At 61.8% G+C, this 57671-nt stretch carries 47 protein-coding genes and 1 tRNA gene (2 of these 48 cut by a window edge); 26 read left to right on the top strand and 22 right to left on the bottom strand.

From position 1 onward, the window contains the following. The 6 genes from glgA to treY all read left to right on the top strand — a co-directional run. Window positions 1-1426 carry the 3' portion of a glycogen synthase GlgA gene (gene glgA, locus LDL28_RS02655; RefSeq protein WP_233057094.1) on the top strand. 203 nt of this gene lie to the left of the window's left edge, so 1426 of the gene's 1629 nt are visible here — the last part of the coding sequence; the start codon falls outside the window, past its left edge; it ends in the stop codon at window positions 1424-1426. A 63-nt stretch (window positions 1427-1489) separates the two neighbouring features. Continuing rightward, entirely contained in the window at window positions 1490-3709 is a 2220-nt protein-coding gene (glgB, locus tag LDL28_RS02660; RefSeq protein ID WP_233057095.1) for a 1,4-alpha-glucan branching protein GlgB, read from the top strand. Further along, the gene (glgX, locus tag LDL28_RS02665; RefSeq protein WP_233057096.1) at window positions 3709-5835 is read left to right on the top strand and encodes a glycogen debranching protein GlgX; all 2127 of its coding nucleotides are present in this window, start codon (window positions 3709-3711) and stop codon (window positions 5833-5835) included. Before glgB ends, glgX begins: the two co-directional genes overlap by 1 nt. Then, window positions 5832-7628 carry a malto-oligosyltrehalose trehalohydrolase gene (gene treZ, locus LDL28_RS02670; protein ID WP_233057097.1) on the top strand — a complete coding sequence of 599 codons (1797 nt, stop codon included), beginning with the start codon at window positions 5832-5834 and terminating at the stop codon, window positions 7626-7628. Before glgX ends, treZ begins: the two co-directional genes overlap by 4 nt. Continuing rightward, window positions 7621-9678 carry a 4-alpha-glucanotransferase gene (gene malQ, locus LDL28_RS02675; RefSeq protein WP_233057098.1) on the top strand — a complete coding sequence of 686 codons (2058 nt, stop codon included), beginning with the start codon at window positions 7621-7623 and terminating at the stop codon, window positions 9676-9678. Before treZ ends, malQ begins: the two co-directional genes overlap by 8 nt. Further along, complete coding sequence (gene treY / locus LDL28_RS02680; protein ID WP_233057099.1) at window positions 9671-12424, top strand: malto-oligosyltrehalose synthase; 2754 nt, start codon at window positions 9671-9673, stop codon at window positions 12422-12424. The genes malQ and treY overlap by 8 nt, the downstream gene beginning before the upstream one ends. Before the next feature lie 60 nt (window positions 12425-12484). Here treY and LDL28_RS02685 read toward each other — a convergent pair whose 3' ends face one another. Further along, complete coding sequence (locus LDL28_RS02685) at window positions 12485-12817, bottom strand: hypothetical protein (RefSeq protein WP_233057100.1); 333 nt, start codon at window positions 12815-12817, stop codon at window positions 12485-12487. A 171-nt stretch (window positions 12818-12988) separates the two neighbouring features. Further along, on the bottom strand, window positions 12989-13216 hold the full coding sequence (locus tag LDL28_RS02690; protein WP_233057101.1) for a hypothetical protein: 228 nt from the start codon (window positions 13214-13216) through the stop codon (window positions 12989-12991). Window positions 13217-13736: 520 nt separating this feature from the next. Between LDL28_RS02690 and LDL28_RS02695 the strand changes: the two genes are divergently transcribed. From LDL28_RS02695 to LDL28_RS02725, 7 genes are all read left to right on the top strand, one after another. Further along, the gene (locus LDL28_RS02695) at window positions 13737-13967 is read left to right on the top strand and encodes a hypothetical protein (RefSeq protein ID WP_233057102.1); all 231 of its coding nucleotides are present in this window, start codon (window positions 13737-13739) and stop codon (window positions 13965-13967) included. Window positions 13968-14124: 157 nt separating this feature from the next. Then, window positions 14125-15603, top strand: coding sequence for a D-glycero-beta-D-manno-heptose-7-phosphate kinase (gene rfaE1 / locus LDL28_RS02700; protein WP_233057103.1), 1479 nt, complete (start codon window positions 14125-14127; stop codon window positions 15601-15603). A gap of 88 nt (window positions 15604-15691) precedes the next feature. After that, a complete protein-coding gene (locus LDL28_RS02705) occupies window positions 15692-16432 on the top strand; it encodes a glycosyltransferase family 25 protein (protein WP_233057104.1) in 741 nt (246 codons plus the stop codon). A 55-nt stretch (window positions 16433-16487) separates the two neighbouring features. Then, window positions 16488-17657 (top strand): AGE family epimerase/isomerase, encoded by a 1170-nt coding sequence (locus LDL28_RS02710; RefSeq protein WP_233057105.1) that lies wholly within the window; start codon window positions 16488-16490, stop codon window positions 17655-17657. Window positions 17658-17984: 327 nt separating this feature from the next. Beyond that, a complete protein-coding gene (locus tag LDL28_RS02715; protein ID WP_233057106.1) occupies window positions 17985-19424 on the top strand; it encodes a hypothetical protein in 1440 nt (479 codons plus the stop codon). 323 nt (window positions 19425-19747) lie between these two features. Further along, window positions 19748-20212: a hypothetical protein gene (locus LDL28_RS02720; RefSeq protein ID WP_233057107.1), complete on the top strand. Its 465-nt coding sequence runs from the start codon at window positions 19748-19750 to the stop codon at window positions 20210-20212. 436 nt (window positions 20213-20648) lie between these two features. Next, window positions 20649-23111 carry a mechanosensitive ion channel family protein gene (locus LDL28_RS02725; protein WP_233057108.1) on the top strand — a complete coding sequence of 821 codons (2463 nt, stop codon included), beginning with the start codon at window positions 20649-20651 and terminating at the stop codon, window positions 23109-23111. 5 nt (window positions 23112-23116) lie between these two features. Here LDL28_RS02725 and LDL28_RS02730 read toward each other — a convergent pair whose 3' ends face one another. Both LDL28_RS02730 and LDL28_RS02735 read right to left on the bottom strand, forming a co-directional pair. Continuing rightward, the gene (locus LDL28_RS02730) at window positions 23117-24490 is read right to left on the bottom strand and encodes an Nramp family divalent metal transporter (RefSeq protein ID WP_370636213.1); all 1374 of its coding nucleotides are present in this window, start codon (window positions 24488-24490) and stop codon (window positions 23117-23119) included. A gap of 179 nt (window positions 24491-24669) precedes the next feature. After that, on the bottom strand, window positions 24670-25176 hold the full coding sequence (locus LDL28_RS02735; RefSeq protein ID WP_233057109.1) for an RcnB family protein: 507 nt from the start codon (window positions 25174-25176) through the stop codon (window positions 24670-24672). Between the two features lie 323 nt (window positions 25177-25499). Between LDL28_RS02735 and LDL28_RS02740 the strand changes: the two genes are divergently transcribed. Continuing rightward, window positions 25500-27050 (top strand): glucoamylase family protein, encoded by a 1551-nt coding sequence (locus LDL28_RS02740; protein WP_370636214.1) that lies wholly within the window; start codon window positions 25500-25502, stop codon window positions 27048-27050. Window positions 27051-27120: 70 nt separating this feature from the next. Here the strand turns inward: LDL28_RS02740 and ahpF are convergent, their stop codons facing one another. Both ahpF and ahpC read right to left on the bottom strand, forming a co-directional pair. Further along, on the bottom strand, window positions 27121-28701 hold the full coding sequence (ahpF, locus tag LDL28_RS02745) for an alkyl hydroperoxide reductase subunit F (RefSeq protein WP_233057110.1): 1581 nt from the start codon (window positions 28699-28701) through the stop codon (window positions 27121-27123). Window positions 28702-28782: 81 nt separating this feature from the next. After that, window positions 28783-29346 carry an alkyl hydroperoxide reductase subunit C gene (gene ahpC / locus LDL28_RS02750; protein ID WP_233057111.1) on the bottom strand — a complete coding sequence of 188 codons (564 nt, stop codon included), beginning with the start codon at window positions 29344-29346 and terminating at the stop codon, window positions 28783-28785. Between the two features lie 144 nt (window positions 29347-29490). Here ahpC and LDL28_RS02755 point away from each other — a divergent pair, with 144 nt between their 5' ends. Together LDL28_RS02755 and LDL28_RS02760 are read left to right on the top strand one after the other, a co-directional pair. Beyond that, window positions 29491-30453 (top strand): hydrogen peroxide-inducible genes activator, encoded by a 963-nt coding sequence (locus LDL28_RS02755; protein WP_233057112.1) that lies wholly within the window; start codon window positions 29491-29493, stop codon window positions 30451-30453. Between the two features lie 88 nt (window positions 30454-30541). Beyond that, on the top strand, window positions 30542-30727 hold the full coding sequence (locus LDL28_RS02760) for a hypothetical protein (protein ID WP_233057113.1): 186 nt from the start codon (window positions 30542-30544) through the stop codon (window positions 30725-30727). Between the two features lie 17 nt (window positions 30728-30744). On the opposite strand, the gene LDL28_RS02765 is transcribed toward LDL28_RS02760, so the two are convergent. The 3 genes from LDL28_RS02765 to LDL28_RS02775 all read right to left on the bottom strand — a co-directional run bounded on the left by LDL28_RS02765 (window position 30745) and on the right by LDL28_RS02775 (window position 34323). Next, the gene (locus tag LDL28_RS02765) at window positions 30745-31926 is read right to left on the bottom strand and encodes a porin (protein WP_233057114.1); all 1182 of its coding nucleotides are present in this window, start codon (window positions 31924-31926) and stop codon (window positions 30745-30747) included. A 141-nt stretch (window positions 31927-32067) separates the two neighbouring features. Then, window positions 32068-33978, bottom strand: a complete 1911-nt coding sequence (locus tag LDL28_RS02770) for an N-acyl-D-glutamate deacylase (RefSeq protein ID WP_233057115.1) — start codon at window positions 33976-33978, stop codon at window positions 32068-32070. 150 nt (window positions 33979-34128) lie between these two features. Next, window positions 34129-34323: a hypothetical protein gene (locus LDL28_RS02775; protein WP_233057116.1), complete on the bottom strand. Its 195-nt coding sequence runs from the start codon at window positions 34321-34323 to the stop codon at window positions 34129-34131. A gap of 135 nt (window positions 34324-34458) precedes the next feature. Here LDL28_RS02775 and LDL28_RS02780 point away from each other — a divergent pair, with 135 nt between their 5' ends. Further along, window positions 34459-35469, top strand: coding sequence for an LLM class flavin-dependent oxidoreductase (locus LDL28_RS02780; RefSeq protein WP_233059161.1), 1011 nt, complete (start codon window positions 34459-34461; stop codon window positions 35467-35469). A gap of 82 nt (window positions 35470-35551) precedes the next feature. Here LDL28_RS02780 and LDL28_RS02785 read toward each other — a convergent pair whose 3' ends face one another. The 4 genes from LDL28_RS02785 to LDL28_RS02800 all read right to left on the bottom strand — a co-directional run bounded on the left by LDL28_RS02785 (window position 35552) and on the right by LDL28_RS02800 (window position 39475). Next, window positions 35552-36487 carry a nucleoside hydrolase gene (locus tag LDL28_RS02785; RefSeq protein ID WP_370636215.1) on the bottom strand — a complete coding sequence of 312 codons (936 nt, stop codon included), beginning with the start codon at window positions 36485-36487 and terminating at the stop codon, window positions 35552-35554. Window positions 36488-36521: 34 nt separating this feature from the next. Further along, window positions 36522-37757 carry a NupC/NupG family nucleoside CNT transporter gene (locus tag LDL28_RS02790; protein WP_233057117.1) on the bottom strand — a complete coding sequence of 412 codons (1236 nt, stop codon included), beginning with the start codon at window positions 37755-37757 and terminating at the stop codon, window positions 36522-36524. 142 nt (window positions 37758-37899) lie between these two features. Further along, complete coding sequence (locus tag LDL28_RS02795) at window positions 37900-38955, bottom strand: NAD(P)-dependent alcohol dehydrogenase (RefSeq protein ID WP_233059163.1); 1056 nt, start codon at window positions 38953-38955, stop codon at window positions 37900-37902. A 175-nt stretch (window positions 38956-39130) separates the two neighbouring features. Beyond that, window positions 39131-39475, bottom strand: a complete 345-nt coding sequence (locus LDL28_RS02800) for a DUF952 domain-containing protein (protein WP_233057118.1) — start codon at window positions 39473-39475, stop codon at window positions 39131-39133. Between the two features lie 365 nt (window positions 39476-39840). Between LDL28_RS02800 and LDL28_RS02805 the strand changes: the two genes are divergently transcribed. The 3 genes from LDL28_RS02805 (at window position 39841) to LDL28_RS02815 (ending at window position 43044) form a co-directional block, all read left to right on the top strand. Then, window positions 39841-41139, top strand: coding sequence for a hypothetical protein (locus tag LDL28_RS02805; protein ID WP_233057119.1), 1299 nt, complete (start codon window positions 39841-39843; stop codon window positions 41137-41139). Then, window positions 41136-42116, top strand: a complete 981-nt coding sequence (locus LDL28_RS02810) for a glycosyltransferase family 2 protein (RefSeq protein WP_233057120.1) — start codon at window positions 41136-41138, stop codon at window positions 42114-42116. Before LDL28_RS02805 ends, LDL28_RS02810 begins: the two co-directional genes overlap by 4 nt. Before the next feature lie 190 nt (window positions 42117-42306). Further along, window positions 42307-43044: a hypothetical protein gene (locus LDL28_RS02815; protein ID WP_233057121.1), complete on the top strand. Its 738-nt coding sequence runs from the start codon at window positions 42307-42309 to the stop codon at window positions 43042-43044. Window positions 43045-43789: 745 nt separating this feature from the next. On the opposite strand, the gene LDL28_RS02820 is transcribed toward LDL28_RS02815, so the two are convergent. The 4 genes from LDL28_RS02820 to gatC all read right to left on the bottom strand — a co-directional run bounded on the left by LDL28_RS02820 (window position 43790) and on the right by gatC (window position 47202). Next, window positions 43790-43882: transfer RNA gene (locus LDL28_RS02820), tRNA-Ser, on the bottom strand. 100 nt (window positions 43883-43982) lie between these two features. Beyond that, window positions 43983-45431, bottom strand: coding sequence for an Asp-tRNA(Asn)/Glu-tRNA(Gln) amidotransferase subunit GatB (gene gatB, locus LDL28_RS02825; RefSeq protein WP_233057122.1), 1449 nt, complete (start codon window positions 45429-45431; stop codon window positions 43983-43985). Next, window positions 45428-46915, bottom strand: coding sequence for an Asp-tRNA(Asn)/Glu-tRNA(Gln) amidotransferase subunit GatA (gatA, locus tag LDL28_RS02830; RefSeq protein ID WP_233057123.1), 1488 nt, complete (start codon window positions 46913-46915; stop codon window positions 45428-45430). The genes gatB and gatA overlap by 4 nt, the downstream gene beginning before the upstream one ends. Continuing rightward, complete coding sequence (gene gatC / locus LDL28_RS02835; RefSeq protein ID WP_025812645.1) at window positions 46915-47202, bottom strand: Asp-tRNA(Asn)/Glu-tRNA(Gln) amidotransferase subunit GatC; 288 nt, start codon at window positions 47200-47202, stop codon at window positions 46915-46917. The genes gatA and gatC overlap by 1 nt, the downstream gene beginning before the upstream one ends. A gap of 76 nt (window positions 47203-47278) precedes the next feature. On the opposite strand from gatC, the gene ruvX reads away from it, so the two are divergent. The 3 genes from ruvX (at window position 47279) to LDL28_RS02850 (ending at window position 50603) form a co-directional block, all read left to right on the top strand. Next, window positions 47279-47773, top strand: coding sequence for a Holliday junction resolvase RuvX (gene ruvX / locus LDL28_RS02840; protein WP_233057124.1), 495 nt, complete (start codon window positions 47279-47281; stop codon window positions 47771-47773). Between the two features lie 140 nt (window positions 47774-47913). Further along, on the top strand, window positions 47914-48843 hold the full coding sequence (locus LDL28_RS02845; protein ID WP_233057125.1) for an MIP/aquaporin family protein: 930 nt from the start codon (window positions 47914-47916) through the stop codon (window positions 48841-48843). A gap of 125 nt (window positions 48844-48968) precedes the next feature. Further along, window positions 48969-50603 (top strand): dihydroxyacetone kinase subunit DhaK, encoded by a 1635-nt coding sequence (locus LDL28_RS02850; RefSeq protein ID WP_233057126.1) that lies wholly within the window; start codon window positions 48969-48971, stop codon window positions 50601-50603. Between the two features lie 126 nt (window positions 50604-50729). Here the strand turns inward: LDL28_RS02850 and LDL28_RS02855 are convergent, their stop codons facing one another. Both LDL28_RS02855 and pgm read right to left on the bottom strand, forming a co-directional pair. Next, the gene (locus tag LDL28_RS02855; protein ID WP_233057127.1) at window positions 50730-50918 is read right to left on the bottom strand and encodes a hypothetical protein; all 189 of its coding nucleotides are present in this window, start codon (window positions 50916-50918) and stop codon (window positions 50730-50732) included. A gap of 274 nt (window positions 50919-51192) precedes the next feature. After that, window positions 51193-52857 (bottom strand): phosphoglucomutase (alpha-D-glucose-1,6-bisphosphate-dependent), encoded by a 1665-nt coding sequence (gene pgm, locus LDL28_RS02860; protein ID WP_233057128.1) that lies wholly within the window; start codon window positions 52855-52857, stop codon window positions 51193-51195. Window positions 52858-53136: 279 nt separating this feature from the next. Here pgm and LDL28_RS02865 point away from each other — a divergent pair, with 279 nt between their 5' ends. Further along, window positions 53137-53487 carry a hypothetical protein gene (locus tag LDL28_RS02865; RefSeq protein ID WP_233057129.1) on the top strand — a complete coding sequence of 117 codons (351 nt, stop codon included), beginning with the start codon at window positions 53137-53139 and terminating at the stop codon, window positions 53485-53487. A 62-nt stretch (window positions 53488-53549) separates the two neighbouring features. Here the strand turns inward: LDL28_RS02865 and LDL28_RS02870 are convergent, their stop codons facing one another. After that, complete coding sequence (locus LDL28_RS02870; RefSeq protein ID WP_233059164.1) at window positions 53550-53999, bottom strand: Fur family transcriptional regulator; 450 nt, start codon at window positions 53997-53999, stop codon at window positions 53550-53552. Between the two features lie 171 nt (window positions 54000-54170). On the opposite strand from LDL28_RS02870, the gene LDL28_RS02875 reads away from it, so the two are divergent. Then, window positions 54171-54794: a hypothetical protein gene (locus LDL28_RS02875; protein WP_233057130.1), complete on the top strand. Its 624-nt coding sequence runs from the start codon at window positions 54171-54173 to the stop codon at window positions 54792-54794. 74 nt (window positions 54795-54868) lie between these two features. Here LDL28_RS02875 and bfr read toward each other — a convergent pair whose 3' ends face one another. Beyond that, window positions 54869-55354: a bacterioferritin gene (gene bfr, locus LDL28_RS02880; RefSeq protein WP_025813287.1), complete on the bottom strand. Its 486-nt coding sequence runs from the start codon at window positions 55352-55354 to the stop codon at window positions 54869-54871. 158 nt (window positions 55355-55512) lie between these two features. On the opposite strand from bfr, the gene mtnK reads away from it, so the two are divergent. After that, entirely contained in the window at window positions 55513-56745 is a 1233-nt protein-coding gene (gene mtnK / locus LDL28_RS02885; protein ID WP_233057131.1) for an S-methyl-5-thioribose kinase, read from the top strand. Between the two features lie 24 nt (window positions 56746-56769). Here mtnK and LDL28_RS02890 read toward each other — a convergent pair whose 3' ends face one another. Beyond that, window positions 56770-57671, bottom strand: partial view of a class I SAM-dependent DNA methyltransferase gene (locus tag LDL28_RS02890; protein WP_233057132.1) — the 3' portion only. It continues 835 nt past the right edge of the window; only the last 902 of its 1737 coding nucleotides appear in the window; its start codon lies off the right edge, out of view; its stop codon occupies window positions 56770-56772.

A 57671-nucleotide genomic window follows, 5' to 3' on the forward strand; every position in this document is an offset into this window, starting at 1 on the left:
GGCGACGCTGCCCGACCTGCTGGGCTATCCCGCGCTGCTGTGGTCCAGCCATGTGGCGGGGCTGGACCTGCTGATTCTGGATGTGCCGGACCTGTACGACCGCCCCGGCAACCCCTATCTGTGCCCCGAGGGACGGGACTGGCCCGATAACGGCGTGCGCTTTGCCGCCCTGTCGCGCATGGCGGCCGACATCGCGCAGGGGCGGCTGGCGTGCTACCGGCCCGACCTGGTGCAGGCGCATGACTGGCAGGCGGGGCTTACGGCGGCCTACCTCTATCACGACCGCAGGGCGGGTAGGCAGGATGCGCCCCACACGCCGGTTATCCAGACCATCCACAACCTGGCCTTCCAGGGGCGGTTTCCCGCCACCTGCCTTGCGGAATTCGGCCTACCGCCCGAATCCTTTTCGGTGGAGGGATGCGAATGCTATGGCGCGATCAGCTTCCTCAAGGCAGGACTGTACCATGCCGACCGCATCACCACCGTCTCGGCCACCTACGCGCAGGAAATCCAGACCCCCGAAGGCGGCATGGGGCTGGACGGCCTGCTGCGCCAGCGCAGTGACCGGCTGGAAGGCATCCTGAACGGCATCAGCACCGATATATGGAACCCCGCCAGCGACCCGGCCGTGCATTTTCCCTACATGGTGGGTGACACCATAGGCCGCGCACCCAACAAGCGCGCGCTCCAGGCGGAATTCGCCATGGCGCCGGACCCGGATGCCTTCGTGATCGGTATCGTCGCCCGCCTGACGGAACAAAAGGGCATGGACCTGCTGCCCGCCATCATGGACCGCCTGCTGGCGGGCAACACGCAGGTCATCGTGGTGGGGGAGGGCGACCGGGGGATTGAACGCAGCCTCGCGGCCCTGCACCGGCGCTATCCCGGTCGCTTCGCGTGCCATATCGGCTATAGCGAGGCGCTGGGCCACCGCGTGCCCTCGGCGGTGGATGCGCTGCTCATCCCCTCACGCTTCGAGCCATGCGGGCTGACCCAGCTTGGCGCGCTCCACTACGGCGCGGTGCCGGTGGCGTCGCGCGTGGGCGGGCTGGCCGACACCATCGTGGACGCCAACCCCGCCGCCATCGCCAACCGGGTGGCCACGGGGTTCCTGTTCTCCCCGGTGGGGGAGGAAACGCTACTGACCGCCGTGAACCGCGCGCGCACGCTCTACCGGCGCAACCGCCCGGCATGGCGGCAGCTTCAGGGCAACGGCGCCGCGTGCGACGTATCGTGGAACGAGAACGCCGCCCAGTACGTCACCCTGTTCGCGGACATGCTGGGTCTGGATCCGTACGCCCCGGCATCGAACGTGATCAGCCTGCCATCCGAGCGGCAGGGCCGCCGCAGCCTGCGTGAGGGACGCAGGCGCCGGATCGCACGCAGGCCGCCGCGCCTGTCATGGCCACGGGCCGCACCGCATTAGGCGCGCCGCATCCGGGCGTCATTCATCCCGTCAGCACATAAACCGAGCAATAAAGGCCCAGGCATGAGGATCAGGCAGGATGAAGCCCATTACTTTCTTCCCGAAGGTGTCGACGACCTCGTGCACGGGCGCTGCGCGGATCCGTTTTCCATCCTTGGCCGGCATAACATGGGCAAGGTCGATGTCATCCGCGTCCTGTATCATGACGCGGCGGGCGTGCGTCTGGTGGTCGAGCGCCCGCGCGGCAAGCCGGTGGAACGCCCCATGCGCCGCATGGGCGAGACCGGGCTGCATATCGGCACCATCCCCGCGGGCGCGCGCTACCACCTGAAGATCGCATGGGCCGACGCGGTGGAGGAAACGGCGGATCCCTATTCCTTCGGCCTGCTGCTGGGCGATATGGATCTGTACCTGTTTTCGGAGGGGCGGCACCACCAGCTTGACCGCGTGATGGGGGCCCAGCCCGTGGTGATCGAGGGGACGCCGGGCGTGCGTTTTGCCGTATGGGCGCCCAATGCGCGGCGGGTCTCGGTAATCGGTGATTTCAATTTCTGGGATGGCAGGCGCCACCCGATGCGCCTGCGCCACGCGGCGGGGATATGGGAACTGTTCATTCCGGGGCTGGGGCCGGGGGAACGCTACAAATTCGAGATCATGGCGCGCGACGGCCATATCCTGCCGCAACGCGCCGATCCCTTCGCCCGGTCTGCCGAACGCCCACCGGCCACCGCCTCGGTCATCGCATCGGCGGAGCCGTTCAACTGGCACGATGGCGCATGGATGGACACGCGCGCGGGGCGGCAGGCCCCCGAGGCCCCGATTTCCATATACGAAATTCACGTTCCCTCATGGCGTCGGCCCGGCGGGGATCCCAATCGTGTCGTATCGTGGCATGAACTGGCGCGCGACCTGATCCCGTATGTGCGTGACGCGGGTTTTACGCATGTCGAACTCATGCCGGTCATGGAATATCCGTTTGGCGGCTCATGGGGCTACCAGCCGCTGGGCCTGTTCGCGCCTTCGGCGCGGCATGGGGCGCCGGCGGATTTCGCGGCCTTTGTCGATGCCTGCCACCAGGCCGGGATCGGGGTGATACTGGACTGGGTGCCCGCGCATTTTCCCAACGACGCGCATGGGCTGATCTGTTTCGACGGCTGCGCGCTGTATGAACACCAAGACCCGCGTGAGGGCGTGCACAGGGACTGGAACACCCATATCTACAATTTCGGCCGCCATGAGGTGCGTGGCTTCCTGATCGCCAGCGCGCTCATGTGGCTTGAGCGTTTCCATATCGACGGCCTGCGGGTCGATGCCGTGGCCTCCATGCTGTACCGCGATTACAGCCGCAGGGAAGGGGAATGGATACCCAACATCCACGGTGGCCGCGAAAACCTTGAGGCCGTGGACTTCCTGCGCCAGCTTAACGAGACCATCCATACCCTCGTGCCCGGCGCCATGACGGTGGCGGAGGAATCAACCGCCTGGCCCGGCGTGACACAGGGTGTGGCGCAGGGCGGGCTTGGTTTTTCCTATAAATGGAACATGGGGTGGATGCATGACAGCCTGCACTTCATCGCGCGCGACCCGCTGTGGCGCAGCTTCCACCTGTCTGAAATCCTGTTCGGGCTGTATTACGGCTTCAGCGAGAAATTCATTCTGTGCCTGTCGCATGACGAGGTGACGCATGGCAAGGGGTCGCTGCTGGCGCGCATGCCGGGCGATGACTGGCAGCGCCACGCCAACATGCGGGTGTTCTTCGCCCTCATGTGGGCGCATCCGGGCAAGAAGCTGATCTTCATGGGCAATGAACTGGCGCAGGAGCATGAGTGGTCCCACTCGGGCGAAATCGCGTGGCATACCCTGTCCGACCCGTTCAAGGCGGGCATGCACCAGCTTGTATCCGACCTCAACCGCCTCTATCGCGCGGTGCCCGCGCTCCATGCGCGCGACTGCGACCCCGAAGGGTTTGCATGGATCATCGGCGATGACACCGTCAACACCGTCCTGTCCTGGCTGCGCCTTGCGCCGGGCCATGCGCCGGTTCTTGTCGTACTCAACCTGACCCCCGTCATCCGCCGTGACTACCGCGTGGGGGTGCCCGTGGGCGGCCAGTGGCGCGAATGCCTCAATTCCGACGCCACGGCCTATGGCGGCAGCGGGGTGGGCAATGGCGGCCATGTCATGGCCACGAACGAGGCCGCCCACGGCCACCCGTGCTCATGCGCGCTGACCCTGCCGCCCCTTGCCGCCCTGTACCTCCAGCCCGTGCGGGAGGGGAGCTAATGCGTTTTCCGTCATCGCTTTCTCCCGGCCTGCCCACGCCGCTCGGCGCGCACTGGGATGGGCTGGGGGTCAACTTCGCCGTATTCTCCGCCAACGCCCAGCAGATCGACCTGTGCCTTTTCGACCCGCGCGACAGGCGCGAGATCATGCGCCGCCCCCTGCCGGAATATACCGACGAGATCTGGCACGGCTACCTGCCCGATGCCGAGCCGGGACTGCTTTACGGTTTTCGCGCCTTCGGCCCGTACGATCCCGGCAATGGCCACCGCTTCAACCCGCACAAGCTGCTGCTCGACCCCTATGCCCGTGGCCTGAGCGGCCGGCTTTCGCAGTCGGATACGCAGTTCGGCTACCGCCTGCACTCGCCCCGCGCCGACCTGTCATTCGACCGGCGCGACAGCGCGCCCTCCATGCCGCGCTGCGTGGTGGTGCATGACAATTACGAATGGGAAGATGACGTATGCCCCTGCGTCCCGTGGGATGAAACCGTCATCATGGAGGCGCATGTACGGGGCCTGACCATGCGCCGCACGCTGGCGGGACATGCCCGTTCCGGCACGTTCCAGGCGCTGGGCGCGCCAGAAATGATCGAACACCTGCTCCGGGTCGGCGTCACCACGCTGGAACTTCTGCCCATCCAGTACTGCGCGTCCGAACGCAACCTGACCGAACGCGGGCTGATCAATTACTGGGGCTACAACACCCTGGCGTTTTTCGTGCCCCATACGGGCTACATGGTCAACGGTTCGCACCATGAACTGCGCAGCGCGATCCGGCGGCTGCACCAGGCCGGGATCGAGGTGGTGATGGACGTGGTCTACAACCACACCTGCGAAGGCAGCGAGCAGGGACCGACACTGAGCTACCGGGGGCTGGACAACGCCACCTATTACCGCCTCGTACCCGGTAACGAACGCCACCTGATCAATGATACCGGCTGCGGCAACACGCTTAACCTGTCACATCCGCGCGTGACGCAGATGGTGCTGGACTCCCTGCGCTACTGGGCGGAATCCTTCCATATCGACGGCTTCCGCTTCGACCTTGCCCCGGTTCTGGGCCGTGAACCCTACGGGTTTGACCAGGGGGCGGGTTTTTTCGATGCGATCATACAGGATCCCGTCCTCTCGCGCCGCAAGCTCATTGCCGAACCGTGGGATCCCGGACCCGGCGGCTACCAGTTCGGCAATTTCCCCCCCGGCTTCGCCGAATGGAACGACCGTTTCCGTGACACCGCCCGCCGCTTCTGGCGCGGTGACGCGATGCAGCAGGGCGAGATGGCCACGCGCATCGCCGGGTCGGGCGACCTGCTGGACCGCCGCGGGCGCAGGCCATGGAGTTCCATCAACCTCCTGACCGCGCATGACGGCTTCACGCTTGAAGACGTGGTCAGCTACGCCACGCGGCATAACGAAGCCAATGGCGAGAACGGCCAGGACGGCCATGCCGAGAATTACAGCAGCAACTGGGGCGTGGAAGGCCCGACGGACGACCCCGCCATACTGGCCCTGCGCGGGCGCGTGCAGCGTGCGATGATGGCGACCCTCATGTTCTCCCACGGGACGCCGATGCTGCTGGCGGGTGATGAGTTCAACCAGACGCAGAATGGCAACAACAACGCCTACTGTCAGGACAACGCCATAAGCTGGCTGGACTGGAGCCTGGCGGACACGCCCGGGGGCCAGGTCATGACCGCCTTCGTCGCCCGCCTTGCGGCGCTGCGCCGCGCGCATCCATCGCTGCGCGCAGGGCGGTACATGCACGGACGGCACCGGCCGCTGCCCGACGTGCCCGATATCGGCTGGTTCCGCCGTGACGGCACGCCCATGGGGATGGAACAGTGGAATGACGACGCATTCCACCTGCTGGGCGTGCGGCGGGCCAGCAATGTCGCCGGTGATGGCGTCGACATGACCTATATGCTGCTCAATGCCGGGGGCGAGCCGATCACCGCCGTCCTGCCCGGCCCGCCGGGACAGTGGACGCTGCTGCTGGACACGACCCGCCCCGAATACCCGCAAACCCCGCTGGATGAAGCCGCATGCGACATCGTGGTGCCCGCGCACGGGCTGCTCCTGCTCTCGATCGTGCCCCATGGCCCAACCCACGCGGAGCCCGTGGCATGAGCCACCATGCCTACCGCGCACGGCACGCGGGTGCCATGCTGCTGGACAGCGCGCATACGCGCTTCCGGCTATGGGCCCCGTCCTGCGCCACCGTGATGGTGGAGGCCGAAGGCCACGCCCCGGCCCCCATGGCCCGGCAGGAGGCGGGATGGTTCGAATGCGTGCTGCCCTGCGGGGCGGGCACGCGCTACCGCTACCGCGTCGCCCCCGACCTCGCGGTGCCGGACCCCGCATCATGCCATCAGCCCGATGACGTGCATGGCCCCAGCGAAGTCGTCGATCCCGCCAGCTATGAATGGAAACATGACGCATGGCGGGGCCGCCCGTGGCATGAAAGCGTCATATACGAAGTGCATGTGGGCCTTATGGGCGGGTACAAAGGGGTGGCGCGGGATCTGCCCCGCATCGCGGCCAGCGGCGTCACGGCCATTGAACTCATGCCGCTTTCGGAAATACCGGGCGGGCGCAACTGGGGCTATGACGGGGTGCTGCCCTATGCCCCGGAATCAGCCCATGGGTCGCCCGATGCGCTCAAGGCGCTGATCGACCAGGCGCACGGCCTTGGGCTCATGGTGTTTCTGGACGTGGTGTACAACCATTTCGGCCCGGACGGGAATTACCTGTCGGCCTATGCCGCCCCTTTCTTCCGCGCCGACCGGCACACCCCATGGGGGGCGGCGATTGATTTCCGGCAGGCGGCGGTCGAGACCTTTTTCGTGGACAATGCGCTGTACTGGCTCATGGAGTTCCGCTTCGACGGATTGCGGCTCGATGCCGTGCAGGCGATTACCGAACGCGCATGGCTCCAGCGCCTGCCCGCGCGCATCCATGCGCATATCGAAAGCGGGCGACATGTCCACCTGATCCTGGAAAACGAGAATAACGACGCCGGCCTGCTGCGCGCGGGCTACAGCGCCCAGTGGAATGACGATGCCCATAACGCCCTGCACGTACTGCTGACCGGGGAGGGGGAAGGCTATTACGCCAACTTCACCCCCGATCCCACCGGCGCGCTGGCCCGCGTGCTGGCGGAAGGTTTCGCCTTTCAGGGCGAGGTCTCGCCCGTCACGCACACACCGCGCGGCAGCCCCAGTGCCGACCTGCCCCCCGAGCGGTTCATCATCTTCCTGCAAAACCATGACCAGATCGGCAACCGCGCGCTGGGGGAGCGCCTGACCACGCTTGCCCCGCCACAGGCATTGCGCGCGGCGTACGGGCTTGTGCTGCTGTGCCCACAGATTCCGCTCCTGTTCATGGGGGAGGACTGGGGATCACGCCAGCCCTTCCTGTTCTTCACCAGCCATACGCCGGAGCTGGGCCGTATCGTGCGGGAGGGGCGGCGCAGGGAATTCGCCGCCTTTTCCCATTTCGCATCCGAGACGGCGCGCCACGCCATTCCCGACCCCAACGCGCCTGAAACCTTCGCCGCCTCCCGCCCCGGCGCGGGGGAGGCCGATGAGCCGGAACACCGGGCATGGCAGGCGATGATCCGTGACCTGCTGGCGATCCGCCACACCGAAATCACGCCCCGCATCCCCGGTGCGCGGGCAATGGGCGCGCGGGTTATCGGTGACGGGGCCGTGGTGGCGCAATGGCGCATGGGAGATGGCGCGGTGCTGCGCATCGCGCTCAATCTGGGCGACCAGCACGCCAGCCTGCCCGATGCGACGGACGAACGCTGGGCGAAGGGGCGCTGCCTGTACGCAATGCCGCCCCACGGCGCGGACCCGGTCCATACCGTCATGCCCCCCCGCTCGGTCATGGCCTGCCTGCTTGAGGCGCGATATGAATAACCCCAACGAAACCGAACGCGCGCGCAATGCGGGGCTGTGCCTGCGCTGGCGCGACGCCAGTGGCCGGATGCGCGCCGTCTCGCCCGAAAGCCTGCGCCGCCTTCTGGCCGTGGTGGAAAGTCCCGGCAGCCCCGGCGGGCCGGGCCTGCCCGCCATGGTCGTGACCATGGCGGGGCGACCCACCCCGCTATCCCTGCCGCAGGGCGAACAGGCCACGACATTTCGCCTCACGCTGGAAAATGGCGACACGCAGGAAGGCACGCTCCGCCGGTTCCGGGGCCAGACCGCGCTGCCCGCTCTGGGGGTGCATGGCTATCATCGGCTGGAAATCGGCGGTCATGCCACCACGCTTGCCGTAGCTCCCGCCGCATGCCCCCCCATCAGCAGCCTTGTGGACGGGGAGGGCGGGCGCCCCTGGGCGCTGGGGGTACAGACATACGGGCTGCGCATGCCCGGCGATGGCGGGATCGGCCATTTCGGGTCGGTAGCCGCGCTGTCGCGCCTGGCGGCGCGGCGGGGGGCGGACGCGCTGGCCATAAGCCCCGCCCATGCCATGTTCGCCGCGCGCGCGGGGCAGTACAGCCCGTATTCGCCCTCCAGTCGGCTTTTTCTCAATGTCCTGCTGGCCGACCCGCAGGCCGTGTTCGATACCGCGACGGTCCATGCCGCCATGCAGAAAAACGGCAGGGCCTATGTCGATACCCTTAAAAAACTTGAAGATGCCCCCCTGATCGACTGGCCTGAGGCCACCAGCCATCGCTACCAGTTGCTGCGCAGGCTGTATGAGGAACGCATCACCCCCAATCCCCCGGCGGAACTGGCCGCCTTCCGCGCGGCGGGCGGCACGGCGCTGGAGCAGCATGCCATATTCGAAACGCTGCATGGCTATTTCACCACCAACGGCGCACGCGGCGGGGACTGGCGGCACTGGCCCGCCGCCATGCGCCAGCCCGCCAGCCCGGAGGTGGCCCGTTTCGCCGCCGAGTTCGCGCGGGAAGTGAATTTTCATGTGTTCGTGCAGTGGCTGGCGGCAAAAAGCCTTGCGCTGGCCTGTCACACGGCGCGCGCGTCGGGCATGCGGATCGGCGTCATTTCGGACATGGCGGTCGGCATCGACCCCACCGGCAGCGAATGCTGGGCGCGGCAGCAGGAATTCCTCGTTGGCGCGTCCATCGGCGCGCCGCCCGACGCGCTCAGCCCGCTGGGGCAGGACTGGGGGCTGACCACCTTTTCCCCCGCCGGGCTGCGGGCCACGGGCTACCGCGCCTTTATCGAGACACTGCGCGCGGGCTTCGCCCATGGGGGCGGGCTGCGCATCGACCATGTCATGGCGCTGGAGCGGCTATGGGTGATACCGCAGGGCGGTACCTCGGCCGAGGGTGCGTACCTGTCCTTTCCCGTGCGCGATCTCATGCCGCTTGTGGCGCTGGAGGCCGAACGCGCCCATGGCGTCGTGATCGGGGAGGATCTGGGCACCGTGACACCCTCCTTTCGCCGCGCGGCGCAGCGCCACGGCATCATGGGCATGAACGTGCTGTTTTTCGAGCGCACGCCACCGGGCGCCTTCCGCCCCCCCGCCACATGGTCGCAGAACGCGGCCGCGTTCACCACCACGCACGACCTGCCCACAGTGGCGGGGTGGTGGCAGGGGGTGGATATAGACTGGCGCGAAAAGCTGGGACAGCTCGCCCCCGGCACGGACGCCGCCAGCCTGCGCGACGGGCGTGAGACGGATCGCACCGCGCTGTGGTCCGCGCTCAACACCGCGTCCGGCGCCAGGACCCCTTCTGAAAAACCGCCCCCGACCCCCGCTGGCGCGCGGCCGGTGGTGGATGGCGCGATCGGCTTCGTGGCCAGCACGGCCTGCCCGCTTGCCGTCGTGCCGATGGAAGACATGCTCGGCCTGCCCGAACAGCCCAACCTGCCGGGCACCACGGGCGGGCACCCCAACTGGCAGCGACGCTACCCCGGCATGACGGCCACCCTGTTATCCGGCGCGGATGCGCGCCGGCGCATCAACCGCCTGCGCACGGGGCGTGGCCATGCATGATATGCCCACCCCCCCCATGTTACGGGCGCTGGCGCGCGTGCAGTTCCGTAACGGCATGACGCTGGATGACGCGCGCGACCTCGTGCCACAGTTCGCCCGTCTGGGCATAAGCCATCTTTACGCCTCGCCGCTGCTGGCCGCGCGTCCCGGCTCCACGCATGGCTACGACACGGTGGGCTATGACCGCATCGACCCCGCGCTGGGCGGGGAGGCGGCCCTTGCCCGGCTCAGCGCGCGGCTGCACGCGCATGGCATGGGGCTTGTGCTGGATATCGTGCCCAACCATATGGCCGCCGATTTCCATAACCCGTGGTGGATGGAGGTGCTGGCATGGGGACAGGCTTCCCCCTACGCCACATGGTTCGATATCGACTGGACCACGCCCGAACCGGAACTGCACGGGCGCGTCGTGCTGCCGTTTCTCGACCGTCCGCTGGCGGGGGCACTGGCGGCGGGCCTGCTGCGCCTGCACCATGACGGGTCGAGCGGCCTGTTTTACATCCACCATCATGACCATCGCTTCCCGCTCTGCCCGGCGGGCTACGCGGGCATGCTGGCGGCGGTCGGCGCGCCGGGGCCATTGCTGGCCAGCCTGACCACCATAGCCATGCGCGCCCGCCCCGGGGCGGAGGTGAACAGGGCGCTGGCGGCGCTGCGGCAATGGGGCGCCACGGATGAAGGCCACGCCGCCATGGCCCGCATCGCCACCCTGCATGACGGCACCAGCCTGGCGGGGCGCACCCGTCTGGGCGCGCTGCTGGAGCACCAGCCGTGGCGGCTGGCATGGTGGCGCGATGCCGCGACGCGGATCAACTGGCGGCGGTTTTTCGACATTACCGGCCTTGTCAGCCTGTGTGTCGAACGCGAGAACGTGTTCGACGCCGTGCATGGCTATGTCCTCTCGCTGTATCAGCGCGGGCTGGTCGATGGCCTGCGGGTCGATCACATCGACGGGCTGAGCGCGCCCGCCGCCTATTGCCAGCGCCTGCGCGACCGCCTTGCGCGGCTGGCGCCGCGGCGTCCGGCCAACGCCCTGCCGGGTGCGAGCATCCATGTCGAAAAAATCCTGCTCACGACCGAAAGCCTGCCTGCCGCATGGCCGGTGGATGGCACGACGGGCTACGAATTCATGGACCAGGTCTCCGCCGTCCTGCATGACCCCGATGGCGGCGCGGCGCTGGACCGCCTGTGGGCCACATGCGGGCGGGATGCGCGCACGCTTGACGTCATTGTCCTCAACGCCCGCGCGCAACTGCTTGAACAGACATTTCCCGCCGAATACAGGCGCCTGATCACATTGCTGGACACAGCGCTGCACCGGCGCGGCGTAAACTGCGCGGCGGCGGATATGGCGGCGGCGGTGGGTGGGCTGCTCACGCATTTCCGGCCCTACCGCACCTATTTTGGTGATGAGGTGGTGCAGGACCATACCGCCGACCAGACCGCCCTCGACACCGCGAAAACGGCGGCGTCACGCCCGCTGACACCCCAGCAGGGCAGGGCGCTGGAACAGGTCGCGCGCGTGCTGGTGGCGCGACCGGAACACGCGCCCCGGGTCATCGCGCGCCGGGCGCAGCAGGCATTCGAACACCTGACCGCGCCGCTGGCCGCCAAATCGCTGGAAGATACGGGATTTTACCGCTATGCCCGCCTGCTGTCGCGTAACGAGGTCGGTTCCGACCCGGCTGTCCTGAGCCTGTCGGTGCCCGCGTTTCATATCCGCTGCGCGGACCGCCTGAGCCACCACCCCGATACGCTGCTGGCCACCGCGACGCATGACCACAAACGCGGCGAGGACAGCCGCGCGCGCCTTGCGGTGCTGAGCGAGATGGCCGTGCAATGGGAAACGCTGGTGCAGGGCTGGTTCGCCCATAATAACGCGACTGATGCCGCCGGGCCTGACCGCATTGATGAACTGATGCTGTACCAGACGCTGCTGGGCGCATGGCCGCTGGAACCCTTTGCCGACCGGGCGGCGCGCGCGCGTTTTCACCGCCGTATCGCCACATGGCAGACCAAGGCCCTGCGTGAAGCCAAGCGCCATACGGACTGGATCACGCCCAACGCGGAATATGAAAACGCCTGCGCCGCCTTTACCGAACGCCTGCTCGACCCCGATACGCCGGGGGGCTTCCTGCCGCAGCTTGAAGACCTTGTGGCCCGTATCGCGCCCGCCGGGGCGCTGAACGGCCTGGCACAGACCCTGCTGCGCCTGACCACGCCGGGGGTGCCGGATTTGTACCAGGGGTGCGACCTGTGGGATTTCAGCCTGGTTGACCCTGATAACCGTACCCCGGTGGATTTCGCCCGCCGCGCCGCATTGCTGGAACAGTGCTCCAGTTTCGACACGGCGGCGGCCACATGGCGCACGGGGCGGATCAAGCAGGACATGATCCGCCGTATCCTGTCATTCCGGCAGCAATATCCCGACCTGTTCGCCCGGGGCACGTACGAACCCGTGGGCATTACCGGCCCGGACCAGGGCCATGCCATCGCCTTTCTGCGCCGGTATGCGGGTATGAGCCTGCTTGTCGCGGCCCCCCGCCTGCCACTGGCCATGCAGCCCTGCGCCCGGACACTGGCGGCGGGCCGGGAACTGGATTTTGCCCTGGACCTGCCCCAGCATACAGGCCAGTGGCACAGCCTGCTGGGTGAAATACCCCGGCAGGCGACCATGCCCTTTGAACACGGGCACATCCCCATTGCCTGCCTTGTGCGCGATGCGGATGCGGGAGCCGGGGCCTGACATCCGTCAGCTTCGGGCCAGCAACCGGATTACCCCATGATGCGCGGCGTTATGGCCTGCTTATTCCCATGCCCCGTTCTGGATCATGCAGTCACGGAAAACATTGCGGTGCGAAGCCCGGCTGATCCCGATGCTCATGCTCGTGGCATAGGCCCGCCCGCCCGAAAGGCCCTCGCACTTCGCTTCGACCCCGGCATAGGCCGTGCCCTTTTCCGGCATGGTGGCATGATGGCCCTTTATGACCCCATAGGGTGAACTGACACGCTGCCGGTAGTCGAGATGGTGCGCTACGACCATAAGGTTGATGCGGTGCGTCCGCGCCTGCGCGGCCGGGGCAATGGTACACAGGCCAGCCAGCATGATCGCCCCCAGAAAGAAAATCTTTTCAGGCATAGGGTCTTCTCTTGTTCATCATGCGGTTATTCATATTATAAATATATGGCCTAACTATGTCAGCCCGCTCATGGTCTGGGGACAGTTTGGTCTTAATAACAAAATTCGTTTTAAAGACTGCCCGGCAAACTTTTACTGTTTTTTACAAACCTGTTATTCCAAAACCGGATTTTAGCGATGGATCATGCCCATTCCGGCCCGCATGGCGGTGCGCAGCATATCGGACCAGATCTGGTTGTTGCCGCCATGGTTACGCGCGCCCTCGTCCTGCGGGGCGAAACTATGTGCTTCATCCGCCGGGTCAAGGTCATACTCCATCCTGCGCGGATGGGACGCGCAGGCCGACAGGATGACGACACATCCCACCACACCCGACACCCTGCGCAGGACGCACCACATCTATTGCGGATGACCGATACGAATTGCCGAAACCGCAATGGGCTCCCGCCCCGCATCCTGACCACCATGTATAACGGACAATGGGGCGCCACGTTGAATGCCTGCTATCGTATGGCGGGTTATGTCGATCCTGAAAAACATCTGGCGCTGGTACCGTATGGACAATAAATGTGCATCATAGAGGCAATAATGAAATTGATTGTTGCGCAATGTATTGAAATGTAATCATGATCCTTTCGATGCTTCCTGTTTCCGATTGCTCCTGAAGCCTTGTTTTGGGCTGTAATTTCCCCGCGCGCCGGTTTCCTTCCCTACCTGCCGGGACCGTACGGGTTCACGCAATGCCTGACGCCATGATTTTATCTGTCATGTAATGCATTGATACATCCATTCCGGCGCAACCTGTACTATCATGAAGCGTTGCTGCCTGTGCCATGGCGCAGAAGCAGAAGATACCTGCCCGGATACAGACCTCGTGACCGTTCCAACGCCCACAACACGGATGTAAGGGGAGATGGACATGACACAGTCAGATCATGAAGCGAATGATCAGGAAATTGAACTGCGGGCCATCAGCCTGTGGAACAAGCAGCATCCGGACCGTCCATGGCGGCGGGCGGGCAGTCTGCACCGCTACCATAAATCATCACATGCGCTGCACGGCATTCCCGCTTTCCCGGAAGAGCAGGCACAGTTCCGCTTTCTGGCCGCGCATGCCATGACCGTCGCACAGGACAGAACCTGTTTCTGACAGGCCCATGCCTTCAACGGCCATATTCAGGACAGGTTGCGGGCATGGAGCACGCAGGCGGCAGGCATCGCGGGATATCTCTTTACCGCAGCCCGTCCGGATGCTTTCATAAAGCCTCTTCTTTCCTTTTCCTGAATCGCTGACCATATAAATCCGGATGATTGAAAACTTCAGTTTTGGTTGCCTGTGCGTCATTGGGGATGTCCTGCTCGACCAGTATGTGTTCGGGTCGGCCAACCGGATTTCGCCCGAGGCGCCGGTTCCGGTTCTCCTCCACTCCCACCGCCGGGCCGTGCCCGGTGGGGCCGCGAATGTGGCCGCCAATGCGGCCGCGCTGGGGTGCAGGGTCAATCTGGTTGGCGTGGTGGGGACCGATCATGCGGCCGATACGCTGCGTGAAGCCATGGCCCCATGGAAAAGCGTCAGCCTGCGGGGGCTGGTGGAAGACCCCGTATGGACGACAATCACCAAGACGCGCATCCTCAGCGGCCAGCAGCAGATCATGCGCCTTGATGAAGAGCGCGTGGACGTCCTCTCGCCCGAGACACCCGACCGCCTGATCGCGGCCGGTCTGGCGGCGCTTGCGGATGCCGATGTGCTGGTCTGCTCGGATTATGCAAAAGGCGCCCTGTCGGACAGGGTGCTGGCCGCCATGATCGGAGCCGCGCGGGAAAAGGGCATTCCCGTTATCGTGGATCCGAAACGCAAAACATTCGAGGCCTATCGCGGCGCGAACCTCATTACCCCCAACCGTTCCGAAATGGCGCGGGCGACGGGCCTGCCGCTCAATACGGACACGGAAATCGAAACCGCGGCGCGGGCGGCTTCGGAACAGTTCGGCGGTGATGTGCTGCTGACACGATCCGAGGCCGGCATGACGCTCTGGCGGCGCAATGGGGAAAGCCTGCATGCCGTCGCGCGCCGCTCCGAAGTCTGTGATGTGTCCGGCGCGGGCGATACGGTGGTGGCGACCGTGGCCAGCGTGCTCTCGGCGGGAGAAATGCTGGAAACGGCAGTGGTGCTTGCCGCCACGGCGGCCGCCGTCTCGGTCAGCAAGCTTGGTACCGCCGTCGTCACGCGTGAGGAGCTGAGCCGGGAACTGCACAGCACGATGAGTGACGCGGGCCAGCTCGCCACGATTGACGAGGCGAAGGAGATTGTCCGTAACTGGCGGCAGCATGGCGCGCAGATCGTCTTTACCAATGGCTGTTTCGACCTGATCCACCCCGGCCATATCGGCCTGATCCGGGCCGCGGCCAGGGAAGGGGACAAGCTGATCGTCGCCCTGAACACGGACAGCTCCGTCAGGCGACTGAAGGGGGAAAGCCGCCCGATACAGGACGAAATCGCACGCGCGACCGTTATGGGGGCGTTGCGTGATGTTGACCTCGTGGTGCTGTTTGACGAGGACACGCCACTTGAAACCATCATGGCGCTGCGCCCCAACGTGGTGGTCAAGGGAGCGGACTATACGGAAGATCAGGTGGTTGGCGGCGACTTTGTAAAGCAGTATGGCGGGCGCGTGGCGCTGGTCGATATTCTGGAAGGGCGTTCGACGTCGTCTCTTGTCAAAAAAGCGCGGGAGCATGACGCCCATAATGCACCGAATGAAAATACCGCTGTATTTTCAGGGTGATCGTCCGGATGGGCTGAATTCCATTTTCATTTACCTGAAAACGGATATATATATCGCACATATGGAATGCAGCCGAACGGATTTATAGATGGTATTTATATATATTAACCGGGATAAAGACCAGAAAAGAAGAGAGATTTTTCTTAAAAATAATTCCCATTTAAGTAATATAAAACGGTTCAGTGCCATAGATGGTAATACCATCAATAGAGAAGAGCTGATAAGCCGGGGAATCATTACAGAAGATTGTATTTATATAAATTCCGCAATAGGTAACGCACTGTCACATATTTCATTGTGGAATGGTGTGGTGGAAAGCGGGAAAAGTGCCTGTATATTTGAAGATGACGCAGTATTATGCCATAATTTTGAAGAACAGTATGAAAATATACTGAAAAACATCGGTAGCGATTGGGAGATAATACTTTTTGGCTACAATACGGATGCCATGCTATATCTGGATGTAGTACCTTCCATTCTGGAAGGAATTTTCACGTTTGATGATGTGAAATTTAAAAAAAATATCGGTCAGTTTTCCAGCCAGAACATTACGACCCAACCCATCAAATTGCGGGAAGCATTTGGCCTGTGTGGCTATGCCATATCCCCCAAGGGTGCGGCCAGACTGACCAATGCCATAATACCGCTGCGGGCTATGGAACTGCATATAAAGATTGTGAACGGACTTTATAAAAATGGAAGTCTGGATAACTTTTTATGTGCGGCTTATCGGGAAATGGACGCTTACTGCTGTGTCCCTCCCTTATGCGTTTCTGAAAATGACAAGTCCCTGTCCACAATGTGGAACGCCGAGAACTTCTATTACTGAAGGGTAAAAGAGCCATCCCTGTTCCCTTCTTTTCCCAACCAGACTGCATTCCATAATGGACACGTTGCCAATAGTAGAAAAAGGCGTCGAGACGCTTCAGGATACATGGCGCGTGTGGCTGTCGGAACGTGCGCTTCCGCTGTGGTCGGGTATCGGTTTCGATGCCGGGCGTCGCCTGTTCCACGAACGCCTGACATTCGACCACAAACCCATTCATCTGCCCGCGCTAAGGCTGATGGTGCAGGCGCGCCAGGTTTCAACCTATTGCCGCGCGCAGCTTGACGGTTTCGGTGCCACGGCGGATCAGGCGCTGGCCTGCCTGCATGAAGTCCAGAACCGTTACTGGCATGCCGATGATGCGGCCGGGTGGATTTTTTCCCTTGGTCCGGATGGACGCCCCGCGAACCGGCAGCGCGACCTGTATGCCCATGCCTTCATCCTGTTCGCCTACGGCTGGGCCTATCGCGTATCCGGTGATCTGGCCTATCTGAAGGTCGCACGTGAAACGGCGCTTGAAATCGACCAGATTTTCCTGACCGACCGGGAGGGCTACCTGGACACCGTGCCGCCAGCCGACACCATCCACCGTCAGAACCCCCATATGCATCTGCTTGAAGCATATCTTGTGCTTTTCGATGTATCGGGGGATTCCGTCTATCTGGATTATGCCCGGCGTCTGGTCACACTGGCGCTTGAGCATTTCATCCTTCCCGGCACGGGAATGCTGCTTGAGTTCCTCGACAATGCATGGAAACCGCTTCAGGCGGCAGGACATAATCGTGTCGAACCCGGCCACCTGCTGGAATGGTCATGGCTTTTTTGCGAATTTGCCCGGCTTGCCCCCAATGCCCCAAATATAGGGGCCATACGCCTTGCCTGCACCAGGATGGCGGAAACTGCCCTGACTTATGGCGTGATCCCTGAAACACTCATGGTCTGTGACGCCATAACCGAACATGGCAAACGGCTGGAGGACTCAACACGGATCTGGCCACAGACCGAATGCATACGTACTCTGGCGCTACGTGCGCGACAGGGGGATCCTCAGGCAGACAGTCTTATCGCACGACAGAGCCGGCATTTTTTCCACAAATACGCCCCCGCACGCCTGTCTGGCGGATGGATTGACCGACTGGATGTGCATGGCGTGCCACTTTCGGACCATATGCCGGCGAGTTCCCTCTATCATATTTATGGCGGCGCCACGGCGATACTGTCACTCTGATGCAGCAGAACGTGGTCAGGTGGTGTTTGGCATCCATTTGGGAATGGATTGAACCTGCGTGGTAATGCTGGCTTTCCATCGGGTTCCATATCATTTCATCCCCCTCGACTGAAGCTCGATAGGGGCAAAAAAGTGCCACCGGAAAACCTTGCCATTTGATATATGGGAAATATCCCGCTCACAGATCTGCGTCTTTCAGGCGTTTATAAAATATTATTTCATTCCATTATGAAGCCTGATCCTAAATATCTATGCATGCTCCGAAATAACGTGTATTCGCAATTATAAGTAAATTCATATTCGAGATTAGATGAGGTTAATAGCGACATGTCTGTTGATCTGACACCCATTTGCGTAAACTCAAGTTTCAGAACATCAAGCACATGGCTTTGGACAAAATTTCGGGAAATAGAAAATTTCATAAGCTATGCCGAACCATTTAATGAGGCGCTTAGTGCACCACATCAGAATGTAAGCCGTGGCGACTTTTCGGGCTGGCGTTCCAACCACCCGCCATCTGCATCGTATTATCTGGAATTTATGCCTTTGATGCAGAAAACGCCCGGCCCGATAATGTCTGGCCAAGGTATAAGCTATGACCATTTCATTCCCGCCGGTGGTTTTGATGGAACATTGAGCGAGGAGGAAGTTACCTATCTTTCTACTCTGGTTGACTATGCCCATTCACTGGGCCGACGCCCGGCCCTTATGTTCACGCGTTCCCTCGGTCGGGCACGTGCGCTGAAAAAGGCGTTCCCGGGGAAGTCCATATTTCTTCATCGAAACCTTTTCCATCAATGGGCCTCCTATTCAGGGCAGGCCGCGGATGGAAATAATTATTTCTTTAATATTCTTGAAATCTGTATCAAATCCAATCGGCATGATCCCGTTGTGGAAATGTTGGATTTGTGGTTCACACCGCGCGAGCCCGGCCCGTACGATCGAAACAATTTCCTTATTTTCCTTCTTTTTCACTTATACATATATACATCTGCCTTTACAGCTTCGGATCTGATTATCGATTCCACACGTATTGCAAGTGATAGCACCGCGCGTGAGGAAACCGAGGAAAAACTCAATGCCCTGCTTGGTCACCATATATCATTAAAAGACGCCCGCCCGTCATTTGAGGTGTCACAACTGAATATCAAATGTGGCAAACCTGAAATGGATACGGTGGAGCAGTGCCTGAAGCTAATGCTGCCTGAAAACATGGATCCGCTATGTCGTGATTTTGTGCATCAGGCAAAAAATGATGCCTTTGAAGAGTGGAAGAAGAATGATTTCTATTCCACCGGAATGCGCAGTATTCTCACCTCAAAGCGTGCGGAACTTGATTATGTCGTTCATGAACGCAATGGTATGGTCAATCAATGTAAAAATATTTCTCATGAACGCGACGAACTCTTCAACAGATACGAAAATATTGCGCGTGAGAAGGACGAATTTTCCAGAAAATATGAAACTGCCTCTCGTGAGCGGGATGAACTGCTGACACGATGTGAATACGTTTCTCGAGAATTCAGTGAACTGACCACCCGATACAATAATATCATACATGAACGTAATGAAGCCCTTGATGCCGTTCGTCGCGAAAGAACCGCAAGAGAACGGTTAGAACAGAAAATTATTAATATCACTGCCGATCATGAACGTATGGCAGGATTGTTGCGCGCTCTGGAAAATGAAAAAGCCGTTCATTCAAGTGAATCCGCCGCTCTTTCCATGGAATGCCAGGACATGGCCGTAAATTTGAAAAAAAAATGAGCTTCACCACAGTCAATATTCAGGACTGCTACAGCAATACGATAGGCGTGCGTGGTCACATCTGGCATGGATGCGGGAAATGCGCGTAAGATGAACATCAGGATAGAACTGAAATCTGGCAATCATAAACAGATCCACCCATGACCGAACCGGCACCGTTCAGAAGCATCTTCAACAACGCGGCAAACTGAACACCATCATGATCCCGCATCCAGGGGATTGTGAATAATCATGCATGACCATGTTTACCATCGTGCTTATTGCCTGTCCCCCGTTACCGGATCACCATACCTGCCGGACAAGCACGCAAACGGGAACCTGACATGATTGATCGTGCCCTACAGGCGGCGATGCTCCGCTGCATGGCGGAAAATGGCGGCGCGGCCAATCTGCGTCCCCCACGGGAGGAAGACGAGGCCCGATGCGCCAGGAACCTCATGGATCTGGAATTGCAGGGATTGTGCAAGGGGGGTGTTACCATTTCCGGCAATGACCTCAGGATCACGGGCGCGAGTACCATCACCAGCGCGGGCCGCGCCTATCTGGACCGGCCGGACGATATGCATGTGACGCTGAATGGCCCGCAGGCGATCAGGATGCTCCACCAGCGCATTATGGAGGACCCGGACCTGACCGATGCGGAGCGGCAGAAGCTCGGCGCATCGCTCGATACGATGCACCCGCTCGCGCTCAAGGCGCTGGGGGAGGAGGTACTGGAACGCGCACTGGAACGGAGCCCGGACGCCATACCGCTCCTGAAAAAACATACAACCGCGACCGGTACGTAAAACAGGCCCGGTCACGGCGCGCCTGTAATACCGGCCGCCACGGAGGTCCGTGTTCGTCTGGTTGCGTAATGTCCGGTGTCAGTTCATCCTCGACGATGCAGCGGTCTGGGGACCCACATATTCATTTGAATGAATAATTATGAAATATATCCGTTTAACAGATATATCTCATTCCGATAAAAATTAAGTATTATAAAGAATACACAGCAGGGCAAGACCAGTTCCAAAAGAGTAGGGTAATTTATCGCATATCTGCCCGGCTTCCGGTGATCTGCGCTTTTACTGTCATGTCTGCAATAAACCTTATCGTCTGCCAGAAATGGCATGGCCCATACAATATTTACATGACAGATATTCAGCGTTCAGCAGTCGGGACGAAATGCACACGATGCGCCACTTCACGGATACTTGCCTGTGCAACAGGGAACAGGCCGCCATGCCCGGAACCGGAAGGGGCACATCCTCATCCCGCCTGCTGACCGTGTGGCGCGTTGCCGTATTCGGGCTGCTGCTCTGGTGCCTGGGGGCAGGGGCCGGGCATGCCCAGCCCGCAGCGTCGGACGGCGCGCCACCGGGCATGAGCCGCGAGCAGGCGCAGCAGGTTCTTGCCGTCATCAACGACCCGGCAAAACGCGCGGAATTTGAAAACACGCTCTCGGCCATAGCCGCGCAGTTGCCACCACCCCCGGTTACCCCGGCGCCAGCACCCGTGCCGGTGTCCACCACGGCGGGCAAGGTGGTGACAGTGCAGGCGGACAGTCTGGGCAGCGATTTCGTGCAGGACATGGACGCCCTGCGCGCCAGCCTGTTCGTGCAGGCCAAGCATTTTGTGGCGCTGTTTGGCGATCTTGTGTTCGTCGCCCACTGGACGCGCACCATTTTTGCCGATCCGCAGTCACGCGGCATCCTGCTCGATGCTGTCGGCAGGGCCACCCTTATCCTGCTGCTTGCCCTGGCTGCCGAGCGCGGTTTCTCGCTGCTGCTGCGCAAACCGCTGCTCCGGGTCACGGAACGCGCGGTGGCGACCGAACGGCGGCTCAACCTGCCCGATGTCAATGCGCCCCCGCCAGCCCCCGCACCGGGCGACAATGCGACACAGGCCGCCGATGAAGTGGCGGCCCAGCAGGCGCAGCAGAACGACATGCAGGCCCAGCACGCCACGCTGCGCCTTCTGGCCCGCCTGCCTTATTCAATCGTACATCTGCTGATCAAGATGCTGCCGGTGGGGCTGTTTTTTGGTCTGGGCACGTCATTCGCCTATCTGCTGACAACGACCCATCAGGCCGAACTGGTCACGCTTACACTTACAAATGCCTATGTTGTCGCGCGCGTGGTCTATCTGTTGATGGAAACGCTGTTTGTCCCGCATTCTCCGGCCATCCGCCTGTGCAGCGCCAGCAACCAGACCGCGTTCATGGTGACGCGCTGGCTCAATTTCCTGGTGGCGGCCCCTTCGGTCGTGGTGTGCCTGTCCACGCTGGGCGGTGTGTTCGACATGCCCGCGCGCGGGACCGAGGCGATCATCCGCACGGTGGTACTGGTCGAGCATGTGCTTGTGGCCATATTCACATGGCGGGTGCGTGCCCATGTGGCCAGCGCCCTGCAACCACCCGCCCGGCTGAGCAAACAGCCGTTCTGGATGTTTCTGGGCAGGCTGGTCCACCTGTGGTGGATACCGGCCATGTTCTTCAATTTCGCGCTGTGGCTGATCTGGGCCACCCATATCCGTGGCGGCTATGTCTGGATTTTCCGCACGGTCATCCTGACTTCGGCGGTCGTGATCCTGTCGCGGGTGGTGTCGGTACTGATCTTTAACCTGCAGAACCGGCTGTTCCACATCTCCCCGGCGCTGGAAGCCCGCTATCCCGGCCTGCAGGGGCGGGTGGACTATTACTATCCCGCCGCACGCAAAATGCTGTCGTTCCTGCTGTTTTTCATATCGGTGATCCTGTTCTTCCAGGCCCTTGGGCTCCCCGCCATTCATTTCCTTTTCTACGGCAGGCTGGGACCGAAGATCGTGGGCGCGATCAGTTCCATGATGGTTGCCTATACCGTGGCCGTCCTGGCGTGGGAGGCGGCGAACGCGGCGCTGGAGCGCCAGATCGCACGGTTTGAAAATTCCGCCCAGACAGGGCGCGCCAGCCGCCTGCGTACGGTCCTGCCCATTATCAAGACCGTGCTCCTGGCCATCATCATCATTATCGTGGCGGTCACCACCCTGTCACAGATCGGTATCAATGTCGCGCCGCTGCTGACCGGCGCGGGGATCATGGGCGCGGCCATCGCCTTTGGCGCGCAAAGTCTGGTCAAGGACTTCATCACCGGCTTCTTCATGCTGGTGGAAAACGCCATTCAGGTGGGGGACTGGGTTACTGCGGGGGGCATATCGGGTACGGTGGAACACCTGTCCATCCGCACCCTGCGGCTGCGCTCGATCAATGGGGATCTGCACATCATCCCGTTTTCCGAGGTGTCCTCCATCGCCAACACATCGCGCGACTACAACCTTGTCGTGGTCGATTTCATGATCGACCTGTCCCAGGACACGGGGCAACTGACAGCCATACTGCATGAAGAACTGGAAAAAATGCGCCAGACGCCACGCTTCGGGCGGCTGATCATGTCCGGTTTCTCGTTTCTGGGTATCGAGCAGGCGGATGGAAACGGCGCACGCTACCTTGGCTCGGTCCGGACCGCGCCGGGGGCGAAATGGGCCGTCTATCGGGAATTCTACAGTCGACTGGCCGTGCGCATGAGCCAGGAAGGCATAAAATTCCCCGTGCCCAGCTATCTCTACCTGCTGGACAACGCTCCCGGCAGCGACGGGTTACAGGTCAGCATGGCCAGCAAACCGGCAGGTGGACCGACGGGAGCGGCAGGACCGACGTCGCAGGGCTAGGTGTATCAGAAGATCGTGTCAAACAGCAGCTTGCCATTGAGCAGCAGGATCACGGCGGAAACCAGCCATGCCAGCACCGCCATGGGGGTGGAAATGACGAACTCCCCCATCTTGCGCCGGTCGGATACGAACATGACAAGCGGGATCACCGCGAAGGGCAGTTGCATGGACAAGATAACCTGACTGAACATGAGCAACCGCCCCACGCCCCGGTTGCCATACAGCGCGGTCACGATCACAACCGGGGCAATGGCCAGGCCCCGCGTAAGCAGGCGTCGCGCCCATGACGGGATATGCAACTGCAGGAATCCCTCCATGATGATCTGACCCGCCAGCGTGCCCGTAACGGTGGAGTTGGTGCCCGCCGCCAGCAACGCGACCGCGAACAGCGTGGAGGCGATGCCAAGCCCCAGCACGGGGGAGAGCAGGCGGTACGCGTCCTCGATCTCGGCAAGATCTTGATGCCCGGTGGTATGGAACGCCGCCGCCGCCACGATCAGGATCGCGGCGTTGATGAACAGCGCCAGCATCAGGGCCAGGCAACTGTCCCATGTGGCCCAGCGTATGGCCTCACGCCGGCCCGATGGCGTGCGCGCGAAGGCCCGCGTCTGCACAATGGAAGAATGAAGATAAAGGTTATGGGGCATGACGGTCGCCCCGATAATGCCGATGGCGATATAGAGCATCCGGCTGTCCGTCACGATGGCGGATGAAGGCAGGAACCCCTTGAGCACACTGGCCAGCGGGGGGCTGGCCACCGCCACCTGCACCATGAAGCAGATGGCGATGATGCTGAGCAACCCGATCACGAAGGCTTCCAGATAACGGAATCCCCGGTTCATCAGGAACAGGACGATAAACGCATCCATGACCGAGATAAGGGCGCCCGCCAGAAGCGGAATGCCGAACAGAAGCTGAAGGGCGATCGCGGTGCCGATAACCTCGGCCAGGTCGCAGGCGATAATGGCCAGTTCGCAGGCCAGCCACAGGACGATATTGAGGGCAGGGGGAAAATGGTCCCGGCACGCCTGCGCCAGGTCATGGCCCGTGGCGATGCCCAGCCGCGCGGAAAGCGATTGCAGCACGATCGCCATGAAATTCGACAGCATGATGACAACCAGCAGCGTGTAACCGAACTGCGCGCCACCCTGCAGGTCCGTGGCCCAGTTGCCGGGGTCCATATACCCGACCGAGACCATGTAGCCCGGCCCCACAAACGCCAGAAACCGCCGCAACCATGGCGCACCGGCATCAGGCACATGCACGGAGGCGAAGACCTCCGGCAGGCTGTAGCTGTCTGTCTGTGTACCTTTGGCAAAGCGCCATATGGCGGGTTTTGGCATGCGTGGCGCAAGGGGAGCGGGGGGCTTATGGCTCATGCCATTACTCAATCGTATCCATCCAGAATATTCAATAGGCTATATTACATTGCACAAGGAAATTTTATCAGTCCGTGCAATATATTAGCCGCAACGCCCCGCCCCCGGGTTTTCCACCGGACAGGGCGGCGCCGTTAAGCAGGCCCCCCTGATAAAATCTGGCAAAATGCTGAAATGTATTACCGCATCTGGGATGCCACGGTTGCGCTGACAACGCCCGCGATCACACCCGTGGTCAGGGCGGTCAGCAGGTACTGGTTGCCGTAGCGCATCCATTGATATCCGGGTGGCGGGGCGGAAAGGCCACGGTAACGCTGCCAGTCATTGACCACCCACCGGCTGTTACGCGGGCCATCATAGCGGTCCCCACGCCGCCAGACGCGGTTCATGTCAACGTGGTCATAGCCGTTGCCGCCACCACCGCGCCGGGGTGGCGGGCTGTTCATGCGATGGCCCATTCCGCCACCCGGCCCCAGCAACCTGCCCGGCCCGCCCGGCCCACCCCGACCGGGACCGGAATTCGGACCCGCACCATAGCCCTCTCCGGGGCCATCTCCGGGGCCGCCCCCGGGTCCGCCCCCGGGTCCGCCCTGCGGCCCCTGCTGGCCAAAAGGCTGTGCGTAAACCGGGGAAGCAATGCACAGCACGCTGGCCATGATGATTGCCATGGTGGATCTGGTTTTCATGGGCGGTCCTGATTCAGATTGGCCTACAGACCTGACGGGAAAAGAGGCCGGCAATGGTAAAAAATCCTGCCCGCGGCACAGTCCGGCCTGATGCGGGAGCGGTCTCCATGGCGTAACGCCTGAATGGCAGGCAGGGTTGCAGCCCGCATTCCCCACAACCTGGGTGCGAGACCCCATGCCCCACGCGGAACCCGACCGCCCGGCTGGACACCATTCGTCACATTTCACAATGCAACTTCTGGCGCGAAGCGTGGAAACGCGTATTGCGCTCCACCGTGATCTGACTCCATAAAGGCTAGGCGTAACGGGCGGGAGACTGGGCTTTGCACCCTCGAAAAACGGGGCGACACGCGGCTGTATTCGTATCGGCACTGCTATATGGCGTATCCCTGCTTCCCATTCCCACCCATGCGGCGGACACGAACACCCGCACGGCCAGTTCCGCCACCAGCATCAACCCGGCGGATTCCATCCTGATCGATGACCTTGAACGCCGGACCTTCCAGTGGTTCTGGGATTCAAGCGACCCGAAAACAGGCCTCGTTCCCGACCGCTACCCCTCGGGGCAGACATTGAGCAGCGTCGCCTCCATCGGCTTCGGCCTGACCGCCTACGGCATCGGCGCGACACGCGGCTACATCACCCGCGAACAGGCCGCCCGGCGCACACTGGTCACACTGCGCCATCTCATGCGTAGCCCGCAAAATGACAGTGCGCAGGGGGCTGCGGGCTATCAGGGCCTCTATTACCACTTTCTCGACAAAAGCACGGGCCTGCGCTTCAGCCGGGACATAGAACTGTCCAGCATCGACACCGCGTTGCTGATGCAGGGTATCCTGTTCTCCCAGTCCTTTTATGACCACGATACGCCGCAGGAACGCGAAATACGCGATCTGGCCGACCAACTGTACAGGCGCGTCAACTGGCAGTGGATTACCCGCGCCGACAACCGGATGAGCATGGGCTGGACCCCCGAACACCAGTTCATTCCCAGCTACTGGGAAGGCTACAGCGAAGGGATGATGGCCTATATCCTGGGGCTCGGCTCACCGTCCCATCCACTGGCGCCAACATCGTGGCAGGCATGGCTTGCCACCAACAACCAGCGGTGGGGGGATTATTATGGCCAGACATTCCTCAATTTCGCGCCCCTGTTCGGCCACCAGTACAGCCATGCCTGGATCGACTTCCGTGGCGTGCAGGATGCGTGGGCGCATGCCAGGCAGATAGATTATTTTGAAAACAGCCGTCGCGCCGTTTATGCCCAGCAGGCCTACGCCATAGCCAATCCGGGCAAATGGCACGATTACAGCGCCACCATGTGGGGGCTGACCGCCTGCGACGGCCCCGGCGATGTGACCCGGCAGATGGATGGGCAGTCCCGGCACTTCCTGTCCTATTCCGCCCGAGGCGCGGGGCGGGACTACACGCAGGATGACGGCACCATCGCGCCCACCGCCGCCGCCGGTTCCATCGCCTTCGCCCCCGAAATCGTGCTGCCGACGCTACGGAACATGAAGGCCCGGTACGGCACGCGGATTTATGGCCAGTACGGCTTTGTCGATGCCTTCAACCCCAGTTTCCGCGATGGTCAGTCCTTCTGGACCGATCATGAATATCTGGGCATAGATCAGGGACCGATCCTGCTCATGATCGAAAACTGGCGTAGCGGGCTGGTCTGGAATGTGATGAAGCACAACCCCTATATCAGGACCGGGCTGGAGCGCGCGGGGTTCGAGGGCGGCTGGCTGCCAGCCGCCACGGCCATGGCGGCGCCTGCACCCTCCACCGCCCCGTCGCGGCCATCGTCATCGCCGCGACAGGATCACGCCAGCGCCCAGCCTACGGACGTGACGACACCCCGGCACTCCTGAAGGAAGATGGCCGCGCGCCGTTCCTGGCGAAGCGGGCAGGGCGGCAGACACGCCCCACCCGGCAGGTGCCTCATGCCGCGACGAGCTTGTCCTCGGTCGCGGGCACGCGGATGAGGTAATCGAACGCCGCCAGCGCCGCCGTGGCCCCACCGCCAATCGCGATCACGATCTGCTTGTAGGGGGTCGTGGTGGCATCGCCTGCGGCGAACACGCCGGGAACCGATGTCGCGCCGTGGCTGTCCACAACGATCTCGCCAAAGTCATTGAGCTTCAGCGTTCCCTTCAGCCAGCCCGTGTTCGGCAGCAGGCCGATCTGCACGAACACCCCTTCTAGGTCCACATGATGGTCCGCGCCATCGCCGCCGCGATAGGTCAGGCCGGTCACGTTCTTGCCGTTACCTTCGATGCGTGAGGTCAGGGCCTCGGTCAGTACCGTCACGTTGGGCAGGCTGTACAGCTTGTCCTGCAGCACCTTGTCCGCCTTCAGGTGCGAACCGCGCTGGAGCAGCGTGACATGCGCGACAATACCCGCAAGGTCGATCGCGGCTTCCACGCCACTATTGCCGCCACCGGCCACGGCCACCCGCTTGCCCTTGTAGAAGGGGCCATCGCAATGCGGGCAATAGGCCACGCCCTTGTTGCGGTATTCTTCCTCACCCGGCACGCCCAGATGCCGCCAGTGCGCGCCCGTGGCCAGTATGACCGTGCGGGCATGCAGGATGGGCCCGCTTTCCAGCGCCACCCCGTGCAGGCCGCCGGGCCGTGCGGCGGGGAACAGTTCCTTCGCGCGCTGGGACGAGATGATGTCCACATCATACTGGCGTACGTGGGCTTCAAGTGCCGCGCCCAGCTTCGGCCCGTCGGTTTCCTTGACCGAGATGAAATTCTCGATGCCTTCCGTATCCATCACCTGCCCGCCAAAGCGTTCGGCCACCAGACCCGTGCGCAGCCCCTTGCGGGCGGCATAGATCGCGGCGGACGCGCCGGCGGGACCGCTGCCGATGATCAGCACGTCAAACGGGGCGATGTCCTTCAGCTTCTCGGCGGCGCGTTTTGGCGCATCCGCGTCCAGCCGGGCCAGAATCTGGGCGATATCCGTGCGCCCGGTCTCGAACAGTTCCCCGTTCAGATAGACCTGCGGCACGGACATGATGTTTTTCTGCGCCACCTCGTCCTGGAACAGCGCGCCATCGATCGTGACGTTGTGGATGTTGGGGTTCAGCACGCTCATGGCGTTGAGCGCCTGCACCACATCGGGGCAGTTCTGGCATGAAAGCGAGACATAGGTCTCGAAATTGTACTGCCCCGGCAGCGCCTTGATCTGGGCCACCGTCTCATCGGACAGCTTGGGCGCGTGGCCGCCCGCCTGCAGCAGCGCCAGGACAAAGGACGTGAATTCATGCCCCATCGGGATCGCGGCGAAGGTGACGCCCGTCCTGGCGTTTTCGCGGCGGATGACGAAGGAAGGCCGCCGGGTGGCCGTACCCTGTTCGGAAACCTGCACCTTGTCGGAAAGGGCGGCGACCTCGTGCAGCAGTTCATGCATCTCGCGCGATTTCGGGCTGTTATCGAGCGATGCCTCAAGCACGATGGGGTGCGCCAGGCCAGCCAGATAAGCCTTGAGCTGCGTTTTGATGGTGTCTTGCAACATGGGAGTTAACTCCGCTTTTTCTGAAAAGGTGGGGCAGGATGATCCGGCCCCCGCAAAGGGGCCGGACCGCGACCGCCCGGATCAGATCTTGCCGACGAGATCCAGCGACGGGGTCAGCGTTTCGCCGCCTTCCTTCCACTTCGCGGGGCAGACTTCACCCGGATGGGTGGCGACGTACTGCGCGGCCTGGATTTTATCGAGCAGCTCGGCGGCGCTGCGGCCGACGCCACCGGCGGTGATCTCGATGTACTGGATCTTGCCGTCCGGATCGATCAGGAAGGTGCCGCGATCGGCCAGCCCGGCTTCCTCGATCAGCACATCAAAATTGCGTGCGATCTGGCCGGTCGGGTCGCCCAGCATGACATACTTGATCTTGCTGATGGCCGGGGACGTGTCATGCCATGCCTTGTGGGTGAAATGCTTGTCGGTCGAGACCGAGTAGATTTCCACGCCCAGCTTCTGGAATGTCGCATAATTGTCGGCAAGGTCTTCAAGTTCCGTCGGGCAGACGAACGTGAAGTCCGCCGGATAGAAGAAGAAGACGGCCCATTTGCCCTTTACATCGACATCGGTCACCTTGATGAACTTGCCGTTATGGAAGGCATCCGTCTCAAAAGGCTTCAATGACGAATTGATGCGTGCCATGTGGTATGCTCCTTGCTTTCGCTAATCAGGTGTTAACGGGCATCTTGTCCCACGAACACGAAATGCGGGGAAACAGTTTCTGTCAATGGCTGTTATCGGGAAAACCGTTTTACAAATCGTTCAAAATCGGTCCTATCTATACCCATGACCTATATTCCCCTTTCCGGCCTGTCGCTGCGCGATATCGAATATGTGGTGGCGGTGGATGACCTGCGCAATTTTTCCCGCGCGGCGGAACGGTGCGGCGTAAGCCAGGGCGGCCTGTCGGAACAGGTGCGCAAGCTGGAGGCGTTGCTGGGTGTCGTCCTGTTTGAACGCTCGCGCCGCCGCGTCACCCTGACACCGGAGGGCGCGCGCCTGATCGCCATGGGCCGCGACGTGCTGACCGCCGCCCGCGCCATGATCGAGGCCGCCCGCGTGCAGACCGGACCGCTGGAGGGGCTGCTGCGCATCGGGCTGATCGCGACCCTTGGCCCCTATTACGTACCCAGCCTGCTGCCGTTGCTACGGCGCGCGCACCCGCAACTGCGGCTGCAACTGACCGACAGCCTGACCAACATCATGCTGCGCGCCCTCCGCCATGACGAGCTTGATCTGGTATTCGCGGTACTTCCCGTAAAGGGGGAGAACTTCCACTGCGCGCCCCTGTTCGAGGAACCGTTCCTGGCCGCTTTCCCGGCCGACCATCCGCTGGCCGAACGCCCGGCACTGCTGATGGGCGACCTGCAGGGGCCGGACCTGCTGTTGCTGGAGGATGGCCACTGCCTGCGCGACCAGGCGCTGGCGCTGTGCGGCATGCCCATACAGCGCGACCAGCAGCGCCTTGCCGCCAGCCTGGAAATGCTGTGGCACATGATCGGCGCGGGGGAGGGCTATTCGCTTATTCCCCGGCTCGCGCTGCGCAACCGCAGCGAATGGGCGGACCTGATTTCCCTGACCCCCATCGCGGGGGCCAACCGGACGATCGGCCTTGTATGGCGCGCGACGGACCCGCGGGGACCGGCTTTTGCCGAATTCGCGAATTTCCTGCGTGAAAACGCGCCTGAAGGATGTCGGGCCGTCAGCACCTTCGCCACCCAGCGCGAGGAAGACCCCACCGATTCCTGATGCGCGACGGAAAAGGACAGGCATGACGCCGCGCCATCAAACCTTCCAGCCCCCGCCACGTTCGTATCCATGGATACAGGAGGCCTGAATGAACCGTACCTTCCGCAGCTTATGCGCCATGGCCTTGGCGCTCTCGCTTGCCGCCTGTTATGGCGGCCGGCACCATCACCACCACGGCGGCCCCGCCGATGGGTATCAGCGTGGCGGCTATGGCCAGAACTATGGCGGCCCGGACCGTCACGCCGGACCTTATACAGGGGAGGGGATGCGATAGGCGCGATGGGGCGGGCGTCAGAACTTGACCTGGAACAGCGACATGACCCCATGAAAATGCTCGGGTTCGCTGCCGCCATGGACCTGTCCATATTCATATTGCACGGACATGCGGACAATGGCGGTCGGCCACCAGTTGACCGCCAGCGCACCGATCTGCTGGTCGCCGCCCTGAACCGGCGCTGATTGCAGATCGGCCTGCGAATAGCGCGCCGCGACTTCCAGCACGCCATATCCGTTACACAGGACCGTCTCCTTACGGTCGCATGTTGGCGAGGAAAACGCGGCCGTGCGCCCCTTCCATTCCCTTTGCCTGCCATTGATCGTGTAGCCAAGCTGGCCGTACCAGCCATGAAAATGCAGGGCCTGGTTATCTGCGCGGCCTGTGCGGCTGTTGACCACAATGTCATATGCCTCGCCCTGAAAAAACAGCTTGCGCCATGACACGGCGGCTTCCAGCCCGAGCGCGCCCGCGCTGCTGGCCGCTATTTTCCCGGTATTGAGGTATTTCGCATCCGTGCCGGTATTCATTTCCGGCACATCGGAAAGGGAAAGGGCGGGGCTGGAATTGCGGGCCGAAGCCGGGCGGAACACCCATTCGCCCGAAAGACCCAGATGAACCAGCAGCGCGCCGCTCCTTACCGGCAGGCCCACAAGGCGGAAGGCCATGCCCCTCTGGTTTCCGTTCTCACCGGGGCCGGCGGTACCCGCCGTGGCCGACAGGGCGAAGTGGTAGCGCCTGCCATACGTTTCCGCCTGCACGGCCTGGCGTTCGATGCCCGTGGCCAGGTTGCGGGTGATGGTGGAAATGCTGGAACGTTCAATAAAAACGGTATCGCCCTGCGCCTGCATGGATTCAAGGCCGAAGCTGGGTTTGAAAATACCGGCGGTGAACACGAAATGCTTCAGCCCGACATAGGAAACCTGCCCTTCGAACAGGCGCATCTGGCCATCCGGCGCGGGCCCGAAATCCCATATGGCGCCGATTTCCACCTGCTTGTGTATGTTCAGGCGCACACCATTGCGCATCCGCGCCCCGCGCGCGCCCGTGCCGGGGCGGGCGGGAGACGCATTGGCAAAACCGCCCACATCAAGCTGGTCCGTGGCATAGGGCTTTATGGTGATGCCGGGCAGGGTGACGGTCGGTACGGTTTGCGCATGCAGCGCACTGAATGGGTACAGAAAGGACAGGGACGCCACGAACCCGGCTTGTAACCGACACGACAAAAGATACCACACTCCCCACAACCGCCCCATGAAGCCGGAATTCATACCATGGCGCGTGGACCGTGGGGGCCATCAAATATGCGCAGGTTCATGTTGCCTTAATGTGAACGGTTTTCAGCAGGCCGCGGCGTGCGCGCCGGGATGGGCATGTTCATCAGGATGGTCCTTCGCCCTGAGCACCCGGCCAAAGGGGATTTGTCCGTAACTGGCGACATAGGTGTCGTCCTTCCATGCCGTCCTGCCCGCGATCATCACCTCGCGCACCACGCCCACGGGGCGATTGACGACCTGACGGCACCCGAACTGGGTGCGATATATGAATTCATATGTGGCTTCCGGCTCCCATCGGCGCAGCGCATCGGGGTCGATCACGCACAGATCCGCCCGCGCGCCCGTATGCAGCACGCCCGCATTGATATTGAAGAACGCCGCCGGCAGGCCCGTGAGCCGATGAACCCCGACGGCCACTTTCCCCAGCCCGTCCTGCTGGGCTATTTTTAGCAGGCGCAGGTTGCCATCGTAAAAACCCATATTGGCCAGATGCGCGCCACTGTCGTTGAAACCCGGCAGCGTCTGAGGGTGGAACAGCAGTTCTTTCACCCTGGCCGGGTTGCGGTTGGCGATGGTCGTTTCCCACCGCAGGTCCGTATCCCATTGCCGCAGCAGGTGAATGATGAATGTCGCGTCATCCCCCACCGGGTTGGGGAAAGTGCGGAAAAACGCGTCTTCATCCGCACTGGCAGCACCCCTGCGCCCCCTGTGCGCCTGCCAGCGCAACAGGCGGCGATAGGGGGCACGCAATGTCTCCCCATACCAGTTGTCCAGCGGGGCGGCGGCCACGATCATATCCGACAGGCGGCGGGTCAGGACGGTTTCCTCCTGCCTGAGCAGCCGCCGCAGCCGCGCGATGGAGCAGCCGGTCCGGCCCTTGAGCCACATATGCCGGAAGGATGCGATCCATTCGGGGTCATTGAGGATATGCGCGCGCCCGGCGCGATCTTCGGGTTCGAGTTCGTTCAGGGCGCGCAGTTCGGGAATCTCGTCGGCCAGGGGATTGATCGCCCCGTCGCTCCATAGCCGGAACGTGCCGGACAGCGCCTGGAAGCGGAAATACCCATCCAGAAAACGCGAATTGAGAATGGCCGAGAGCATGAGACACAGCGCCACGGCGGAGCGGTTGGTCTGGAGGTCGAGCACCGCCAGCACCGTCGTCCTGAGCGGCCGCCCGAACAGTCGCCCGCTTGTCAGCAGGAAACTGCGGACCGCATCGATAAAATTGTCCTTCGGTGGTGTCGCCTGCCATACCCGCCCGTAGCGGCGCACCACGCCGGTCAGTTGCCGCAGTTCACGAAAACCCGCGTACTGCGTGGGGATCCTCCGGTTCTTGTGCGGATCATTCGCCAGAAAGTGGAAGGGCAGCGCATCGGTCGAAAACCCGGGATAACCCTGTGCCATGGCCGCATCGACCAGCCCTTCCATCCGCGCGCGTTCGCGCCGCGTGGGGCGGCGGCTGATGGAACCATGCAGGCCCATCACCTCGATCCGCAACATGGAATGCGGCATGAGCGGCACGACATTGGGGCCAAGCGGCAGCGCCCCCAGATGGTCGAGATAGCCCTGTGAATCCGTCCATGAACAGGTATCGGCCACCTTGCGCAGCACGGATTTGGGCATGTTCTCCACCCGGGCGAAACAGTCCACGATGGGGTCTTCCCCATCGCGGCGCTGGTTGCCAAAGGTCACGCCAAGGGAACAGTTGCCGATAACCACCGAAGTCGTGCCATGCCGGACGACCTCGGGCAGTTCGGGGGCCACTTCCAGTTCAAGGTCAAGATGCGTATGGATATCCAGCAGGCCGGGCATGAGCCACAGCCCGGTGCAGTCCACCACGCGCGTCTCGGCGCCCGCGGGCAGGTCCGCGCCGATTGCTGAAATGATGCCGTGTGACACGGCGATATCGGAAATGATGGGATCGCATCCCGTACCGTCAAAGAACAATGCGTTACGATAAAGGGTATCGGGCACCTATGCCTCCATGAAGAGGCCATGACGCGAACATGGCGCGATAGCGTGGCATGGCGTCCAGCCCCGCTATCGCACTGACCTGAACGCCCGGCAATCATAACCCTATGGAAACGGATTGGTTGCACGAAAAACCATGCCCGCCCCGAAGGTTCAGGGCGGGGGAATGTTGTGGGTGCCGCTTACGCGGAACAGCAGGAACAGGGCGATGAGGATCAGGATGATCGGCAACAGGCCCAGTCCGTTGAAACCCGGGCTACCCGCACCGCCGTACCAGCCGGAACGGTAACCGTACCCACCCCCGCCAATGGCGAAGATGAGCAGCACAATAACCAGCAGAGTCAACATGGGAGGTACTCCACCATAAGCCTGCTGTCCCAACGTCGCATGGTGTATAAGGTTGCGCGTGCCTCCCGGCGCGAAATCCCGATGGTCCATGGGCGCGCGGGGATGGTGGTGCTGGATGATCCGGAGGTGCGTTGCGTGATTCCCTTTTCCGTCCTTGACCTCTCCCTCATTACCCGTGGCGCCAGCATAGCCGACGCGCTGCGCAATACGTGCGATCTGGCCCGGTTGGCGGACGGGCTTGGATTCCACCGCTACTGGCTGGCGGAACACCACGCGATGCCGGGCATCGCCTCGGCCGCGACCGCCGTCCTGATCGGGCAGGTCGCCGCCGCGACACGGCGTATCCGTGTGGGGGCGGGCGGCATCATGCTTCCCAATCATTCACCACTGGTGGTGGCGGAGCAGTTCGGCACGCTGGAGACGCTGTTTCCCGGCCGGATCGACCTCGGCCTTGGCCGCGCGCCGGGGGCGGACCAGCGCACGGCCCGCGCCCTGCGCCGCGACCCGCATGCACCGGACCGTTTCGCGGAAGATGTGGTGGAACTGCTCCATTATTTCGAACCACTGGCCGAGACCGAGACCCACCATATCCGCGCCATACCCGGCGCCGGGCTGCGCGTGCCGGTATGGTTGCTGGGATCATCGCTGTTTTCCGCCGTTCTGGCCGCGCGCCTGGGCCTGCCCTACGCCTTCGCATCGCATTTCGCGCCCGCGCAGATGGAAGATGCGATCACGCTGTACCGCGCGCGCTTCGAGCCATCCGAACGCTGCCCGGAACCCCATGTCATGCTGAGCGTCAACATCATCGCGGCGGACGACGCCGAGGAGGGGCGGCATCTGGCGACATCCCTCCAGCAATATTTCATTGCCCTGCGTCGTGGCCGGCCCATCGCCTTCCCACCGCCACTGGAAAAGGGAGCCGCACCCTGGCCCGTCGCCGAGCAGGCCATGCTGGAGCAGACGCTGGCCTTTACCTTCGCCGGGTCAACCCGAACGATCGCCCCGCGCCTGAAAGACTTCATCAACCGCTACCGGCCCGATGAACTGCTGGCCGCGGTGCCGGTTTATGATCACGCACAGCGGCGCCACGCGCTTGAACTCACGGCGGAACTGGCCGCACTGCCCGACAGGGGCGAAGGCGGATAGAGATTTTGTGGAGACATCGACCTGTTGCTGATAATTGCCAGATACAATGTCCTGTCCGATTACAAAGGCCTTTATCAGGCTGCTAGGGCAGGCGGCCCAGGTACTCCAGCATTAGATTCCACAGCCCCTCATCATCCACTTCCCGCAGGAACAGGGCATTGGGCGGGCGGTCCGTAACCCGCCACCAGTCAACCGCCGTCGCCCCCTGCATGAGCGCGCTGCCCACCTCGACCGAAACATTGACCTCGCGCCCGGCGAACAGGTCGGGCGCGAGCAGCCAGCCGATCGTGCAGGGATCGTGCAAAGGCGCGCCGTCCCAGCCATATTTGGCCAGATCGAACCGCTCCGAAAAACCGAGCATGGCGGCGGCGGCCTGCGCGCATTGTCCCGGCATGGCCCGCAGCCGCGCCAGACGCCGTGCCGAGATGAGAAAACGGTGCGTCACATCCAGCGGCACAAGTGTAAGCGCCACCCCGCTGCGTAATACGATATCCGCCGCGTCGGGATCGGCGAACATATTGAATTCGGCGCTGGGGGTAATATTGCCCCCTTCCGAATACGCCCCACCCATGGAGACGACCCGCCCCAGCCGCCGGGCGATGTCAGGGGCCTTCACCACCGCCATGGCCAGGTTTGTCATCGGCCCCAACGTAACCAGCGTGATGCTGCCTGGCGGGTGCGCCCTGACGGTCTCGATCAGGAAGTCCACGCCATGGCGTGCCTGCGCGCGCAAGGTGGGGGCGGGCAGGGCGGGACCATCCATGCCCGTGCGCCCATGCACATGCGCCGCCGTAATGGGCACACGCCGCAGCGGACGCGCGCAGCCTGCGTAAACCCCTATGTCCCGCCGCTGCGCCAGTTCCAGTATCCGGCATGCATTGGCGGTGGTCTGCTCCACCGGCACATTGCCCGCCACGGTCACCAGCCCCAGGACATGCAGACCGGGCGCGGCAAGTGCCAGCATGATGGCAATGGCGTCATCCTGTCCGGGGTCGGTGTCGATAATGATCCTGCGCACGGTGGCTTCTATCCTGAACTGGTGGAAAAAACGCTTACGGAATGATGATACCGGCAATGGCCGCGCTCGTCAGGTTCGACAGCACGCCTGCCAGCACCGCGCGTGCGCTTTTACGCGCCACTTCCTCGCGCCGGTCAGGACACTGGCTGCCGAACGCGGCCACAAGTATCCCGATCGAACTCAGATTGGCAAAACCACACAGCGCGAAGGAAGCGATCGCCACCGCCCGATGCGACAGCCGCCCCGCCTGTATCGCGGCCCCTAGATGCACGTAGGCCACGAATTCGTTCACCACCACCTTCAGCCCCAGCGCGGCCCCCACCGCGCCGCATTCCGCCGCCGGGACACCCAGCAGCCACGCCAGCGGCGCAAAAACCAGCCCCATGCCATATTCAAGCGACAGGGCGGGCAAGCCGATACTCCCCCCGATCCAGCCCAGCAGGCCATTGGCCAGCGCGATCAGCCCGATACACGCAACCAGCATGGCCGCCACCGCCAGTGCCGTATGCGCGCCCCTGAGCGCGCCCTCCATCACGGCCTCGAAAAACGCGCGATGATACGCGGTGCGGCCGGCCTCAAGCGGGCTGAGGCCACTTTCGGGGCCGCGCGGTTCCAGAATCTTGCCAAACATCAGGCCGCCGGGAATCGCCATGAACGAGGCCGCGACAAGATAATCCGCCGGAATTCCCAACCCGACATACCCCACAAGCGTCGCCCCGGAGACCGAAGCCGTGCCGCTGCACAGGACGCTGAACAGTTCCGTGCGCGCCATACCGGCCAGATAGGGCCCAAGGGCCACGGGCAGTTCACTCTGCCCCACGAAAATGGTGATGATGGCGCCGAACGATTCCACCGGCGATGTGCCCAGCAGCGCCTGTACCCCCCGCCCGAACAGCCGCGCGAAAGCCTGCATGATGCCGTAATGGTAGAGAATGGCGATCAGGGCGCTGACATAGACCAGCGAGGGCAGGACCTGAAAGGCGAAGATATATCCCCCATCGGGAAAGAGCGTGCGCATATGCGGCCCCACCAGCGGGCCGAACAGGAAACGCGCGCCTTCATCGCCATAGGACAGCAGGCCCGTCACCAGACCCGATACCCCGCGCAATATATCCTGCCCCAGCGGCACACGCAGCACGCCGGCCCCGATGGCCACCTGCAGCAACAGGCATGCGCCGATCACACGCGGGCGGATATGCCTGCGATCCGTGGAAAAGACGATACCGATACATACCAGAAGTATTATGCCGATACATCCACGGATATGCATGCAACACCCCTGAGAAAACGGAACCCGGCAACCGTTTTCCCTACGGTACCCGTTAAACCGGCGCAACATTACCCGACAGATGGCAATTCCGTCCCGCCATGGCCGCAGGGGCGCGACACCCGGCCCGCGCCCCCGGCGTACTTCAGGCCGCGGCGGGCATTGTCGCCATGTCGATCACGAAACGGTATTTCACATCGGAGCGCAGCATGCGGGCGTAGGCGGTCTCGATCTCGTCCATGCGGATCATTTCGATATCGGCGGTGATGCCATGCTCGCCACAGAAATCGAGCATCTCCTGCGTTTCAGGGATGCCGCCGATCAGGGAGCCGCTGAAGTTGCGCCGCTTCATGAGCAGGCTGAAAACCGAGACCGGCAACGGATTTTCCGGCGCGCCCACCTGCACCAGCGTCCCGTCGCGCCGAAGCAGGTCGAGATAGGCGTTGATGTCGTGATCGGCCGCCACGGCATCGAGGATAAAGTCAAAACGGCCGCGTTCCTTGGCCATCGCCGCCGGATCCTTTGACAGCACAACCTCATGCGCGCCCAGGCGCAGCCCGTCGGCCACCTTGCTGGCCGATGTCGTGAACAGCACCACCTGCGCGCCAAACGCACGGGCGAATTTCACACCCATATGCCCAAGCCCGCCCAGCCCCACGATCCCGACACGCTGCCCCGGCCCGACCTTCCAGTTCCGTAACGGGGAATAGGTGGTGATCCCCGCGCAGAGCAGGGGGGCGACAGCCGCGGGATCCAGCGTTTCGGGCACCTTCAGCACGAAGGCCTGATCCACCACGACCGCGCGCGAATAGCCGCCATAGGTAATCCCGCGCCCCTGCCGGTCCTCACCATTATAGGTGGCGACAAAGCCCTGTTCGCAATACTGTTCCAGCCCCGTGCGGCAACTGGCGCATTCGCGGCAGGAATCAACCATGCAGCCAACACCCACCAGGTCGCCCGCCCGGAACCGGGTCACGGTGGTTCCGACCTCTTTCACACGACCCACGATTTCATGCCCCGGCACGCACGGGAAAATCGTATTGTGCCATTCATTGCGGGCCTGATGCAGGTCGGAATGGCAGACACCGCAATACAGGATTTCGATACATACATCCTCCGGCCCGGTGTCACGGCGCTCCAGCGTCATGGGAGCCAGGCGGGCATCGGCAGCCGTCGCCGCATAACCTACACATGAAAACATCATCATTCTCCATTTCTCTGGTACGCCGCGACCGCGCGCCGCCACACAACGCCGGTATTCTGAACAGGCACGGGACGGGGATGTCGAGGGGGCGGCCGCGCTGCTCCAGCAACCGTGATGCCCGCCAGGACGATCAGGCGCCCACCCCATTGCACCCCCGCACCGGGACGGATGGCTAGAGCGGCAGGTGCACGCTGCCATCCGCATTGCGGCTGATGGGACCACTGGCCACCACGGCCCCGATTGGCAGGACGGCGTAAAGATGCGGGAAAAGCTGGCCACCGCGCGAGGGCTCCCACCGCACGGCCGAGGGATCGAGCAGCCCCAGATCGACCGCCACCAGCATCAGGCCGTCCTGCCCACCGAAATGCCTGTCCAGCGTGGCTGTAACCTGCGCGGCGGCGGACAGGTGAATGAACCCGTCCGCCACGTCCACGGGTGATCCGGCGAATGATCCCATCCGGACGAAATGTTCATGTTCGGCCGCAGTGAGAATTTTGTAAACGATACGCTCTGTCATGGCCCCTGGTCCTGGTTCAAGGGGCAAGCGTAGGACAATCTGGCCGCGCATCCAACCACACAGACCGCGCGGAATGCCCATGGAACGGAGGGGTTCGAACCGTTCGGATTATAACCGGATATGTATATATTGCGCCCGCTCAGGTTCCCTGATACGCAAACGCCGATCCATGTCTCGGGCTTCGTCATGACATATTATGCCAGAAGCGTATGAAAGATGCCTTTTTTATGAGTATAATGAAATCTAGGATTCCATATTATACCTGCCTTGTCCTTTGTGTAATATGGTATTGTGGAAATACTTTATTCTGGCATCACTCCCCTGTTACCATAAGAGACGACGGGCTATCCTTAACATTCAATAGCATGATGGATAACCTTCTGCACGGCAGGTTCGATGTTGATCCTGATACCGTGGGGAAAGAGGGATTCCTGCGGGATGGCCGGGTCTATGCTTACTGGGGAATTTTCCCTGCCTTACTGCGCCTGCCATTAATCCTTTTGCCCAATGGGCTCCATATCGACATTACACGATTGTCGTGCGCCATTGCCGCGGTAATCATGTTTTTCATTAATTACCAGAGCGTTCGATATATTGGGAAATACGCACTGCAGAATTCACCATGGATGAAGAAACTGCTTCTGGTGGCGGTTTCATTCACGGGTGTACAAATATGCTTCCTGCGACCGTCCATCTATCAGGAAGTGTGCCTGTGGTCTCTTGTTTTTGGTATGTTTTTTGTCCAATGGGCTGTACGCGCATCCCTTCAGCCTGAGGAGACGCCAAAGGCCCTCATCTGGATGGCTGTCGCCTCGGCGCTTGCCCTGCTCACGCGTGTCTCCATGGGGATTGGGCTCTATGCGTCCGAAAGTCTGTTTGGCCTTCTGGTCTTGTGGCGCTGCTGGCGCAATACATCTGGCGCCGATGCACCCCTGTTGCGGTCATGGTTGCGTCACTGCGCCATGGCTATCCTTATTCTGGTGGTCGGGGTCGTCCTTACGGGCATCATCAATTTCGAACGTTGGGGAAACCCACTGACATTCGCCAATTATAACCTGTACCTGTTCAATACCGAATTTCCGGACCGTCTTGTGCGCACCACGCGGTATGGCCTGTTTAATGTACAACGCATCCCGCTTGGAATTTTATATTTCTTTTTTCCTGTATGGGCATTCCAGAATGCGGATGGACACCTGTTCCTTCAGGATTCATTTTCACGCCTCATAGATGCGGCCGAACTTCCACCCAGCAGCTTCTTTCTGACAGACGGATTTTTTCTTCTGCTGGGTAGCATGTTCATAATATCGCTTATGCGGCAGAGGCGGCAGGAACCAAACGTCAGGGGTTCATCCATCGCGATCATGGCGGGTCTTACCATCCCCGCGATACTCATGCTTATGGCGATCAGCATGAATTTCCGTTACCGGGCGGAATTCTATCCGATTATGCTTTACTGCGGATTTATGGGAGCGGTTGCTGTCGCAAAAAATTTCCATGACAGTAAACTTCTGAAATCGGTTTCCATATCCCTGGTTGTCATCGGGGTTATTTCATCTCATTTCGTTTTATTACTTTACGATTTGAGCAAATTTGGTCCGGGCAGTCTCCTGATCAAACATGGTGTCGTCAATTATTATCTTTCTCATATCGGGCTGAACTCATGATCAAAACGTATCAGTACGAAAGTGATGCGCGCGTGGCGATCCTCATTCCTTGCTATAATGAAGAGGTGACAATAGGCGATGTGGTAAGTGAATTCCGGAACATCCTGCCGTCCGCCGATATTTACGTCTATGATAACAATTCCAGCGACAATACATCCGCAATCGCGAAGGACGCGGGGGCGATAGTACGGACCGAACTAAGGCAGGGGAAGGGACACGTAATCCGCCGCATGTTCGCGGACATAGATGCCGACTTCTATGTTCTGGTCGATGGAGACGCCACTTATGAAGCCGCGGCCGTGCGTCGCATGCTGACATTGGCCTCGGAACAGAATCTGGACATGGTGACAGGGCAGCGCGTGACTGACAGGCAGGCGGCCTATCGTAGCGGGCATGTCCTGGGGAATAAACTTTTTACTGGTCTTGTCCGGTGTCTTTTTGGTCCCGGCTCCAAGGATATTTTTTCCGGATACCGTATATTTTCAAAACGTTTCGTTAAATCCTTCCCCGCACTGTCAACGGGGTTTGAAATCGAGACCGAATTTACCGTACACGCCCTTACGCTGGCCATGCCGATAAGCGAAGTCGAAACCATATATGTCGAAAGACCCGAGGGCTCCGCCTCCAAGCTGAATACCTATCAGGATGGCTTGCGGATATTGATAGCAATTTTCAATCTCCTGCGGCGAGAGCGCCCTCTCATGTTTTTCAGTACGCTAGGTATAATTTTCATGATCGCGGGCATCGCGCTGGGAACACCTATTGTAATGGAGTTCATCCGCACGGGATTTGTTCCGCGCATGCCTACCGCCATATTAGCAACCGGGCTGGAAACCCTGGCGGCGTTGGCATTCTGCTGTGGCCAGATTGTCGAGAATGTTGCATTGGCACGGTTGGAAGCCAAACGGCTTAATTATCTTTCCTACCCTGCGCCTCAATATAACGAGAAGCGGCTCCCGTGTAAGCGGGAAGCCTGATTTTTTGGTGTACAGGGAAAATAGTAAAGCCGCATTCGATCAGAAATCACACTCTATAGTGGGGACAGCCGCACCTGAAGCACCCGCCGTTTCCGTTGCCAGATCATACACACAACGAGCCCCGGCACGCAGATGATGATACGACCAGCAAACCCGGCCATTTTATATCAGGGACTATTTAGGCACTACTATGAATATTTTTAATATTTATAAACCCACCCAGATAATCAAAGACGAAACAAGCCCGGATTTTGAAAGAGCCAAGGAGCAGGAAAAAAATCTGTGGGAAACAAAATCCATTTGCATTCCGCCAAAAGATATTAATCAGAATAAAGTTTATATTTCTTCGAAATCATTGCAGGTCGTTATTATAAAAGATGGTGACGAGATCATACACAGTGATACGTATTGCATGGATAAAAAGGGGTCAAAACTTGGCAAACTCATGCATGGGTGTCCCAAGATAGCAAAGACCATAATGGATCCAACCAGAAAATATACAGTTGAGTTTAGAAAGCCTGAAACAAAAGACATTACTACATGGCTTGAAAGCAACTTTTCTCCAGAGCGAAAAGCGTTAGGGGCAGTCTTTCGTGATGTTTATGACTATCTGGAAGCCAGCAAAGCTGAAATTATACGAATATCAAAATCTGTTTCTGAAGATTTGCAAACAACAAAAACAGTATTCAAAAAAGTTCAGGAATCAGAAAAGCAGGCTTCCCTTGATAGGCAGGCAGCATCAAACGAAAAGAAAATTGGTGTATTGATCGGTATTTCTGGTTTTTTGCTGGGTTCTCTTATGGATTTTGGCCTCCTGAAAGACCTGGATATATTCTCAATCACAAAAACCGAAGCCGAGATAGGCCTTACGAGCGCTATTATAATCCTTATCGTTTCTGGTTTTTTGATGATGTTCCGAAAAAAATAGAGACCAAAATTTTCTTGTCAAAAACTATGCTTTGAATGAATAATACTACTCAGTATAAGTTTAGCCACCGTGATGGAGAACTTCTTCAGCCCGTCGAACGGGTCAGTGCGATGTTGACCTTCTGGTTACCGTATGTACGGCCTGAATGTCCTCGAACATTTTTATACGAAATCCACTGAGGGAGTTGCGCAGTTCCGCCGTGCCGATGCGCCCCATGTCTCTACACGGGCAACCGATCCCGCATGACGGCATGCGCGCCCAGGATTGATGCTGGGTGCCACCGAGATTTTGGGCTATAAGCGTCGGGCAGGCATGATGCTGGCATGCATACCAGCACTCTCGGATTAAGGCTTCCACCCACTGCGATGGGCACCTTCTCTGTCAGGACGCGTCCAGTCCGACAAGACCCCTCGGTTATGTTGCCTCGGGTTCAGCCGGGTTAGAACTCCGCTTACTCTTCGGACTCATGTTCGTATCCATCAGCATCAAGACTCTCATCCGCTCAGGCATTGGTTGCAGGGCAGGATTTGAATCCGGGGCCTTCAGGTCATGAGTCTGACGAGCTACCGGACTGTGGCATTATGGGGAAGGCTGCGCGCAGGTACAAGTCGGAAACCGCTCAACCAACATGTTGAACGGCAGCGAATGAGCGCAGATATAAAAAATGATTTGGGGCCAGGTTGGGGGGCCAAAATCCCAAAAACCTAGAAAGTATTAACTAGCACAGTGGTTTGATAGGTTTAATTGGCGGAGGGGAAGGGATTCGAACCCTCGATACGACTTGACATCGTATAACGGTTTAGCAAACCGCCGCCTTCAGCCACTCGGCCACCCCTCCGCCGAAGAGCACGCATTATAAGTAACACGGCGTTTGCAGGGCTGCTTTTAGCCTGTAGCCGCACCCCTGCAAAGCCCTAAAATGCGAAGAAGCCCCTTTTTTACAAAACTTTTTTCAGGGCTTCATTCACGATGGCCGGATTGGCCTTGCCCGCCATGGCTTTCATCACCTGGCCTACAAAAAAGCCGAACAGGCGGTCCTTGCCACCGCGATATTCTTCCACCTTGTCCGCATTGCGGGCCAGCACATCGGCAACAGCGGCGTCGATCGCGCCGGTATCGGTTACCTGCTTCAGCCCCTTGCGCTCCACGATATCGGACGCGCTATCGCCGGTTTCCAGCATGTCCTCGAACACTTCCTTGGCGATCTTGCCATTGATCGTGCCGTCGGACACCAGATCCAGCATGCCACCCAGCGCCTGTGCCGAAATCGGGCTATCCTGAATCGTGCGTCCCGTACGGTTCAGTGCTGCAAACAGGTCGCCCGTGACCCAGTTGGCCGCAAGGCGGGCATCGCGGCCCCGGGCCACCGTCTCGTAATAGTCGGCAATGGCCTGCTCGGCGACCAGCACGCCCGCATCATAGCGGGGAATGCCGTATTCCTTCTCGAAGCGTGCACGCTTGTCATCGGGCAGTTCGGGCAGGGCCTTTTCCAGTTCGTCCACCCATGCCTGTTCCACCACCAGCGGCAGCAGGTCGGGGTCCGGGAAGTAGCGGTAGTCGTGCGCGTCTTCCTTGCTGCGGAGCGAACGGGTTTCATTGCGGGCAGGGTCGAACAGGCGGGTTTCCTGATCTACCGTGCCGCCTTCCTCCCACACCTCGACCTGGCGCGCGGCCTCGGTCTCGATCGCGTGCATGACGTAGCGGATGGAGTTGACGTTCTTGATCTCGCAGCGCGTGCGGAAGGCCTCACCCGCCTTGCGTACCGACACGTTCACGTCGGCACGCATCGAGCCTTCTTCCATGTTGCCATCGCAGGTGCCCAGATAGCGCAGGATCTGGCGTAGCTTGCGCAGATAGGCGCCGGCTTCCTCCGGCGTGCGGATGTCGGGCTCGCTCACGATCTCCATCAGCGCCACACCGGCACGGTTCAGGTCGATGAGCGAACGCGTCGGATCCTGATCGTGGATCGACTTGCCTGCGTCCTGTTCCAGATGCAGGCGGGTAATGCCGATATGGCGCACCGTACCATCGGCCAGTTCGATCTCGACCGTGCCTTCGCCCACAATGGGATGGGTGAACTGGCTGATCTGGTAGCCGGTGGGCAGGTCGGCATAGAAATAGTTCTTGCGGTCAAACCGGCTTTCCAGATTGATGCGTGCGCGCAGCCCCAGCCCGGTACGGACGGCCTGCGCCACGCATTCGCGGTTCAGGACCGGCAGCATGCCCGGAAAACCCGCATCCACCAGGCTGACATGGGTGTTCGGTTCACCGCCATAGGACGCGGATGCACCGGAAAACAGCTTGGATCTGCTGATGACCTGCGCATGGACTTCCAGCCCGACCACGATTTCCCACGTGCCGGTGCGACCTTCTATCGTATAGCTCATTTCGCCATCTCCGCGCGGATGGCAGGCCGATGGGTGAAGGCCGCCGCCTTTTCCAGCGCGCTGCCCGTAGCCAGCAGGGTTTCCTCATCAAACGGGCGGCCGATCAACTGCAACCCGAGCGGCAGGCCCGTAGCCCCCAAGCCCACGGGCACGGACATGGCGGGCATGCCCGCCATGGAGGCTGGCACCGTAAAGATATCGTTCAGATACATCTGGACCGGATCGTCCATCTTTTCCCCTTGCCCGAACGCCGGAGTGGGCGCGGTGGGCGTCAGCAATACGTCAACCTGCTGGAAGCTTTCGGTAAAGTCACGGCGGATCAGCGTGCGGACCTTCTGCGCCTTCAGGTAATAGGCATCGTAATATCCGGCGGAGAGCACGTAGGTACCCATCATGATACGGCGACGCACCTCCGGGCCAAAACCCGCGCGGCGGGAGGCTTCGTACATCCCGTCCAGCGTGGGGGCGGGGACACGTTCGCCAAAACGCAGGCCGTCATAGCGCGCGAGATTGGACGAACATTCCGCAGGCGCGACGATGTAGTAGGTGGCCAGCCCGTACCGGGTATGGGGCAGGGAGACATCCACGATCTCGCACCCGGCTTCCTTCAGCCATGCGATGCCCTGCTGCCATGCGGCCTCGATCTCGGTGGAGAGACCTTCGGCGCGGTATTCGCGCGGGATCCCGACCTTCAGCCCCTTCAGGCTGCGGCCCACGGCGGCGGAATAATCCGGCACGTCGCAATCCACGCTGGTGCTGTCGCGCGGATCGAAACCCGCCATGGACTGGAGCATGATGGCGCAGTCACCCACGCTGCGCGCCATCGGCCCCGCCTGGTCCAGCGAGGAGGCATAGGCGATCGTGCCATACCGGCTGCACCGCCCATAGGTGGGCTTGAGGCCGACAATGCCGCAATAGGCGGCAGGCTGGCGGATCGAACCGCCGGTATCGGTGCCCGTGGCCCCCATGGCGAGGCCCGCGGCCACCGCCGCCGCCGACCCGCCCGACGACCCGCCCGGCACCAGCACGGTCTGCGCATCGTCCCTGCGCTTCCACGGGTTTTCCACCGGCCCGAAGGCGGAGGTGATATTGGCCGAGCCCATGGCGAATTCATCAAGGTTGGTCTTGCCCACGAACACCGCGCCATCGCGCAGCAGGTTGGCCGTGACCGTGCTTTCATAAGGCGGCACGAAGTTTTTCAGGATGTTGCTGGCCGCCGTGGTCCGCACGCCGCTGGTGCAGAACAGGTCCTTGATGCCCAGCGGGATGCCGGTCAGCGCACGGGCCTCGTCACGGGCCAGGGCGGTATCCGCGCGGGCCGCCGCCTCCAGCGCCGCATCGGCCGTGGTGGTGATATAGGCGTTAAGCCGGGGGTTGAGCGCGGCAATGCCATCCGTATGCGCGCGCACCAGCTCGACCGCGCTGTAGTCGCGCCTGCGCAGGCCGGCGGCGGCGTCGGCAATGGTGAGTTCGGTCAGGTTCATTATTCAACAACCTTGGGCACGGTATAAAAGGGGCCGACGGCATCGGGTGCGTTGGACAGCACGGCCTCGCGGCAGTTGCCGTCGGTCACCACATCGTCACGTATGCGGAGCGCGGCGTGGCCCGTGCCGACCATGGGGGCGACCCCATCGACATTGACCTCGTTCAGCTGCTCGACCCAGCCCAGGATCCCGTTAAGCTCCCCTTGCAGGGACTGAAGATCAGACTCGTCAATACCAATCCGTGCCAGTCTGGCAATGCGGCGGACGGTCGCGGGATCAAGCGACATGAAGCAATAACTTTCCATCGTAACAGGGGAAGAATATCCTGCGGCGCAGGACCTGCTGAGGAACATACCCCCGACCATGCCCCTGTTCAACATATCCGATCTCCGTGCCGCGCTGCGGCGCAACCAGCGCCTGCTGGGACTTGACCCCGGCAGCAGGACAATCGGCGTGGCGCTGTCGGATGTGGGGCTGATGCTGGCGTCGCCCCACACGGCGCTGAAGCGGACGAAACTGTCCGCCATCGCCGCCCAGATCAGCACGATCGCGCGCGCGCAGGACGTGGGGGGGCTGGTGGTCGGCCTGCCGCTTTCACTCGATGGCAGCTTCGGCCCGGCGGCGCAGGCGGCGCGGGACTGGGCACGCAACCTGTCGGACATGACCGGCCTGCCCGCCGCGATGTGGGATGAGCGGCTTTCATCCTCCGCCGTGAACCGCTTCCTGATCTCGGAGGCCGACATGACGCGCCAGCGCCGTGGGGAGGTGGTGGACCGCATGGCCGCCGCCTACATCCTCCAGGCCGCCCTTGACGCCTCGACCACCCCGGACGGGGAGGCGGGGATTGCGAATTCGTGATGGCATGACTGGATTGTGCCAAAACCGGACCCGGGCGGTGCGGGGACTGCTATGGTCCCGACAGCCACCGGCCCGCACCGGGATATGATCTTTCCCTGCCATGCGCCGGACCCTACGTGCCAGAAACGAGGATACCGACCATGCGCCTGCCGCACCTGCATTTACCCTACCTGCATATCCATGTGCATGACCGGCCGCTGGCAGGCGACCCCCACCCGCATAATCCGTTCCACTGGAAACTGTATTTCTGTGAGGCGATCGCCACCGCCATCCTGATGATCCTGGGGTTGAGCGCGGTCATCCTGCTCACCGCCTCGGGCAGCCCGTTCGCGGCCCCGTTGCAGCAGCACCCCTACCTGCAGACGGCCCTGTGCGGCCTGTGCTTCGGCCTGTCCGGCACGGCCGCGGCCATGACGCCGTTTGGCAAGGTCAGCGGCGCGCATATCAACCCCTCCGTCACGCTGGCCTTTTCACTGGCCAGGCGCATCGGCGGTATCGACGCGCTCAATTACATGATCGCGCAGGTTATTGGCGCGTTCCTGGGCACGGCCACGGTGTACGAGGCGGGCAGGCTGGTGGCGTGGTGGGGCAACATGGCGGTGTCCGTGCGCTATGGCGCGACCGTGCCCTATGGGCAGATCTCCATCTGGTGGGCCATGTGGTCTGAAATGTTCGTGACCGCCGCCCTGATCGCCATGCTGTACTGGCTGGCCGCGCACCCACGATGGAAGTTCATCACCCCCTGGTCGGGCGGGCTGTTCTTCCTGATCATGAACCCGGTTACCGCATGGCTTTCAGGCAACAGCGTGAACTTCGCGCGCACGCTCGCACCCGCCCTGTTCGCGGGGCAGTGGACGGGGTTATGGATTTACGTGGTCGGCCCGTTTGCCGGGGCCTCGCTCGCAGTCATGGCCATCCGCATGAACCTTCTGGGCAGGCTGCACCTGCTGGAGGCGCGGCTGGTCAATTTTGGCCACCATGGCCGCGTTCCCGCGCTGGACGACCCGCACCGCAAGATGACCCACCCCGACGACCCCACCCACCTGCCGCCCGGTCACGGCCCGGCCTGAGGGCAGGCCCACGCGCGGCGCAACCCACGCCTGACATATTCCGTTGTTTTGCAAGGAACGGATTAACCGTCATATTCGCCCTGCCGCCATGCCTGGCCATGGCCCCAGGGGGAGAAAGCATAATAATGAAGCGTTTTTTCAACACGCGAGAGACAATCGTAACCGAAGCCCTGGACGGTTTCCTGCGCTCCGCCGCAGGGCGGCACCTGTGCCGTCTGGATGGTTATCCCGATACCTGCGTCATCATGCAGCGCGCACCCGACCCCGATCGGGTTTCCATCATTTCCGGCGGTGGTTCGGGGCATGAGCCCGCCCATGCCGGGTTCGTGGGCAAGGGCATGCTGACCGCCGCGGTCTGCGGCGCGCTGTTTGCCTCGCCCTGCGTGGATGCCATCCTTGCCGCCATCCTTGCCACGACGGGGCAGGCGGGCTGCCTGCTGGTGGTCAAGAACTATACCGGCGACCGGCTGAATTTCGGCCTTGCGGCCGAACGCGCCCGCGCATTGGGCAGGCAGGTCGAGGTGGTGATCGTGGGTGACGACATCGCCCTGCCGGACTCAACCACCCCGCGTGGCGTGGCGGGCACCATCCTGGCCCACAAGCTGGCGGGGTACGGCGCGGCACAGGGCTGGACACTGGCGCGCGTGACCGAATTCGTGCGCGCTGCGATACCACGCATGCGTACCATTGGCCTGGCTCTGGAAGACTGCAATCCCTACGAACCGGGACGCGGCAGCCGCCTTGCCGCCGATCAGGCCGAGCTCGGGCTGGGCATCCATGGCGAACCGGGGGCGCAGCGCATCGCGCTGGCAGGGGCCGATGACCTGATGCGCAGGGCCGCCGAAACGCTGGAAGCCAGCCTGCCCACGGCCATGCCCGACACCCGCTTCGCGGTGGTGCTGAACAACCTTGGCTGCGTGCCGGAGGTCGAGATGGCGCTGCTGCTGCACGCCTTCAGCCATGTGCCGCTGGCGCGGCGCGTGTCGCATGTGATCGGCCCGGCGCCACTCATGACCGCGCTGGACATGAATGGCTTCTCCCTTACCCTGATCGAGATGGACGAGACCATCACCGCCGCGCTGGAAGCCCCGGTCCAGCCGCGTGCATGGCCGGGCATGGCCCCGCTGGGCCAGCCCGCCATCGTGCCCATGCCCGACATGCCCGATGCCTTTCCCTATCCCGCCACGCATAACCCGGTGGTGACCGACCTGCTGGAACGGGGCGCGAAGGTGCTGATCGCCAATGAGGCCCCGCTTAACGAACTGGATGGCAGGATTGGCGATGGCGACGCCGGTTCCACCTTCGCCGGGGCCGCGCGCGACATCATCGCCGTCATCGACCGCCTGCCCATGAATGAGCCACACCAGCTCATGACCACGATTGGCAACATCCTGACCCAGCATGCGGGCGGATCGAGCGGTGTGCTGTTCGCCATCATGTTCTCGGCCGCCGGGCGCAGCACGCAGCCATGGCGGCAGGCACTGCGTGACGGGCTGGCGCACATGATGGAATGCGGCGGCGCGAAACCGGGCGACCGCACCATGATCGACGCGCTCCATCCCGCACTCGCCACGCTGGCCACTGGCGGCACGCTGCAACAGGTCGCGGCCGCCGCGCGCAAGGGGGCGGATTCAACCATCACCATGCACAGCGCCCGCGCCGGTCGCGCCGCCTATGTACCCAGTGAATATGTACGCAACGTGCCCGACCCCGGCGCGGAAGCCGTGGCCCGCCTGCTGGAAGGGCTGGCGCGGGCCTGACGCAGGTAACACGACCGCCAGTCAGCAGGATTATACTGGCTGGCGGTCGTTCATATATTTGACTGATGACTGGACCATCTGCTTTTCCGGACTGCCCCGTTGCCTGTACGGGCGTATCCGGCCCCGTTACCCACGCAGGGTCCGGCACTGGTTTTCACCACGCCAGCCATTCTGCCCCTCAAGCGGTGTCAGCCGCCGCATTGCCTCGCAACGCCGTACAAAAACCGGGCAGCGCCCGATAAGCAACCCGGCGGCGACCATTTCGCGCATCCGCTCGCACCTGCGGTAACGGTGCTGGAAGAAAGGATATTCCATCCAGTACGTATCCGTATGACGTGGCTGTCCTAACGGACGGCCTGCTTTCGGAAAAAACGCTCGACAGCCAGCATGCACAGCAACGTCGCGATGCCAAAGCCCTCGCGTGTCTGGTCGATAAGGTAACGCATAACGGCCTCCATCTTTATATGGCTATACTGCCGATAGTGACGCATCAGCCGCCCGATCGGAAGAAAAAACGCATTTTCCACTCTTCACGATTATGCCTGAACCGGTCTCGGGCGGCGGCTGGCCACAAGCGGGGCAGGGGGCTTTATCCCCCCTTTTTTCCTGCCCGGGTGAACAGGGCGGAGATCGCGTCCTGCGCCTCCGTCTGGATCATTTCGAGATGCGCCTCGCTCTTGAAGCTTTCAGCATAGATTTTATACACGTTTTCGGTCCCGGACGGACGGGCCGCGAACCAGCCATCCCTGGTCTTGACCTTGAGCCCGCCAATCGCCGCGTCATTGCCCGGCGCACGGGTCAGGGTGCTGATGATCGGTTCTCCCGCCAGTTCGGTAATGCCAATCTGATCGGGGGAAAGCGTCTTGAGCAGTTCCTTCTGCGCCGGGCTGGCCGGTGCGTCGATGCGGGCGTAGTACGGCGTGCCGAGGCGGGCAGTCATGGCCGCGTAGGCCGCGCCGGGGGACTGGCCGGTGCGGGCCGTGATCTCGGCGGCAAGCAGGCCGAGGATGATGCCGTCCTTGTCCGTGGTCCAGACCGTGCCATCGCGGCGCAGGAAGGACGCGCCCGCGCTTTCCTCCCCCCCGAATCCGAGCGTGCCGTTATATAACCCGTCCACGAACCATTTGAATCCAACCGGCACTTCCACCAGCTTGCGGCCAAGTTCCTTCGCCACGCGGTCGATGATGCTGCTGCTGACGACCGTCTTGCCCACGCCCGCGTTCGTGCCCCAGTTACCCCGGTTGTTGAACAGGTACTCGATGGCGGTGGCCAGATAATGGTTCGGGTTCATGAGCCCGTACGACCCGGACACGATACCGTGCCGGTCGGCGTCCGTATCATTGGCGAAGGCAATGTCGAAACGGTCCTTCATCCCCACCAGACGCGCCATGGCGTAGGGGGAGGAGCAGTCCATGCGGATCTTTCCATCCCAGTCCGCCGTCATGAAGCGGAAGGTGGGATCGACCTCCGTGCTGACCACGGTGGCCTTTATGCCGTAGCGGTCGATGATCGGCTGCCAGTAATCGACCGCCGCCCCGCCCAGCGGGTCGATCCCGATGGAAATGCCACTGTCGCGGATGATGTCCATATCCACCACCGCACCCAGATCCTCCACATACGGGGTGATGTAATCGTGGCGTTGCACGGTGGGTGACGCCAGCGCGGTTTCATACGCCACGCGCCTGACCCCGTTCATATTGCGGGCGATGTAGTCATTCGCCGCCGCTTCCACCACTTTCGTAATGTCGGTATCCGCCGGGCCGCCATGGGGGGGGTTGTATTTGAAACCGCCATCCTCCGGCGGGTTGTGGGAGGGGGTAATCACCACGCCATCGGCCAGACCGCTGCTGCGGTCGCGATTATAGGTCAGGATCGCATGTGAGATGACGGGGGTGGGGGTATAGCCGTCCTTTGCGTCGATACGGGTCTGCACGCCATTGGCGGCAAAGACCTCCAGCGCGGATTTGAGCGCCGGGCGCGACAGGGCGTGGGTATCGATCCCGATGAAAAGCGGACCGTCGATATGCGCGCCCCGGCGGTAGTCACAGATGGCCTGGCTGATCGCGAGAATATGGTTTTCATTGAAGCTGGTGCTCAGTGACGACCCCCGGTGCCCCGATGTGCCAAACGCCACGCGCTGTGCCGCGACAGCCGGATCGGGCTTGCGGGTGTAGTAGGCGTCAAGCAGGGCATCGATGTTGACAAGACGGTCCGGATCGACCGGCTTACCGGCAAAAGGGCTTATGCTGGGCATTTACTGCTCCCGAAATATGCACGAAAAAACGTATATTCTGATAAATTCCCATACAAGCAGGCCCACGGGGCGTCCACCCGCAAACCATCCCGCCAGACCCGCACCGGCGGCGTCCCCTCCGCTGGCCGCCCCTGACGGGAAAGAGGGAACATATGCCCCCAACGCCAGAGCGTGGAGGAAGGATGCCTGCCCCGTGGCATATCCCCGCACCCTGTCCGGGGGCAGTCACGTTTGTGCGGGGTCATTGCGGCGCGATGACGGCATGCCTATGTCTGGTTCATGACCGATCCCGTAACCGCCGCCCAGTCCACGCGCTCCATGCAGGCCGAACACCTGCGCCGCCAGCGGCTGGAACGACTGCTCCGGCGCCTGCCCGCACGCGGTGAACAGGCGATGCGCTGGCTGCTCCAGCCCGGGCGCATATGGCTGCGCGGTATTCTGGGGTGTGCGCTGATCGTGGGCGGGGTGTTGGGTTTCCTGCCCATACTGGGGCTATGGATGCTGCCGCTGGGCATAATCCTGCTGGCGGAGGATGTACCGCTGCTACGCAGGTTCAGCGCACGCATGCTGGAATGGATCGAACGCCGCCACCCCAACTGGATGGCCCCCTTGCCGCCGGAACAGGGCTGATAGCGCGACTGGCAACCTGGCAACGGTGCGGGCCGGCAGGGCTACGTCGCCCCTGGCGCGGTTCAGTTATCGCCGCGCGGCGTCGCCTTCCTGCGCCCGACTATGGACAGGCGCGTGGTGACCAGATCGTAGCCTTTCTCCCGCACGATACTGTCCAGCAGTGAATTCAGTTCGGCATTCTCGAATTCGATTACCGTGCCGGTGCTGGCGTCAATCAGATGATAGTGATCGCTGTGTTCCCCATCCGCCACCTCATAGCGGGCCCGGCCACCACCGAAATCGCGCCGCTGGAGAATGCCGTTCTCCTCGAACAGGCGGACGGTGCGGTACACCGTGGCGATGGAAATGCGGGGGTCCACGGCCACGGCGCGGCGATAAAGCTCTTCCACATCCGGGTGGTCGTCACTGTCCGACAGGACAAACGCAATGGTCCGGCGCTGGCCTGTCAGCTTCAGGCCACGCTGACGACACAGATCCGCAAGCGGAGAATCGGGGCAGGTCACATCTTTCATCAGCATGTAACGTAATCCAAACATTACCGTAGGGTCCAGTAGGGATTGAGGGGCGCCTATGTCGATTTTAATTGCAACTGATAATCTTTCTCATTAATAAGGTCTCACTGACACAACAGGGAGCGGGCCACCCCGTGGTCCGATCGGATGATGACCGACACGACAGTTTTCATGAATGATCTTTCGTGCAGCGAACGCCTGCTGGTCTGGTGCGTGCGTCGCCTCAGCGGTGGCAGCGCCACCACGTCCGGCATGCCGGGATATGCCTTGCCCTGCTTCCGGGCGGATTTCGCCATTGTCGCCCGCGCCTTCAACATGGCGCTGACGCGGCTGCGCACCTATCAGTGCGATCCCGTGGATGTGGCGATATGCAGCGCCACCCGACTGACCCGTACCGAAAACCGCTTCCTTGCCGCCGCAGCCGCGGCACAGGAAGGGCACGAGGCGGAGGTACGCAGCATGCTGCGGCCGATTTTCGCGCATCATCATGTTCTCTCGCCCTTTGCCGCCGCCATTACCCAGCTTGGGGCCTGCATGGCCGGGGCAGGTTACTGGCTGCCCCGCCGAAACCCCGCCGAAGGGAGCGCCCGCGCGCCCACCCCCCGCCTGCGCTGGACCCACGGACAGCGGAGCGAGACCGTGAACACCCCCACCGCCATGCCCGTGGCGCAGGCGCAGGCACAAACCGTGGGGGCGGGCTGCCTTGGTGCGATGCGCTGGCGCGATGCCGACATGGCGGCCGCCCGCATCATGTGGCCCAACAGCGCCGCCGCCGCGCATGCCCCCGGTGCATAAAAAAACGGGGCCGGAAAATGATCCGGCCCCGTATCGTGCAGATGCAGTCCGCCGCAGCCGGCGGGGAGTGGAGGTTATTCCTGATCGGGGGCGGGGGCGGAGTTGAGCTTGATGTAGCGTTCAATGCCGATCTGCTTGATCAGGTCGAACTGACGGTCCAGGAAGTCTTCATGCTCTTCCTCATTCACCAGGATCTTGAGCAGCAGGTCGCGTGAGACGTAATCGCGCACGCTCTCACAATAGGCGATGCCTTCACGGAGGTCACCGATCGCCTTTTCTTCCAGCTTGAGGTCGCATTTGAGGATTTCCTCAACATTCTCGCCCACCAGAATCTGGTTGTAGCGCTGCACGTTGGGCAGGCCGCCCAGATACAGGATGCGCTCGATCAGCCAGTCGGCGTGGCGCATTTCCTCGATCGATTCCTCGTATTCCTTCTTGCCCAGCAGGGTCACGCCCCAGTGGCGCAGGGTGCGGGCATGAAGATAATACTGGTTGATGGCCGTCAGCTCGTTCGTAAGCTGGGTGTTAAGATGCTCAATGACCTTGGGATCCTTGATCATGGACGCCGCTCCTAATGCTATCTGTTTGCCACTCCGGATTCGTGTATAGTCTTCCGCGGGACAAATATAAAAAAGCGTTGCATATCCCAAAACCCCGCGCAACCTTGCCGTAACCGCACCCCGACCGCCCGATACAGCGCATGGCTGGGAAAAAAGACATGAACCAGACCACCTATCACACGCTGGGCGCCACGGGCATCCGCAGCCTGATCGCGGGCGTGCCCGCGGTTGCCCAGCACCTTGGCGGCACGCCGGATCTATGGCGGGTGCGGGAGGTGAGCGATGGCAACCTGAACAATGTCTTCATTGTCGGCGGCCCGGAGGGGGAGGTCTGCCTCAAGCAGTCACTGCCGCACGTACGCGTGGACCCGACATGGAAAATGCCGCTGGACCGCACGTTTTTCGAGGCCACGTGGCTGCGCGCGGTCCTGCCCCTGGTGGGCGGGCTGACCACGGAATTCCTGCATTTCGACCCCGTGCTGCATGTCCTGATCGTGGAGAGCCTGTCCGGCCACGCGGTGTACCGCACCGCCCTCATGCGCCAGATGGACTGGCCCGACGTCGCGCCACGCATCGGGGCGTTCATCGCACGCGCAACCTTCGGCACCTCGCTGCTTGCCCTGCCATTCGAGGATGTATTCGCGACGCGCCGCACCTTCGCGGGCAATGTCGCGCTGACCCGCATCACCCTGGATCTCGTATTCGACCAGCCGTACCGCGACCACCCGCGTAATAACTGGGATGAGACGGAACTGACGTCGCTGGTGCTGGATATCCGTTCCAGCGCGCCTACGCTGCTCGCCATCGAGAACCTGCGCCTGCGCTTCCTGTCGCAACCACAGGCACTGCTGCATGGGGATCTGCATACCGGCTCGATCATGACCACGCCCGAGGATACCCGCGTGATCGATGGTGAGTTCGCGCTATACGGTCCCATCGGGTTTGATTGCGGCATGTTCGTCGGCAATCTCGTGCTGCATTATTTCGCAACGCCGGATTTGACGGCGCGCAAGGCGACGTTGCGCGATATCACCGCATTCTGGGCCAGTTTTCATGAGCAGTTCCTTGCCCTGTGGAACCGGGACGAAACACCGCCCCCCGGCACGCTGCGCCCGCTGGCCTACGGTCCCGCCGCCCATGTGGCGCGGCTTGCCTTCCTGGAGGAAATAGAGGCCGACACCACAGGATTCGCAGCCGCCGAGATCATCCGCCGCATCATCGGCTACGCGCATACGGCGGATTTTGACGTCATCGCCGACCCACGCCAGCGCGCGGCCTGCCGCGCGGGGGCGTTATCCTTTGCCTACCACATACTCGACCACACATCGCAGATACGCACGATCGGCGATTTCGTGCTCCAGTTGGACGCGCGCGAAAAGGTCGGTCTGTAGAACCATTCCCATAATACGGCGCGGTCAGGGGCCTGCATCGCGACTGGTGAAATCCGCTTCAGGATCCACCCTGTCCTCCTCCCCGGGCATGAGGGCGGCAAGCCGGGCCATGGAGCGTTGCAGTTCCGCCTTGATCTCGCCTGGCGGACGCGGCCGCACGGGGCGGTGGAAACACGATGCAAACGAAATCGCGCACCCCACCCGCACGCGTGTCATGTCCAGCCGGGATTCGGGGTCATGGGGCTGGATCATGCGGGTGAACCATGCCTGCGGGTCCAGATCCATGGGCGTGGTAAAAACCGTGCGGGCGGGCGCGCCCTCACGCGCCGGGTGTTCGACCACAAGACTGCGATACAGGAATTCCCGCCCCGCCACGATGCGTGAAAAACCGGCCCGGCGCGTCCAGCCATCGCCATGGGGTAAACCGCCATCCTCATTTCCCCACGGCCCACCAACGGGGTTGCGCGGCAGCAGGGCCCATTCTTCAGCCGCGCCATCCGCATCCTCGCGCAGCGCGACATCCATTTCGCCATCGGCCCCGCAGGCCCGCGTAATGGCCGCAAGATGCGCCGGTATCATCTCGCGCCGCTTTTCACCGCTGCTGCGCGGTGTCCTGCGCCACAGGGGGGTGGCGTCTATCAGGCGGATTTTCCCCTTCCGCGTGGCGGGCTTATGGTTATCGAGGATCCATACATAGGTGGCGATGCCGGTATTGACGAACATATCCGTGGGCAGGGCGATGACCGTATCGATCAGGTCATGTTCCACCAGATGGCGCCGGATGGCGGATTCCCCCGTCTCCGCCCCCCCACCGCACAGGGCCGCCGCATGGGTCACGACCCCCACGCGACCGCCCCCATGGCGGGGGGCGCGCATCTTGGCCAGCAGGTGCAGCATGAACAGCATCGACCCGTCCGACACCCGGG

This window comes from Komagataeibacter sp. FNDCR2, from assembly GCF_021295395.1.
In the GTDB taxonomy this organism is placed as follows: domain Bacteria; phylum Pseudomonadota; class Alphaproteobacteria; order Acetobacterales; family Acetobacteraceae; genus Komagataeibacter.

What these genes read in the sequence shown, in the direction of transcription:
- LDL28_RS02690 (WP_233057101.1), bottom strand. Translation starts at nt 13,216, where the DNA reads ATGTGGTGCGTCCTGCGCAGGGTGTCGGGTGTGGTGGGATGTGTCGTC.
- LDL28_RS02815 (WP_233057121.1), top strand. Translation starts at nt 42,307, where the DNA reads ATGAATATTTTTAATATTTATAAACCCACCCAGATAATCAAAGACGAA.
- LDL28_RS02865 (WP_233057129.1), top strand. Translation starts at nt 53,137, where the DNA reads ATGACCGATCCCGTAACCGCCGCCCAGTCCACGCGCTCCATGCAGGCC.
- gatC (WP_025812645.1), bottom strand. Translation starts at nt 47,202, where the DNA reads ATGTCGCTTGATCCCGCGACCGTCCGCCGCATTGCCAGACTGGCACGG.
- LDL28_RS02870 (WP_233059164.1), bottom strand. Translation starts at nt 53,999, where the DNA reads ATGAAAGATGTGACCTGCCCCGATTCTCCGCTTGCGGATCTGTGTCGT.
- treY (WP_233057099.1), top strand. Translation starts at nt 9,671, where the DNA reads ATGCATGATATGCCCACCCCCCCCATGTTACGGGCGCTGGCGCGCGTG.
- glgB (WP_233057095.1), top strand. Translation starts at nt 1,490, where the DNA reads ATGAGGATCAGGCAGGATGAAGCCCATTACTTTCTTCCCGAAGGTGTC.
- LDL28_RS02775 (WP_233057116.1), bottom strand. Translation starts at nt 34,323, where the DNA reads ATGTTGACTCTGCTGGTTATTGTGCTGCTCATCTTCGCCATTGGCGGG.
- ahpF (WP_233057110.1), bottom strand. Translation starts at nt 28,701, where the DNA reads ATGTTGCAAGACACCATCAAAACGCAGCTCAAGGCTTATCTGGCTGGC.
- LDL28_RS02760 (WP_233057113.1), top strand. Translation starts at nt 30,542, where the DNA reads ATGAACCGTACCTTCCGCAGCTTATGCGCCATGGCCTTGGCGCTCTCG.
- malQ (WP_233057098.1), top strand. Translation starts at nt 7,621, where the DNA reads ATGAATAACCCCAACGAAACCGAACGCGCGCGCAATGCGGGGCTGTGC.
- ruvX (WP_233057124.1), top strand. Translation starts at nt 47,279, where the DNA reads ATGCCCCTGTTCAACATATCCGATCTCCGTGCCGCGCTGCGGCGCAAC.
- gatB (WP_233057122.1), bottom strand. Translation starts at nt 45,431, where the DNA reads ATGAGCTATACGATAGAAGGTCGCACCGGCACGTGGGAAATCGTGGTC.
- LDL28_RS02730 (WP_370636213.1), bottom strand. Translation starts at nt 24,490, where the DNA reads ATGAGCCATAAGCCCCCCGCTCCCCTTGCGCCACGCATGCCAAAACCC.
- LDL28_RS02695 (WP_233057102.1), top strand. Translation starts at nt 13,737, where the DNA reads ATGACACAGTCAGATCATGAAGCGAATGATCAGGAAATTGAACTGCGG.
- ahpC (WP_233057111.1), bottom strand. Translation starts at nt 29,346, where the DNA reads ATGGCACGCATCAATTCGTCATTGAAGCCTTTTGAGACGGATGCCTTC.
- bfr (WP_025813287.1), bottom strand. Translation starts at nt 55,354, where the DNA reads ATGATCAAGGATCCCAAGGTCATTGAGCATCTTAACACCCAGCTTACG.
- LDL28_RS02710 (WP_233057105.1), top strand. Translation starts at nt 16,488, where the DNA reads ATGGACACGTTGCCAATAGTAGAAAAAGGCGTCGAGACGCTTCAGGAT.
- rfaE1 (WP_233057103.1), top strand. Translation starts at nt 14,125, where the DNA reads ATGATTGAAAACTTCAGTTTTGGTTGCCTGTGCGTCATTGGGGATGTC.
- LDL28_RS02685 (WP_233057100.1), bottom strand. Translation starts at nt 12,817, where the DNA reads ATGCCTGAAAAGATTTTCTTTCTGGGGGCGATCATGCTGGCTGGCCTG.
- LDL28_RS02800 (WP_233057118.1), bottom strand. Translation starts at nt 39,475, where the DNA reads ATGACAGAGCGTATCGTTTACAAAATTCTCACTGCGGCCGAACATGAA.
- LDL28_RS02845 (WP_233057125.1), top strand. Translation starts at nt 47,914, where the DNA reads ATGCGCCTGCCGCACCTGCATTTACCCTACCTGCATATCCATGTGCAT.
- LDL28_RS02795 (WP_233059163.1), bottom strand. Translation starts at nt 38,955, where the DNA reads ATGTTTTCATGTGTAGGTTATGCGGCGACGGCTGCCGATGCCCGCCTG.
- LDL28_RS02810 (WP_233057120.1), top strand. Translation starts at nt 41,136, where the DNA reads ATGATCAAAACGTATCAGTACGAAAGTGATGCGCGCGTGGCGATCCTC.
- LDL28_RS02805 (WP_233057119.1), top strand. Translation starts at nt 39,841, where the DNA reads ATGATGGATAACCTTCTGCACGGCAGGTTCGATGTTGATCCTGATACC.
- LDL28_RS02735 (WP_233057109.1), bottom strand. Translation starts at nt 25,176, where the DNA reads ATGAAAACCAGATCCACCATGGCAATCATCATGGCCAGCGTGCTGTGC.
- LDL28_RS02855 (WP_233057127.1), bottom strand. Translation starts at nt 50,918, where the DNA reads ATGGAATATCCTTTCTTCCAGCACCGTTACCGCAGGTGCGAGCGGATG.
- LDL28_RS02850 (WP_233057126.1), top strand. Translation starts at nt 48,969, where the DNA reads ATGAAGCGTTTTTTCAACACGCGAGAGACAATCGTAACCGAAGCCCTG.
- LDL28_RS02725 (WP_233057108.1), top strand. Translation starts at nt 20,649, where the DNA reads ATGCCCGGAACCGGAAGGGGCACATCCTCATCCCGCCTGCTGACCGTG.
- pgm (WP_233057128.1), bottom strand. Translation starts at nt 52,857, where the DNA reads ATGCCCAGCATAAGCCCTTTTGCCGGTAAGCCGGTCGATCCGGACCGT.
- LDL28_RS02705 (WP_233057104.1), top strand. Translation starts at nt 15,692, where the DNA reads ATGGTATTTATATATATTAACCGGGATAAAGACCAGAAAAGAAGAGAG.
- LDL28_RS02875 (WP_233057130.1), top strand. Translation starts at nt 54,171, where the DNA reads ATGAATGATCTTTCGTGCAGCGAACGCCTGCTGGTCTGGTGCGTGCGT.
- gatA (WP_233057123.1), bottom strand. Translation starts at nt 46,915, where the DNA reads ATGAACCTGACCGAACTCACCATTGCCGACGCCGCCGCCGGCCTGCGC.
- LDL28_RS02790 (WP_233057117.1), bottom strand. Translation starts at nt 37,757, where the DNA reads ATGCATATCCGTGGATGTATCGGCATAATACTTCTGGTATGTATCGGT.
- glgX (WP_233057096.1), top strand. Translation starts at nt 3,709, where the DNA reads ATGCGTTTTCCGTCATCGCTTTCTCCCGGCCTGCCCACGCCGCTCGGC.
- LDL28_RS02715 (WP_233057106.1), top strand. Translation starts at nt 17,985, where the DNA reads ATGTCTGTTGATCTGACACCCATTTGCGTAAACTCAAGTTTCAGAACA.
- LDL28_RS02720 (WP_233057107.1), top strand. Translation starts at nt 19,748, where the DNA reads ATGATTGATCGTGCCCTACAGGCGGCGATGCTCCGCTGCATGGCGGAA.
- LDL28_RS02755 (WP_233057112.1), top strand. Translation starts at nt 29,491, where the DNA reads ATGACCTATATTCCCCTTTCCGGCCTGTCGCTGCGCGATATCGAATAT.
- treZ (WP_233057097.1), top strand. Translation starts at nt 5,832, where the DNA reads ATGAGCCACCATGCCTACCGCGCACGGCACGCGGGTGCCATGCTGCTG.
- mtnK (WP_233057131.1), top strand. Translation starts at nt 55,513, where the DNA reads ATGAACCAGACCACCTATCACACGCTGGGCGCCACGGGCATCCGCAGC.